The sequence below is a fragment of the Candidatus Pelagibacter communis genome, from assembly GCF_001180185.1.
Classification (GTDB): domain Bacteria; phylum Pseudomonadota; class Alphaproteobacteria; order Pelagibacterales; family Pelagibacteraceae; genus Pelagibacter; species Pelagibacter ubique_F.
On the sequence record NZ_CVSS01000051.1, the window covers coordinates 57,672 to 113,542 of the forward strand.

The 55,871-nt window shown below is 27.5% G+C and carries 67 protein-coding genes (2 of these 67 cut by a window edge); 32 read left to right on the forward strand and 35 right to left on the reverse strand.

Going from position 1 to position 55,871, the window contains the following annotated elements:
- The 5 genes from AMN95_RS04545 to rpsF all read right to left on the reverse strand — a co-directional run.
- On the reverse strand, positions 1-141 hold the start of the coding sequence (locus tag AMN95_RS04545; protein ID WP_075522778.1) for an efflux RND transporter permease subunit. 2,247 nt of this gene lie to the left of the window's left edge; only the first 141 of its 2,388 coding nucleotides appear in the window; it begins with the start codon at positions 139-141; the stop codon falls past the left edge of the window.
- A gap of 20 nt (positions 142-161) precedes the next feature.
- On the reverse strand, positions 162-1,580 hold the full coding sequence (locus tag AMN95_RS04550; protein ID WP_075522779.1) for a replicative DNA helicase: 1,419 nt from the start codon (positions 1,578-1,580) through the stop codon (positions 162-164).
- A 68-nt stretch (positions 1,581-1,648) separates the two neighbouring features.
- On the reverse strand, positions 1,649-2,107 hold the full coding sequence (rplI, locus tag AMN95_RS04555) for a 50S ribosomal protein L9 (protein WP_075522780.1): 459 nt from the start codon (positions 2,105-2,107) through the stop codon (positions 1,649-1,651).
- 1 nt (position 2,108) lies between these two features.
- A complete protein-coding gene (gene rpsR, locus AMN95_RS04560; RefSeq protein WP_075522781.1) occupies positions 2,109-2,381 on the reverse strand; it encodes a 30S ribosomal protein S18 in 273 nt (90 codons plus the stop codon).
- Positions 2,382-2,383: 2 nt separating this feature from the next.
- Positions 2,384-2,746, reverse strand: a complete 363-nt coding sequence (rpsF, locus tag AMN95_RS04565) for a 30S ribosomal protein S6 (RefSeq protein ID WP_075522782.1) — start codon at positions 2,744-2,746, stop codon at positions 2,384-2,386.
- Between the two features lie 87 nt (positions 2,747-2,833).
- Between rpsF and fabD the strand changes: the two genes are divergently transcribed.
- From fabD to AMN95_RS04585, 5 genes are read left to right on the forward strand one after another with little or no spacing between them, the layout of a single operon-like run.
- Positions 2,834-3,760 carry an ACP S-malonyltransferase gene (fabD, locus tag AMN95_RS04570; protein WP_075522783.1) on the forward strand — a complete coding sequence of 309 codons (927 nt, stop codon included), beginning with the start codon at positions 2,834-2,836 and terminating at the stop codon, positions 3,758-3,760.
- On the forward strand, positions 3,757-4,491 hold the full coding sequence (gene fabG, locus AMN95_RS04575; RefSeq protein WP_075522784.1) for a 3-oxoacyl-[acyl-carrier-protein] reductase: 735 nt from the start codon (positions 3,757-3,759) through the stop codon (positions 4,489-4,491). Before fabD ends, fabG begins: the two co-directional genes overlap by 4 nt.
- Positions 4,492-4,541: 50 nt before the next feature.
- The gene (locus AMN95_RS04580; RefSeq protein WP_075522785.1) at positions 4,542-4,781 is read left to right on the forward strand and encodes an acyl carrier protein; all 240 of its coding nucleotides are present in this window, start codon (positions 4,542-4,544) and stop codon (positions 4,779-4,781) included.
- 11 nt (positions 4,782-4,792) lie between these two features.
- Positions 4,793-5,029: a nucleoside/nucleotide kinase family protein gene (locus AMN95_RS05740; protein WP_256997950.1), complete on the forward strand. Its 237-nt coding sequence runs from the start codon at positions 4,793-4,795 to the stop codon at positions 5,027-5,029.
- Positions 4,992-5,426, forward strand: a complete 435-nt coding sequence (locus AMN95_RS04585; RefSeq protein ID WP_256997951.1) for a nucleoside/nucleotide kinase family protein — start codon at positions 4,992-4,994, stop codon at positions 5,424-5,426. Before AMN95_RS05740 ends, AMN95_RS04585 begins: the two co-directional genes overlap by 38 nt.
- Here AMN95_RS04585 and AMN95_RS05745 read toward each other — a convergent pair.
- The 7 genes from AMN95_RS05745 to AMN95_RS04615 all read right to left on the reverse strand — a co-directional run bounded on the left by AMN95_RS05745 (position 5,415) and on the right by AMN95_RS04615 (position 12,640).
- Positions 5,415-5,576, reverse strand: a complete 162-nt coding sequence (locus tag AMN95_RS05745) for a hypothetical protein (RefSeq protein ID WP_256997952.1) — start codon at positions 5,574-5,576, stop codon at positions 5,415-5,417. The two genes, AMN95_RS04585 and AMN95_RS05745, sit on opposite strands and share 12 nt — an antisense overlap.
- Before the next feature lie 67 nt (positions 5,577-5,643).
- Entirely contained in the window at positions 5,644-6,204 is a 561-nt protein-coding gene (rsmA, locus tag AMN95_RS04590) for a 16S rRNA (adenine(1518)-N(6)/adenine(1519)-N(6))-dimethyltransferase RsmA (protein WP_256997953.1), read from the reverse strand.
- Complete coding sequence (locus AMN95_RS04595; RefSeq protein ID WP_075522786.1) at positions 6,201-7,169, reverse strand: 4-hydroxythreonine-4-phosphate dehydrogenase PdxA; 969 nt, start codon at positions 7,167-7,169, stop codon at positions 6,201-6,203. The genes rsmA and AMN95_RS04595 overlap by 4 nt, the downstream gene beginning before the upstream one ends.
- Positions 7,159-8,094 carry a peptidylprolyl isomerase gene (locus AMN95_RS04600; protein ID WP_075522787.1) on the reverse strand — a complete coding sequence of 312 codons (936 nt, stop codon included), beginning with the start codon at positions 8,092-8,094 and terminating at the stop codon, positions 7,159-7,161. The genes AMN95_RS04595 and AMN95_RS04600 overlap by 11 nt, the downstream gene beginning before the upstream one ends.
- The gene (locus AMN95_RS04605; RefSeq protein WP_143323768.1) at positions 8,091-10,469 is read right to left on the reverse strand and encodes an LPS-assembly protein LptD; all 2,379 of its coding nucleotides are present in this window, start codon (positions 10,467-10,469) and stop codon (positions 8,091-8,093) included. The genes AMN95_RS04600 and AMN95_RS04605 overlap by 4 nt, the downstream gene beginning before the upstream one ends.
- Positions 10,459-11,538: an LptF/LptG family permease gene (locus AMN95_RS04610; RefSeq protein WP_075522789.1), complete on the reverse strand. Its 1,080-nt coding sequence runs from the start codon at positions 11,536-11,538 to the stop codon at positions 10,459-10,461. The genes AMN95_RS04605 and AMN95_RS04610 overlap by 11 nt, the downstream gene beginning before the upstream one ends.
- On the reverse strand, positions 11,531-12,640 hold the full coding sequence (locus AMN95_RS04615) for an LptF/LptG family permease (RefSeq protein ID WP_075522790.1): 1,110 nt from the start codon (positions 12,638-12,640) through the stop codon (positions 11,531-11,533). Before AMN95_RS04615 ends, AMN95_RS04610 begins: the two co-directional genes overlap by 8 nt.
- Positions 12,641-12,699: 59 nt before the next feature.
- Here AMN95_RS04615 and AMN95_RS04620 point away from each other — a divergent pair, with 59 nt between their 5' ends.
- Both AMN95_RS04620 and ndk read left to right on the forward strand, forming a co-directional pair.
- On the forward strand, positions 12,700-14,166 hold the full coding sequence (locus tag AMN95_RS04620) for a leucyl aminopeptidase (protein ID WP_075522791.1): 1,467 nt from the start codon (positions 12,700-12,702) through the stop codon (positions 14,164-14,166).
- Positions 14,159-14,569: a nucleoside-diphosphate kinase gene (gene ndk / locus AMN95_RS04625; protein WP_075522792.1), complete on the forward strand. Its 411-nt coding sequence runs from the start codon at positions 14,159-14,161 to the stop codon at positions 14,567-14,569. Before AMN95_RS04620 ends, ndk begins: the two co-directional genes overlap by 8 nt.
- On the opposite strand, the gene purN is transcribed toward ndk, so the two are convergent.
- Both purN and purM read right to left on the reverse strand, forming a co-directional pair.
- Entirely contained in the window at positions 14,559-15,143 is a 585-nt protein-coding gene (gene purN, locus AMN95_RS04630) for a phosphoribosylglycinamide formyltransferase (RefSeq protein ID WP_075522793.1), read from the reverse strand. The genes ndk and purN overlap by 11 nt on opposite strands.
- Positions 15,118-16,149 (reverse strand): phosphoribosylformylglycinamidine cyclo-ligase, encoded by a 1,032-nt coding sequence (purM, locus tag AMN95_RS04635; RefSeq protein ID WP_075522794.1) that lies wholly within the window; start codon positions 16,147-16,149, stop codon positions 15,118-15,120. The genes purN and purM overlap by 26 nt, the downstream gene beginning before the upstream one ends.
- A 22-nt stretch (positions 16,150-16,171) precedes the next feature.
- Between purM and AMN95_RS04640 the strand changes: the two genes are divergently transcribed.
- From AMN95_RS04640 to aspS, 3 genes are read left to right on the forward strand one after another with little or no spacing between them, the layout of a single operon-like run.
- Positions 16,172-17,233, forward strand: coding sequence for a hypothetical protein (locus AMN95_RS04640; protein WP_075522795.1), 1,062 nt, complete (start codon positions 16,172-16,174; stop codon positions 17,231-17,233).
- Complete coding sequence (locus AMN95_RS04645) at positions 17,230-17,892, forward strand: P-loop NTPase family protein (protein WP_256997954.1); 663 nt, start codon at positions 17,230-17,232, stop codon at positions 17,890-17,892. Before AMN95_RS04640 ends, AMN95_RS04645 begins: the two co-directional genes overlap by 4 nt.
- Positions 17,893-19,680: an aspartate--tRNA ligase gene (aspS, locus tag AMN95_RS04650; protein WP_075522797.1), complete on the forward strand. Its 1,788-nt coding sequence runs from the start codon at positions 17,893-17,895 to the stop codon at positions 19,678-19,680.
- On the opposite strand, the gene AMN95_RS04655 is transcribed toward aspS, so the two are convergent.
- Complete coding sequence (locus AMN95_RS04655) at positions 19,681-20,499, reverse strand: TSCPD domain-containing protein (protein WP_075522798.1); 819 nt, start codon at positions 20,497-20,499, stop codon at positions 19,681-19,683. It abuts the gene before it with no gap.
- Positions 20,500-20,613: 114 nt separating this feature from the next.
- On the opposite strand from AMN95_RS04655, the gene AMN95_RS04660 reads away from it, so the two are divergent.
- Both AMN95_RS04660 and AMN95_RS04665 read left to right on the forward strand, forming a co-directional pair.
- On the forward strand, positions 20,614-20,979 hold the full coding sequence (locus tag AMN95_RS04660; RefSeq protein WP_075522799.1) for an NADH-ubiquinone oxidoreductase subunit NDUFA12 family protein: 366 nt from the start codon (positions 20,614-20,616) through the stop codon (positions 20,977-20,979).
- On the forward strand, positions 20,939-21,340 hold the full coding sequence (locus AMN95_RS04665) for a DUF2155 domain-containing protein (RefSeq protein WP_075522800.1): 402 nt from the start codon (positions 20,939-20,941) through the stop codon (positions 21,338-21,340). Before AMN95_RS04660 ends, AMN95_RS04665 begins: the two co-directional genes overlap by 41 nt.
- Here the strand turns inward: AMN95_RS04665 and accC are convergent.
- From accC to aroQ, 3 genes are read right to left on the reverse strand one after another with little or no spacing between them, the layout of a single operon-like run.
- A complete protein-coding gene (gene accC, locus AMN95_RS04670; RefSeq protein WP_075522801.1) occupies positions 21,337-22,674 on the reverse strand; it encodes an acetyl-CoA carboxylase biotin carboxylase subunit in 1,338 nt (445 codons plus the stop codon). The two genes, AMN95_RS04665 and accC, sit on opposite strands and share 4 nt — an antisense overlap.
- The gene (locus AMN95_RS04675) at positions 22,674-23,108 is read right to left on the reverse strand and encodes an acetyl-CoA carboxylase biotin carboxyl carrier protein (RefSeq protein ID WP_075522802.1); all 435 of its coding nucleotides are present in this window, start codon (positions 23,106-23,108) and stop codon (positions 22,674-22,676) included. The genes accC and AMN95_RS04675 overlap by 1 nt, the downstream gene beginning before the upstream one ends.
- Positions 23,098-23,541, reverse strand: a complete 444-nt coding sequence (aroQ, locus tag AMN95_RS04680; protein WP_075522803.1) for a type II 3-dehydroquinate dehydratase — start codon at positions 23,539-23,541, stop codon at positions 23,098-23,100. Before aroQ ends, AMN95_RS04675 begins: the two co-directional genes overlap by 11 nt.
- Positions 23,542-23,557: 16 nt before the next feature.
- Between aroQ and thiS the strand changes: the two genes are divergently transcribed.
- Complete coding sequence (thiS, locus tag AMN95_RS04685; protein ID WP_075522804.1) at positions 23,558-23,776, forward strand: sulfur carrier protein ThiS; 219 nt, start codon at positions 23,558-23,560, stop codon at positions 23,774-23,776.
- Position 23,777: 1 nt separating this feature from the next.
- Entirely contained in the window at positions 23,778-24,551 is a 774-nt protein-coding gene (locus tag AMN95_RS04690; protein ID WP_075522805.1) for a thiazole synthase, read from the forward strand.
- On the opposite strand, the gene AMN95_RS04695 is transcribed toward AMN95_RS04690, so the two are convergent.
- The gene (locus AMN95_RS04695) at positions 24,544-26,373 is read right to left on the reverse strand and encodes an Rne/Rng family ribonuclease (protein WP_075522806.1); all 1,830 of its coding nucleotides are present in this window, start codon (positions 26,371-26,373) and stop codon (positions 24,544-24,546) included. The two genes, AMN95_RS04690 and AMN95_RS04695, sit on opposite strands and share 8 nt — an antisense overlap.
- An 89-nt stretch (positions 26,374-26,462) precedes the next feature.
- Between AMN95_RS04695 and AMN95_RS04700 the strand changes: the two genes are divergently transcribed.
- Genes AMN95_RS04700 through AMN95_RS04710 form a run of 3 tightly spaced genes read left to right on the forward strand, consistent with a single transcriptional unit; the run spans position 26,463 to position 32,083 of the window.
- Positions 26,463-28,802: a penicillin-binding protein 1A gene (locus AMN95_RS04700; RefSeq protein WP_075522807.1), complete on the forward strand. Its 2,340-nt coding sequence runs from the start codon at positions 26,463-26,465 to the stop codon at positions 28,800-28,802.
- Between the two features lie 45 nt (positions 28,803-28,847).
- On the forward strand, positions 28,848-29,897 hold the full coding sequence (prfB, locus tag AMN95_RS04705; RefSeq protein WP_075522808.1) for a peptide chain release factor 2: 1,050 nt from the start codon (positions 28,848-28,850) through the stop codon (positions 29,895-29,897).
- A complete protein-coding gene (locus AMN95_RS04710) occupies positions 29,894-32,083 on the forward strand; it encodes an AsmA-like C-terminal region-containing protein (protein ID WP_075522809.1) in 2,190 nt (729 codons plus the stop codon). Before prfB ends, AMN95_RS04710 begins: the two co-directional genes overlap by 4 nt.
- Here AMN95_RS04710 and tyrS read toward each other — a convergent pair.
- Positions 32,080-33,309 carry a tyrosine--tRNA ligase gene (gene tyrS, locus AMN95_RS04715; RefSeq protein WP_075522810.1) on the reverse strand — a complete coding sequence of 410 codons (1,230 nt, stop codon included), beginning with the start codon at positions 33,307-33,309 and terminating at the stop codon, positions 32,080-32,082. The genes AMN95_RS04710 and tyrS overlap by 4 nt on opposite strands.
- Positions 33,310-33,357: 48 nt before the next feature.
- On the opposite strand from tyrS, the gene AMN95_RS04720 reads away from it, so the two are divergent.
- Positions 33,358-34,503 (forward strand): anhydro-N-acetylmuramic acid kinase, encoded by a 1,146-nt coding sequence (locus tag AMN95_RS04720; protein WP_075522811.1) that lies wholly within the window; start codon positions 33,358-33,360, stop codon positions 34,501-34,503.
- On the opposite strand, the gene AMN95_RS04725 is transcribed toward AMN95_RS04720, so the two are convergent.
- Positions 34,500-35,144: an alpha/beta hydrolase gene (locus AMN95_RS04725; protein ID WP_075522889.1), complete on the reverse strand. Its 645-nt coding sequence runs from the start codon at positions 35,142-35,144 to the stop codon at positions 34,500-34,502. The genes AMN95_RS04720 and AMN95_RS04725 overlap by 4 nt on opposite strands.
- A gap of 146 nt (positions 35,145-35,290) precedes the next feature.
- On the opposite strand from AMN95_RS04725, the gene AMN95_RS04730 reads away from it, so the two are divergent.
- The 9 genes from AMN95_RS04730 (at position 35,291) to AMN95_RS05665 (ending at position 41,694) form a co-directional block, all read left to right on the forward strand.
- The gene (locus AMN95_RS04730) at positions 35,291-35,716 is read left to right on the forward strand and encodes an Rrf2 family transcriptional regulator (RefSeq protein ID WP_075522812.1); all 426 of its coding nucleotides are present in this window, start codon (positions 35,291-35,293) and stop codon (positions 35,714-35,716) included.
- A 1-nt stretch (position 35,717) separates the two neighbouring features.
- Positions 35,718-37,160 (forward strand): Fe-S cluster assembly protein SufB, encoded by a 1,443-nt coding sequence (gene sufB / locus AMN95_RS04735; protein ID WP_075522890.1) that lies wholly within the window; start codon positions 35,718-35,720, stop codon positions 37,158-37,160.
- Positions 37,160-37,894, forward strand: coding sequence for a Fe-S cluster assembly ATPase SufC (gene sufC / locus AMN95_RS04740; RefSeq protein WP_075522813.1), 735 nt, complete (start codon positions 37,160-37,162; stop codon positions 37,892-37,894). The genes sufB and sufC overlap by 1 nt, the downstream gene beginning before the upstream one ends.
- Entirely contained in the window at positions 37,895-39,142 is a 1,248-nt protein-coding gene (locus AMN95_RS04745) for a SufB/SufD family protein (RefSeq protein WP_075522814.1), read from the forward strand.
- Positions 39,139-40,359, forward strand: coding sequence for an aminotransferase class V-fold PLP-dependent enzyme (locus AMN95_RS04750; protein WP_075522815.1), 1,221 nt, complete (start codon positions 39,139-39,141; stop codon positions 40,357-40,359). Before AMN95_RS04745 ends, AMN95_RS04750 begins: the two co-directional genes overlap by 4 nt.
- The gene (gene sufU / locus AMN95_RS04755; protein ID WP_075522816.1) at positions 40,356-40,820 is read left to right on the forward strand and encodes a Fe-S cluster assembly sulfur transfer protein SufU; all 465 of its coding nucleotides are present in this window, start codon (positions 40,356-40,358) and stop codon (positions 40,818-40,820) included. The genes AMN95_RS04750 and sufU overlap by 4 nt, the downstream gene beginning before the upstream one ends.
- A gap of 5 nt (positions 40,821-40,825) precedes the next feature.
- Positions 40,826-41,122 (forward strand): iron-sulfur cluster assembly protein, encoded by a 297-nt coding sequence (locus AMN95_RS04760; protein ID WP_075522817.1) that lies wholly within the window; start codon positions 40,826-40,828, stop codon positions 41,120-41,122.
- On the forward strand, positions 41,122-41,457 hold the full coding sequence (locus tag AMN95_RS04765) for a HesB/IscA family protein (protein ID WP_075522818.1): 336 nt from the start codon (positions 41,122-41,124) through the stop codon (positions 41,455-41,457). The genes AMN95_RS04760 and AMN95_RS04765 overlap by 1 nt, the downstream gene beginning before the upstream one ends.
- 66 nt (positions 41,458-41,523) lie before the next feature.
- The gene (locus AMN95_RS05665; RefSeq protein ID WP_179850354.1) at positions 41,524-41,694 is read left to right on the forward strand and encodes a hypothetical protein; all 171 of its coding nucleotides are present in this window, start codon (positions 41,524-41,526) and stop codon (positions 41,692-41,694) included.
- 13 nt (positions 41,695-41,707) lie between these two features.
- Here the strand turns inward: AMN95_RS05665 and glnA are convergent, their stop codons facing one another.
- Complete coding sequence (gene glnA / locus AMN95_RS04770) at positions 41,708-43,114, reverse strand: type I glutamate--ammonia ligase (RefSeq protein WP_082256672.1); 1,407 nt, start codon at positions 43,112-43,114, stop codon at positions 41,708-41,710.
- A gap of 141 nt (positions 43,115-43,255) precedes the next feature.
- Between glnA and AMN95_RS04775 the strand changes: the two genes are divergently transcribed.
- Positions 43,256-43,735, forward strand: coding sequence for a YbaK/EbsC family protein (locus AMN95_RS04775; RefSeq protein ID WP_075522820.1), 480 nt, complete (start codon positions 43,256-43,258; stop codon positions 43,733-43,735).
- Entirely contained in the window at positions 43,732-44,619 is an 888-nt protein-coding gene (locus tag AMN95_RS04780; protein ID WP_075522821.1) for a DMT family transporter, read from the forward strand. Before AMN95_RS04775 ends, AMN95_RS04780 begins: the two co-directional genes overlap by 4 nt.
- Here the strand turns inward: AMN95_RS04780 and AMN95_RS04785 are convergent.
- From AMN95_RS04785 to AMN95_RS04795, 3 genes are read right to left on the reverse strand one after another with little or no spacing between them, the layout of a single operon-like run.
- Positions 44,612-45,520: a homocysteine S-methyltransferase family protein gene (locus AMN95_RS04785; protein WP_075522822.1), complete on the reverse strand. Its 909-nt coding sequence runs from the start codon at positions 45,518-45,520 to the stop codon at positions 44,612-44,614. The genes AMN95_RS04780 and AMN95_RS04785 overlap by 8 nt on opposite strands.
- 7 nt (positions 45,521-45,527) lie before the next feature.
- A complete protein-coding gene (locus AMN95_RS04790) occupies positions 45,528-46,118 on the reverse strand; it encodes a putative 2OG-Fe(II) oxygenase (protein WP_075522823.1) in 591 nt (196 codons plus the stop codon).
- A 38-nt stretch (positions 46,119-46,156) separates the two neighbouring features.
- Positions 46,157-46,903 carry a sulfite exporter TauE/SafE family protein gene (locus AMN95_RS04795; RefSeq protein WP_075522824.1) on the reverse strand — a complete coding sequence of 249 codons (747 nt, stop codon included), beginning with the start codon at positions 46,901-46,903 and terminating at the stop codon, positions 46,157-46,159.
- 15 nt (positions 46,904-46,918) lie between these two features.
- On the opposite strand from AMN95_RS04795, the gene AMN95_RS04800 reads away from it, so the two are divergent.
- Complete coding sequence (locus AMN95_RS04800) at positions 46,919-47,419, forward strand: molybdenum cofactor synthesis domain-containing protein (RefSeq protein WP_075522825.1); 501 nt, start codon at positions 46,919-46,921, stop codon at positions 47,417-47,419.
- Here AMN95_RS04800 and AMN95_RS04805 read toward each other — a convergent pair whose 3' ends face one another.
- Positions 47,420-47,665, reverse strand: a complete 246-nt coding sequence (locus AMN95_RS04805) for a DUF1244 domain-containing protein (RefSeq protein ID WP_075522826.1) — start codon at positions 47,663-47,665, stop codon at positions 47,420-47,422.
- 326 nt (positions 47,666-47,991) lie between these two features.
- Here AMN95_RS04805 and adh point away from each other — a divergent pair, with 326 nt between their 5' ends.
- Both adh and AMN95_RS04815 read left to right on the forward strand, forming a co-directional pair.
- Entirely contained in the window at positions 47,992-49,521 is a 1,530-nt protein-coding gene (gene adh / locus AMN95_RS04810; RefSeq protein WP_075522891.1) for an aldehyde dehydrogenase, read from the forward strand.
- 49 nt (positions 49,522-49,570) lie between these two features.
- A complete protein-coding gene (locus AMN95_RS04815) occupies positions 49,571-49,924 on the forward strand; it encodes a DUF779 domain-containing protein (RefSeq protein WP_075522827.1) in 354 nt (117 codons plus the stop codon).
- Here AMN95_RS04815 and AMN95_RS04820 read toward each other — a convergent pair.
- The 9 genes in view from AMN95_RS04820 to moaA are tightly spaced (at most 6 nt apart) and all read right to left on the reverse strand, a layout consistent with a single transcriptional unit that may run on beyond the window.
- Positions 49,921-50,493, reverse strand: coding sequence for a protein-methionine-sulfoxide reductase heme-binding subunit MsrQ (locus AMN95_RS04820; protein ID WP_075522828.1), 573 nt, complete (start codon positions 50,491-50,493; stop codon positions 49,921-49,923). The two genes, AMN95_RS04815 and AMN95_RS04820, sit on opposite strands and share 4 nt — an antisense overlap.
- Positions 50,493-51,398 (reverse strand): protein-methionine-sulfoxide reductase catalytic subunit MsrP, encoded by a 906-nt coding sequence (gene msrP / locus AMN95_RS04825; protein WP_075522829.1) that lies wholly within the window; start codon positions 51,396-51,398, stop codon positions 50,493-50,495. Before msrP ends, AMN95_RS04820 begins: the two co-directional genes overlap by 1 nt.
- Positions 51,395-52,057 carry a class I SAM-dependent methyltransferase gene (locus AMN95_RS04830; protein WP_075522830.1) on the reverse strand — a complete coding sequence of 221 codons (663 nt, stop codon included), beginning with the start codon at positions 52,055-52,057 and terminating at the stop codon, positions 51,395-51,397. Before AMN95_RS04830 ends, msrP begins: the two co-directional genes overlap by 4 nt.
- A 4-nt stretch (positions 52,058-52,061) precedes the next feature.
- Positions 52,062-52,505 carry a molybdopterin synthase catalytic subunit gene (locus AMN95_RS04835; RefSeq protein WP_075522831.1) on the reverse strand — a complete coding sequence of 148 codons (444 nt, stop codon included), beginning with the start codon at positions 52,503-52,505 and terminating at the stop codon, positions 52,062-52,064.
- The gene (locus AMN95_RS04840; protein ID WP_075522832.1) at positions 52,505-52,774 is read right to left on the reverse strand and encodes a molybdopterin biosynthesis protein MoeD; all 270 of its coding nucleotides are present in this window, start codon (positions 52,772-52,774) and stop codon (positions 52,505-52,507) included. The genes AMN95_RS04835 and AMN95_RS04840 overlap by 1 nt, the downstream gene beginning before the upstream one ends.
- Positions 52,771-54,063, reverse strand: a complete 1,293-nt coding sequence (locus AMN95_RS04845; RefSeq protein WP_075522833.1) for a hypothetical protein — start codon at positions 54,061-54,063, stop codon at positions 52,771-52,773. The genes AMN95_RS04840 and AMN95_RS04845 overlap by 4 nt, the downstream gene beginning before the upstream one ends.
- Positions 54,060-54,530 (reverse strand): thioesterase family protein, encoded by a 471-nt coding sequence (locus AMN95_RS04850; RefSeq protein ID WP_075522834.1) that lies wholly within the window; start codon positions 54,528-54,530, stop codon positions 54,060-54,062. Before AMN95_RS04850 ends, AMN95_RS04845 begins: the two co-directional genes overlap by 4 nt.
- A 6-nt stretch (positions 54,531-54,536) precedes the next feature.
- Positions 54,537-55,082, reverse strand: a complete 546-nt coding sequence (moaC, locus tag AMN95_RS04855) for a cyclic pyranopterin monophosphate synthase MoaC (protein ID WP_075522835.1) — start codon at positions 55,080-55,082, stop codon at positions 54,537-54,539.
- Positions 55,082-55,871, reverse strand: partial view of a GTP 3',8-cyclase MoaA gene (moaA, locus tag AMN95_RS04860; RefSeq protein ID WP_075522836.1) — the 3' portion only. The gene runs 203 nt beyond the window's last position; the window shows 790 of its 993 coding nt (coding positions 204-993); its start codon lies beyond the right edge, outside the window; the stop codon is at positions 55,082-55,084. Before moaA ends, moaC begins: the two co-directional genes overlap by 1 nt.

Below are 55,871 nucleotides of genomic sequence, written 5' to 3' on the forward strand. Positions count from 1 at the left end.
TTCTATTAACAAAGTTTCAGAGGAAGCGTCTAACCTAAAATCCTTAGAGAAATAACCAAAACTAAAAAGTATTATCAATAAAATTGCAAAAACAGACTTTGGATTTTTTAATATTGTACTTTCATACAAATTTACAAACATAAGTTCTTTTATATTGGAAATTAATTAATTTGAGTATCTTTAAATTTGGTAAATCTTTCCTCAAATTCAAGAGTTACTTTACCAATCGGACCGTGTCGTTGTTTCCCAATTATAATTTCTGCTAAATGAGCAACCTCATTCATCTTGGCTTGCCATTCAGCATGTTCTACTGTTGCTTCTCGTGGTTCTTTTCTTTGAAGATAATAACCTTCTCTATAAACAAACATAACAACATCAGCATCTTGTTCTATTGATCCAGATTCTCTCAGATCTGCTAGTTGTGGTTTGTGATCATCACGTTGCTCAACTTGACGTGATAATTGAGATAATGCGACTACGGGAACACTAAGTTCTTTAGCTATAGCTTTGAGACCTTGAGTAATTTGAGAAATTTCTTGAACTCTGCCATCTTTATTAGCTGTTGTTCCTCTCATAAGCTGTATATAATCAACAACGATCATTTCCAATCCATGTAATCTTTTAATCCTTCTTGCGCGATTACTCATAGCCGCAATACTAATTGCAGGTGTTTCATCTATGAATAGTGGGAGTTCAGCTATATTTTTTGATGTTTCTAAAAATTGATCAAACTGTTCATCTGAAATTCTTCCACGTCTAATATCATTTGACCCTATTCTTGCTTGTTCTGACAGTATTCTAGTTGATAGCTGCTCAGATGACATTTCTAATGAAAAAAAAGCTATTGAAGATTTTTTTCCATTGTCTTGAACATATTTTGCAGCATTGAATGCGATATTGGTTGCTAAAGATGTTTTTCCCATAGAGGGTCGACCTGCGATGATAATTAAATCTGAATTATGAAAACCACCAAGTTTGTCATCTAAATCTCTTAGCCCGGTTGGAACTCCAACTATTCCTCCTTCATTTTTATAAGCAGCTGATGCCATTTCAATAGTTTGTTTCATTGCATCATCAAATTTAATTAAAGATGAATTAAAAGATCCTTTTTCAGCTAAATCAAATAATAACCTCTCAGAGTTTTCTATAATATTTTGACCACTTGAGTCCAAATCATTCATTTTTGCATTATCTATAGTTTGCTCAGATATTTTAATTAGTTCGCGCCTCACATACATGTCGTAAATTATTTTGGAATATTCAATCGCTTGTCTTAAAGAAGTAGAGAACTTGGTAATTTTTACTAAGTATTCAGGTACGTTTAAGTCATCTTTTTCATTTTCAAAATAATTCTTTAGAGTAATTGGATTTGCAAGCATCCCCTTATAAATTAAATTTTCAATAGCATTATAAATTTTTTGATGCATTGGGTCATAAAAATTTATATTAGATATCATTGCACTTATTTCATCAAAAATTTCGTTGGTGACTAGTATTGAGCCTATCACTGATTGCTCAGCCTCAATATTGTTAGGAAGTTCTTTAAATTTATCCTGAATAACACTAAGACTTTTTTCCATTATTAGAAAATATATGAAAATGCTTTATTTAAGAATTTAAAAAAAGTGTTGTGGATGAAATTGTATAATTATTGAATAGATTCAGCAGATTTTACATTAATTATTATTTCTGCATCAACTGCAGAGTGCAATGAAATTTTAACTTTATGCTTACCAAGAGTTTTTATTTCTTGGACCGGTTGTATCATTGAAGGTTTAATATCAACCTTGTCTTTTTCTTGAATTAATTTTGCTATTTCAGTTGGTTTAACTGAACCATATAATTCATTATTTTCTGTACTCAATTTCTTTACTTGATACTCTTTTTTATTTACTTGGTCAGAAATCTTTTGAGCTTCAGCTTTTTTACTGTTATCTTTTTTGGCAAGATCAGACTTAATTTTCTCCACTTCTTTTATATTTTCTTTTGATGCGTATAATGCTTTTTTGTTCGCTATTAAAAAGTTTCTAGCAAATCCTCTTCTGACATCTATAATTTGTCCTATCGATCCAATTCTTTTTATATTTTCTAATAAAATAACTTTCATTTTATAATAGTGCTAAATTTCTAGCTCTTTTTATTGAAATAGATAACTCTCTTTGTTTTTTTTGGCTCACATTAGTAATTCTTGAGGGTAATATTTTTCCATTTTCAGAAATGTACTTTTTAAGCAATTTTATGTTTTTATAATCTATTTTTGGTGCACCCTTAACAGACAATGGACAACTTTTTTTGAATTTATATTTATTTGGTTGAAAAATACTTAGTTTAGCAAAATTACTTTGTTTTCCTTTCTTATTTCCACTTTGTCTTTTAGGCATGATCAATTAGTATTTTTCTCTTTTTTTTCAAATTTTTCATTATCATCTTTTTTAGAAAAGTAATTTGTATCTAGATCAAAGTTTTTAACTTTAACAGTTAAATATCTTAATAATTTTTTATCAATAGACTCATTTTTTTCTAATTCTTCAACTACTTTACTTTTACCTTTAATTTTAAAATGAATGTAACTACCTTTCTTATTTTTTTTTATTAAGAAAGCCAAGTTTAATAAACCCCAGTTTTCTGTTTTAACAACCTCTCCCTCATTTTTTTCTACTATTTTTGAGTATTTTTCAGTTAGCTGCCTAAGCTCACTTGGTGAAGTATCTTGTCTAGCTATAATAGTGTGTTCGTATAAATTCATTTAAATTCTTTAATAAAACGAGAGGATATACTATTATAAGTCTTTAATTACAACACAAAAAAAAGACTAAAATTAAAAAAATTTTATATGTTTTCTGTAATTTTTCCTGGTCAAGGATCTCAAGTTGTAGGTATGGGAAAAGAGTTTTATGAGAAGTTCGAACTTGTAAAAAAATTATTTAAAGAAGCAGACAGCGCACTTGATGTCCCCTTATCTAAGATTATTTTAGAAGGACCAAAAGATGAATTAGATCTAACAGTAAATACACAACCTGCAATTTTTCTTATTAGTTATTCAATATTTCAAATAATAAGAAAGGAGTTCGATATTGATTTAAGTAAAGCAAAATTTTATGCAGGTCATTCCTTAGGAGAATATTCTGCAATTGCATGTGCTGGGTATTTAGATTTTCAAGAGACTATTAAAATTTTACAGGTAAGAGGAAATGCCATGCAAAACTCAGTTCCAAATGGCGAAGGAGGAATGTTGGCTGTGTTAGGAACAACTGTAAAAAATATAGAAAATATTTTAGAAGAAAACAAAGATAACTTTTATGCTGAAATTGCAAATGACAATTCTGAAGGACAGATTGTATTAAGTGGTAAAAATAAAGATTTAGTAAAAATGGGTCTTTTTTTAAAAGAAAATAAAATAAAAAATATAAAATTACCAGTTAGTGCTCCATTCCATTGCAGTATGATGAAAAATGCTACAAATATAATGAGAGAAGAACTGGGTCGATTAAAATTTAAAAAAGGTAGCAATCCCTTAATTTCTAATATAACAGCAAATGAAATATTTAATGCAGATGAATTAAAAGATTTATTGATTAAACAAATAGAAAACAGAGTTCGCTGGAGAGAGAGTGTTATAAATATGATTAATAAGGGAGTAAAACAATTTATCGAAATTGGTCCTGGAAAAGTTCTATCCGGTCTAATAAAAAGAATTAATAAAGAGGTAAATGTATGTTCAATTAATAATGAGGAGGAAATAAAAAATATTAAGATATGAATGATTTAAAAAATAAAAAGATTATAGTGACGGGTGCTTCAGGAGGGATAGGTAATTCAATTGTAGAGAAATTACATCAAGCGGGTGCGAATGTATTAGCATCAGGCACAAAAATTCAAAAACTTGAAGAATTAAAAAGTAAATATAAAAATTTGAAAATACTTAAATTTGATATTTCACAAAGTGAAAAGATTGAGGAATTTATCGAAAACTCTTTTACAGAATTAGATGGCCTAGATTGCTTAATAAATAACGCAGGTATTACTCAAGACAACTTAGCAATAAGAATGAATTTAGAAGAGTGGAAAAAAGTAATTGATATAAATTTAACATCAACTTTTTTAATGAGTAAATTTGCGATTAAGAAAATGATAAAAAATAAAAAAGGTAAAATTATAAATATTACATCAATTGTTGGTCACACAGGTAATTTAGGACAAGTCAATTACACTGCCTCAAAAGCAGGCATAGTTGCGATGTCAAAAAGTTTAGCGATAGAATACGCTAAAAAAAATATAAATATTAATTGTATTTCTCCAGGGTTCATTAAAACTGCCATGACAGACAAAATAGATGAAAAATTTAAAGATATTATAATTTCAAAAATACCCTCTGCTAGACTAGGTGAACCAGAGGATATTGCAAATGCAGTTCTTTTTTTGGCCTCTAATCAGTCAGATTATATTAATGGCGAAACATTACATGTTAATGGAGGCATGTATATGGCTTGACAATCTAAGTAATTAAACTAATAACGATTTTAAAACAATAAAGGATCAATATGTCAGAAGATGTTTCAAGCAAAGTTAAAAAAATAGTTGCAGACCATTTAGGAATTGATGAAGCAAAAGTCACAGAGGAATCAAGTTTTATAGATGATTTAGGTGCAGACAGTCTAGACACTGTAGAATTAGTAATGGCTTTTGAGGAGGAATTCGGTTCAGAAATTTCTGATAGTGAAGCAGAAAAAATTTTAACAGTAGGTGATGCTGTAAAATTTATTGAAAGTAAAGCCAATTAAAAGATTTCTCAATGCCCAATCAAAATGATGGGGTAATGGTTATTTTATCATCTCCTTCCGGAGCTGGTAAAACAACTTTAGTAAAACTCCTATCAAAACAGAATAATTTTGAGATCTCAATTTCTCATACCACTAGAAAACCCAGACCAGACGAAATTGAAAACAAAGATTATTATTTTGTTAATGATGATAAGTTTAAGAAACTTATTAATGAAAAAAGAATTTTTGGAATATGCAAAAGTTTTTAAAAATTTTTATGGAACAACAAAAACACCAGTTATAGAAAATTTAAGTAAAGGTAAAAATGTTTTGTTTGATATTGATTGGCAAGGAGCTAATCAAATTAGAAATCAGAAACTTAATTATAAATTAATAACATTTTTTATACTTCCACCTAGTAAAGAAATCCTATTCGAGAGATTATCTAACAGAGACATGAAAGACAAATTAATAGTAGAGGAAAGAATGAATCAATTTGAAAAAGATGTCTTGCATTGGGTCGATTACGATTATGTTGTAGTAAATGATAATTTAGAAAAATGCCATGCCAAAATTTTAAGTCTTATAGAGGCAGAAATTAATAAAGGAATAAAAAATTATGATATTGAATATATCAAAAATCACATAAAAAAACTAACCTCTTAAATTTTCATATTCTGAAGTAAGATTATAATAGGTGTCAAAATCTAAGTTTTGTGGTCTTAAATTTAGGTTGATATTAAGTTTTTTTGCCGTCTCTAAATTTTTGTTAAACAATTGATTATAAGTATTTTTAATCATTTTTCTTCTATGCATAAAAAAATTTCTAGTAATTTTTTCAAGATTTTTGGAATTTTTTTATTTTTATAAAGTTTTTTTTGGTTCAAAAAAGTAAAAGACTGCTATCAATTTTAGGTTTAGGAAAAAAACTTGAGGGTTTTATGTCACATATTTTTTTAACCTTTAATTTCCAATTAGATATTATTGATAAACGTCCATAATTTTTTGTGTTAAAATCAGAAATAATTCTATCAGCAACTTCTTTTTGAAACATTAGAATAAGATTATCAAACCAAAATTTATTACTATCTAAATTTAAAATCCATTTACATAAAATTTCAGTTGAAATGTTATATGGTAAGTTTCCATAAACAGTAAGTATTTTTTTACTAAGTAAATTTTCATTTAAATTTAAAATATCTTGATTTATGACTTCAATTGAGTCTTTAAATTTTTCTCTTAACATGGAAGCTAATTGATTATCTTTTTCAATTACTAATAATTTGTTTGGATTTTCCTTAAGCAATGCTGATGTTAAATTTCCTGTTCCTGGACCGATCTCTAAAAGGTTTCTATCTTTTATCTCAATGATATTAATAATTTTATTAATTATATTTGGATCAATTAAAAAATTTTGACCTAGACTTTTTTTTGCTTTTATCACTTTTTATCTAAAAATTCTAAAGCTTTAATAAGACTAAGAGGATTTGATTTATTTTTTCCAATCATCTTAATATTAGGACCATGATCAGGAGAAACTCTCAAAAAGGGTAAGCCCATAGTTATATTAAAAGCATCATACTCAAATAAAGTTTTGATTGGTGTTAGCACTTGATCATGATACATGCCCAAAATAATATCAAATTTTTTTCTGTTTGATTTTAAAAATATAGTATCAGCTGAAAACGGTCCTTTAACATTGAAGTTCTTTTTAGATGCTCTTTTGATAGCAGATAATACAATTTCATTATCTTCGTTAAATTTTAGTATACTCTCACAGTGAGGATTTAGGCCTGTAACACCTATTTTTGGTTTGAATTTTAAATTTTTTTTATAAAAGTTATCTATAATAGTTATTTTTTCTAGAATTAATTTTTTAGTAATTCTATGACTTACCAATTTAATGGGTAAATGAGTTGTAATAGGGCAAACTGATAATTTTTTATTGTAAATAAGCATCCCAGTTTTTTTCTTATTGAAATAATCTGAGATATACTCTGTTACACCTAAATATTTTTTGTTGAAAAATAAACTTTTATTGATGGGACCATTTAAAAATTTGTAGCTAAACTTATTTTTTAAAAGCTTAAAGGCTGTATTAAAAGAGGTTTTTACATATTTTCTTTTAGATTCCTCTAATTTTTTTTTATTAGAAAAATTTCTAAAGTTAATATTTATTAAATTTATTTCTTTATTACTAATCTTGTAATCTTTTATTTTTTCAAAATTTAAGATTCTCAATTTTTTCTTGAATTTAAATCTTTTTGCCTCTTTCTTAAAAACACCAATGTTACAAATCAAAATAATAGGGCTTCTAAATTTATTTTTCTTTATAGATTTAAAAAAAATTTCAAAGAAGACACTATTTGGGTCTCCTGGAACAATTAATACTGGATTATTATTTTTCATCAATTTTGTAGTTCATTTTTATCTTATCAAAGTAAATTCGAGAAAATTGATTAAGTTGATTATTTGTCTCATTTTTAATTAATTCCGCGAGTAATCGCTTTTTATCTATCTTAGTCTCATTAATTCTAATTTGGTCTATTTTCAGAATTAAAAAATTATTACCTAGTGTAATCACATCGGAATATTCATTTTCTTTTAGATTTTCAAGCTTAGAAGATATTAATTTTGATAAGCTATCTTGTTTTATCCAACCTAATTTACCTCCAAGTTTTGAGCTATCTGATATACTATAAATGCTAGCAGTATTATTAAAGCCAATTTCATTTATACTTTCTTTAATTTGCTTAATCAAATTTTCTAATGGCTCATTTTTTTTTTTTGTAAAAATTATTTCAGATAATAAAAATTCTTTTTGCTTTTCACTTTTTTTATTATTAACTTTACTAATTAATTCTGTCTTATTTATTTTAAGTTGATTATTATACCGGGCATAGATAAATTCGTTCCAGAATAACTCAATCTTAATTTTTTTTTTTATTTGTTCTATTGAATAATTATTATTTTTTTTAAGTTCACTATTAAATTGATCCTCATTTTCAAAGCCTAAACTTTTATACAAATTTTCTAATTGTTTTTGTGTGTAAGGATTGTTGCTATTAACATCAATAACTTTTTTAAGTTCTTTAGTTTTTATAATTTCAGTTACAAGAGATTTTTTTGCAAGTTCTAAAATTTTTTCATCATCTAATTTTGAAATATTAGGATTTAATATTTTGAGGTATTTACTCTCTTTTAATAAGTCGAAATTTGTTATTATTTCGTTATTTATTTTAGCTACGATAAATATTTGAGCATTTGATATGTAAGTAAAAAAAAATAAAATAAATATCTGAAATATTAAAATTTTAATTTTTTTTTTTATCATTTTAAATTTGGACTATTAGTTTCACCAAATGGAATTATCGTTAATCTTAGAAATATACTTTCATCAGGCTTAATGTCCCTATCACTATAATAATCTTTATTATATTCAATAGAAGCTGATAAGCAGTCATTATTATATTGATACATTAAGTTATAATATTCTGTTATGTCTTCAGTTTTATTTTCTCTTGTAGAAAATGATAGACTATTTGATGAATCGATAGTGTATTTTAATGTATTAGTAAGATAAGAATTTTTATTTAAATCGTTGTTATCATTTAGATAATCAAAAGTAGTTATAAGTTTATTGTTACCAATTTCTAAAGATAAATTTTCGTAGTTGATGTCTGCAAAATTATTTTTAATTGATGTTGTGTATTTTGTGTTCAAAAATTCATTAGGATTAAAAATGATTTCACTAAAAATATTTGATGTTTTTTGACCTATTTGATTATTTAAGGGAAGATCATCGTTTTCATCTAATCTAAAATTATTTGCTAATTTAAGATTGATTATTTCCCTAGATACATTTTTATCAAATATCGAATACTCTCCGCCATATGCAAAAGATAAACCACCCTCAATTGTGTCATCATCAGCAATCCTATTCATAGAATATACGTTATTAATATCAATTCTCACGTCTTTATTTCTTTCATCTTTAGTGTGTGAGGGTGCTAAATTAAAAGTAAGTTTTGGTTTTAAAATTTTTTGGTGACTTTGGTTTTCTTTTATCAATGGAAATGAAGAATTATATTGAAACATTCCAGAAAGATAAATGTTTTGGTCTTCTTTATATTTAGAGGAGTTTTTACTGTCAGTAATTGAATTTCTTATAAGTAACTTATAGTCATTGTAAAAACCTGTTTTAGAAATTATTGGAAACGAGTTAAATACCAAATCATTAATATTCTTTTTTTCTAAAACATTCGTATTATAATTTCTGATGAGACCCTGTGATTTGAAAGAAAAATCTCCATTTAAATTTGTGTTATTATTAAATTTTTTATAAAGACTTACTTTTGGCAGAATAAATTCATATCTATCATTTGTATTTTTATTAAGATTTTCATAAACTGTAGTTTCAAAATTGATTGATAGATTATTTGAATATAAGTCTAAACCTAAAGAGTTTTCTAAAATATCTTTATCTGGAATAATTTCGGACCTTAGTTTATTTGATTTAAGATAGGTGTCATTTGAAGTTTTTTGCATTTTAAAATTAAATTTTCCGTTATCAAAATTTTCAAGATTTAAGTCTTTCACATAATTATAAAAAACATGGTTTTTTGAGTCTTTATCTTTTTCAGCAAAAATACTAAAATCTAAATTGTGTTTTGTATTTAAGTTAACTTCTCTGTATTCAGTTTGAAGTAAAAATTTGTCATCCATATAAATTCTAGGAGAAAAAGTAGCATCTCTATTTTCTGCAATCGCTAAAAAGTAAGGAACGTTGAGATAATTTGTTGAGGAGGATGAATTTTTAATTGTGGGGATTAAAAATCCAGATCTTCTTTTTACCGTTGGATCTGGATGAAAAAATTTTGGGAAATACATTACCGGTTTATCATAAAGACGTAATATAGCATTATCATAAAATATAGTTTGTTTTTTTTTATCATGTTTAATATTTTCCGCTGACATTTGCCATGGTGGACAACCATCTCTTTTTTTACAAGTTGTAAAAACACCTTTTGTTATTTCTGTTATGTTGTTATCACTCCCAAAACTGTTTCCTTTTAATCTCGGCTCATTCTCTTTATTAAAAGATTTATTATTTAAACTGATATCAACATCTTTACCAAACATTTTATTAGAGCGAGTGTTTATAAAAGCAATTGAAGTTTTAACTTGATTGCCATCTTTATCAATAGATATTAAGTTTGTTACTTTTAATAAGTTTTTGTCTAATTCGTAAATTATACTGTCAACAATATGTTGATTTTGAAGTTTATCATAAATTACAGTTTTTACATCTGATTTAATTTGATTTTTTTTTTTATCATAGAATATTTCATCAGTTTGAATTTTAAAATTTCTATCATCAAAAAAAATGATTACATTTCCTTTTGTATATATTGTAGAATCTTTTGATTTAAAAACTCCTTCATCAAAATTCATTTCCAAATTTCTAGATTTAATTATTGCTTTACTATTTCCGTAAGTTTTTAAAATTTTTAACTCTTTTGTAAATTCAAATTTATCTGCTTCTATTTCCATATCATCATCTGTGGAGATAGCTTTTCCGTCATATGCTTTAATTAAGTTTCCATTTTCAAATATTTCTAAACTCTTAGTTTCAAACTTATATGTTTGGGCTAGAAGTGATGAATTAAAGAAAAATAATACTATAGAAATTATTAAACTATTTTTCATTGACATTTATTAACCCTATAATTGAAATTATTGAAACAATAAAAAGAGGAAAAAATATTGATAAAATAATTGGTATCTTTCCTGTATTTCCTAGAGAGTTAAAGATAAAATTCATGTAATAAATCATAACAGACATAAATATCCCAATAACAATATGAAATATGAGAGATTTGTCTCGTGTAAAATGGAACATTATTATAGCTGAAAGGATTGTTAATACCCCATAGAACAGTGGTGTAGTAAAGAGTTTGAGTAAATGTATTGTAATCTCATCAGATGAGTATCCAAGATTTTCAAACTCTTTTTTTAAATCAAAAAGTCTTATCAAGTCTAATGTAGTAACATTTGAGAATAGATTATTAATTTTATCTTCATCAAAATTTGTTTCAAGAACGATAAATTCATCACTTTTTTCATTAATATTTTCTTTTGTAATCGTCGGATTATATATTATCCAAATTTTTTCTTTAATATCAATTTTGTTTGATTGAATAGTTCTTCTTAAATCAAAATTAGAATTAAATTCATTAATTATTACTTTTGATAAAAAGTTTTTATCTACATAAGCAGATTTGATAATTAAAATACTGTCATTAATTTCATCTTTTATCCATAACCCACTCTCATTTACCATGGCCAAATATTTGTTATCATCTGATAAGCCGTTTTTAATATTGGAATATTGAAATTTTAGTTTTGACGCCACATTGTAATAAACCAAAACGTTAAATACACCTATGAATATCGACAAAAAAAATAAAATTCTTATGATTTTAAGATTATCCAATCCATTCTTTTTTAATAGATTTAATTCTTCTTTTTTAAATAACTCATAAATTAAAAATTGGACAGTTAATAAAAAAATGAATGGAAATATTTCAAATAAAGTAATTGGAGCATTAAGCAATGTTAAAAAAAAAGGATAAAGAATATTGTTTTCTAAATTTTTGAAAAAAGAAATTTCCTCTAAAATTCCAAGAATCATACTTAATGAAAAAAAAATTATACTTATATTGATAAACTTAAATAAAAATTTTTTTATTAAATATTTTTGATATATCCTAAACATATTTCACCATTTTATAAAAAAATGAGTAAGCAAAAATAAATATAACCCAAGGTATTAATAAGTATATTAAGAATGAGTAGCTTGATATTGCAGAATATCGTAATGATGCTTCAGAAATGATTAATAGAAAAAATGTTAAAACGAATATCAAATTTTTTACTTTATTATACTGAATGTCATTTTTTGAAAATATAATTAAAAAAGAGCAAAGAATTGTAATTACTGGAATATAAATTGGTTTATAAAATCTTTTAAGTAACTCTTGAATAATCTCTTTTTTTAAATTTTCACCACATTTAAATGATTCATATATATTTTTACCAGCATCAAAATTAAAGATACAACTTAATAATTTAATTGAACTTATTTCTTGAACCTTAGGTACTATAATTGTTGTAGTAGTATAGTCCTGAAGATTAAAATCTATTTGATTAAAGTCAAATATGTTAATTTTGGAATTTTCATTATTAATCATTCTACCATCTAAAAGCTTAAATATTTTTTGTTTTTCATTTTCAATTAAAATTCCACTTTTAGCATATATCATTTTTGAATTATTTTTTGTTGAGTCATCAAGAAAAATATCTGAATAGGAGCCATCCTCATTTTTTTTATCAATGAATATTGTAAGCCCTTTCATCACATTGATAAATTTCCTTTCTTTTATGAGTGAAGTAAAAAAATCAATGTTGGATTCTTTAAGATAATTTCGAGCTTTAAATTGAGAATTGGGTGATATATATGAACCTAAAATTATTTGAAAAATCATCAAAGTAATTGAAAAAATTATTACTTTATTAATGAAATTAATTTTACCAATCCCATTAATCCAAAAAATATTTAGCTCATTTTTAAGTTCATAACTTATAATTGTATAAAATATTGAGATAAAAAATATAAAAGGGAGTATTCGGTGTAGTATTTTAGGTAAGTTAAGAATAGTATAAAAAAAATATACTTTCAGGCCATGTCCATCTTCTGTAACAAAGTCAAAATAATTTACAGCTTGAAGAGTCCATACAATTATCCCCATTAATAGGAGAGAACTTATAAAAAACTTCGAAGTATCCCAAATGAACTTTCTAAATATTAATTTTTTCATTGAAAATCTAATTTAACTTAATATATACCAATCATCTAATAATCAAATTAAGTAAAATTATGGCATTAAATCTAAGTTACATAAGTAAAAAAACTACAGGTGATCTGGTAATATTTTACACAGAAAAGTATAAATTAATCGAACTTAATTATTATTTTAAAAATCAGGAGATAGATTATATAAATCAGATAATAAATTCAAAATCGATAAGAGCAAACAACAAAAAACTATCAATTTTTAATCTTAACCCCTCCCAAAGAATTGTTATTGTCCCTGTAAAACCGGGTCAAACTTCTTTTGAAAACGAAAAAAGTGGAGCAAAATTTTATGAATTTTTGAAATCTAATTTTGTTTTTTCAATCAGCATTTTAGATAAAAACGCAAAATTTTTTTCTAAGAAAAATAAATTTTTTTTAAATGAATTTCTACATGGATTACAGTTAAAGTCATATGAATTTAATAAATATAAGACTAAGGATGAAAGTAAAAATATTAATATTAATATTCCAATTAAGATGAAATCTAATATTAAAAAGATTAATTCAAAATTCAATGCAATACTTAATGGAACAAATTTAACTAAAGATTTAGTTTCAGAACCTGGCAATATTCTTCATCCAGATGAATATGCAAAAAGAATTATGCAATTAAGAAAATTTGGTTTGAAAGTTACTATTTTGAATAAAAATAAATTGAAAAAAATGGGAATGAACGCATTATTGGGTGTTGGCCAAGGAAGTATTAGAGGATCTTACCTAGTAATAATAGAGTGGCGCGGTTCTAGTAAAAATAACAAACCCCTTGCTTTTGTAGGAAAAGGAGTTTGTTTTGATACTGGTGGCATATCTTTAAAACCAGCTAAATTTATGGAGGATATGACTTACGACATGGCTGGCTCCGCAGTTGTTGTTGGATTAATGAAAAATTTAGCTTTAAGAAAAGCAAAAATAAATGCAGTTGGAGTAGTAGGATTGGTTGAAAATATGCCTGATGGAAATGCACAAAGACCAGGTGACATTGTAAGATCTTATAGTGGAAAAACTATAGAAGTTTTAAATACAGATGCTGAAGGAAGGCTAGTTTTAGCGGACGCACTCACTTATACAGAAGAAAAATTCAAACCAAAATTTATTATTGATTTAGCAACATTAACAGGAGCAATTATAGTTGCATTAGGCTCAGAATATGCAGGTTTATTTAGTAATGACGATAAATTATCAAATCAGATTTATAATTCAGGTATCAAAGTTGACGAGAAAGTTTGGAGAATGCCACTTAATAAGAGTTATGATAAATTAATTAATTCAAAAAAAGCAGACATGCAAAACATTAATTATGTTGGAGGAGCAGGATCTACAACAGCAGCACAATTTTTACAAAGGTTTATAATAAATAAAACACCATGGGCACATCTTGATATTGCTGGGATGGCTTTTTCAAAATACGGTGGAGCTTTGAACTCAGGTGGTGCCACAGGTTTTGGAGTAAGATTATTAAACCAACTTATTGAGGATAATTATGAATAATTTAGAACAAACACTGTCTATTATTAAACCTGATGCAGTTGAGAGAAATCTTGAATCAGAAATTAAGTCAATGTTTATAAAAAATAATTTTAAAATTATAAAAGAAAAAAAAATTCAAATTGAAAAATCTGAGGCTGAAAAGTTTTATAAAGTCCATGAAACAAAACCGTTTTATAATGATTTATGTTCCTATCTTTCATCTGGTCCCATAATTGTTATGATATTAGAGAAAGAAAACGCAGTCATTGCTAACAGAGAATTAATGGGTTCAACTAATCCAAAGGAAGCAAAAGAGGGGACTATTCGAAAAATATATGGAATCTCAATTGATAAAAACTCTGTACATGGTTCAGATAGCTTAGAAAATGCACAAATAGAGATAGATTTTTTTTTTAAAGTCTAGCTATTATTTTTTTAAGAGCTTTTGGGTACAAAAGATGTTCTTGTTTAAGAATTCTTTTAGCAAGTTTTTCAGGATTATCATTTTTTAGTATAGGAACCTTTTTTTGAAGGATAATCTTTCCAGCATCAAGTTTTGAATTGACAAAATGAACAGTGCAACCAGAAAACTTTTCTTTATTTTCCAACACTTTTTGGTGTGTATTTAAACCTTTATATTTTGGTAATAATGATGGATGAATATTGATTATTTTTCCTTTAAATTTTTTTATAAAATTTTTTGTTAAAATTTTCATAAAGCCTGCAAGACAAATCAAATCTATATAATTTTTTATCAATTCATCATTAATATGTTTTTCAGCATTCAAAATATTATTATAATTAATCGACTTTTTTTTTATTTTAAATTTTCTTGCATACTGGAGACCTTTAGCTTTTGAGTTACTAGAAATGACTAGTTTAATTATAAATTGAGAGTCTTTTTTAAGTGAATGCTTAATTAAATTCTTAAGATTACTTCCATTCCCAGAAATAAAAACTGCAACTTTTGTTTTAGTAATTCCAATTAATTTTCCCATTTAACTTAATTCTATTCTGACTTTTAATAATCTTTCCAATTAAATAAGGTTTAAATTCTTTAGAAAAAAATTTATTTATCTTATTAATATTTTTAGGATTAATTATTATACAAAAACCCACTCCACAATTAAACGTTTTTAACATTTCAGTATCTGATATTTTGTTATTTTTTAACCAATTAAATATCTTTAAGGGTTTTATTTCATCCAAATTTATATTAGCACATAGGTTATCAGGTATTATCCTTTTAATATTATCAGCTATTCCTCCACCTGTAATATTTGCACAACCATTTATTAAGTTTTTATTTGTAAGATTTAAAATTTCTTTTACATAAATTTTTGTTGGTTTAATAAGTTCTTTTTTTAAAAAATTGTTTTTAATCAATTTTATTTTTTTTTTCTTAATTACATGTCTTATTAAAGAGTAGCCGTTAGAATGAATCCCTGAGGAAGGTATAGCAAATATTAAGTCTCCTTTTTTAATTTTGTTTTTATTTAAAATTTTTTTCTCATCAACTATGCCTACTGAAAAACCTGCAATATCGAATTTTCCTTTTTCGTAAGTTCCAGGCATTTCAGCTGTCTCACCACCAACAAGTTGGCATTTAGCGATATTACAACCTTTCATTATTCCTTTTATAATGGCTTTAACTTTTTTTAATTCAATTTTATTAATTGAAATGTAGTCGAGAAACAAAATGGGCTTTGCTCCTTGAACTATTAAGTCGTTTACACTCATGGCAACTAAGTCTATGCCTATAGTATCAAATTTATTTAAAAAGTTTGCTATTTCAACTTTAGTTCCTACTCCGTCTGTGCAAGCAACTATTTTTGGGTTTTTAAACCCTTTTGGAATGCTTGAAATAGACCCAAATCCACCAATATTATTAAACTTTTTGTTGCCTTTTTTTTTTGATGAAATGCTAGATATGAAATTAACAAATCTATCTGCTGTTCTAATGTTGACCCCACTTTTTTTATAGGTAAAGAGTTTTTTATTCATTACAATATTGTTTAAAATAACTATGCATTGTCAAAAACTCTTATATATATTTTTTTTGGTTCTAGCTCTAAATTTATCTTTTTTTTCCACAAAAAAAGTAAATGCAAAAGTTTTTTATATAGATCAAGTAGAAATTTCAGAAAAATTAGTAAATAACTTTAACAAAGACATTCTTATTAACAAAGGATTTGAAAAAGCATTTAAGGATTTAATGACTATGATGGTTAAATCTAAAGATTTATCAAAAGCTATTGATGTAAGTTTAAATGAAATTAAAAGTATGATAGAAACTTTTACAATAAAAAAAGAAAATTTCATTAATAATACTTATAATTTAAATTTAGGAGTATCTTTTAATAAAAAAAAAATCTTTAATTATTTAAGCTCAAAAAATATATTTCCTGCGCAAATTATTAAAGAAAAATTTTTTTTTATACCAGTTATTATAGATCAATCTACAACAGATCTATTGATTTTTTCAAATAACCCAATTTATGAATATTGGAAAAAAAATGATAAAAAAGATTATTTAATTGAATATATATTACCAACAGAAGACTTAGAGGATATTAATTTAATTAAAAAAGAATATCTCAATCTAGAAAATTACGATTTTCAAGATATTATTAAAAAATATTTTCTAGACCATTCTATCATTGCCTTATTTTTTAAAGATGAAAATCAAGTGAAAATTTTGTCAAAAATTAATATTAAAGGGAATACATTTATTAAAAGTGATTCATTTTCAGAAATTGATTTAAAAAATATTGATAACTTAAATTTATTAATCGGTGATTTAAAAATTATTTACGAAGATTTTTGGAAAGATAATAATTTGATTAATTCATCCATTAAGCTTCCATTATTTATACAAGTTAAAAATAATAATTTTGATTTTATTTCTAAATTTGAAGAAACTTTAAATACAATTGATCTGATAAATAGTTATTCTATAAGTAGATTTAATAAAGATTATATTTTTTACGAAATAATTTTCAATGGAACGACCAAAAACTTTATCAATATAATGGAAGACAATGATTATAAATTTAATACACAGAAAAAAACTTGGATTTTAGAATGAAAAATTTAAATCAATTGATTATAAAATTTGATTATGAGCAAAATTTTAAAGATGATGATTTTTATATTTCAGACAGCAATAAGCATATTTTTAATTTATTAAACAGTTGGCCAAAATGGGAAAAGAACTTTTTAAATATTATAGGTGAAAAGTTTTCAGGTAAAACACATCTCGTAAATATATTTATCAAAAGATACAAAGGTATTAAACTTGATGCAAATTTATTGAAAGCAGATGATTTAAAAATGATTAAAATCCATGAAAATATAATTTTAGAGAATATAAGTGAAGATATTGATGAAAAATTGATTTACAGTTTATTTAATATTATTGATATTGATAATAAGTATATTATTGTAACTTCACGTAAGCCTATTGTGGATTTAAATTTTTCATTATTAGATTTAAGATCTAGAACAAAAAATTTTCTTTTGCAAACTATTGAAAAACCCGATGATGAGTTGATGTTTGCTTTAATTTTAAAAAATTTATCTGACCGTCAAATATCCATAGATAAGAAACTTATAGAATTTATTATTAAAAGAATAGATAGATCGTATGACAAAATATTTGATTTCATATATAAAGTTGACGAATTAAGTTTAAAAAAGAAAAAACCAATAGATTTTAAAATTATAAAAGAGGTTTTAGGAGAGTAATTGAGTAAAAAATATAGAACACATAATTGCGGTGAGCTTAATATAAAACATGTTGGAAAGGATGTATTACTTTCTGGTTGGATAAATAAAAAAAGAGATCATGGAAACTTATTATTTATAGATCTAAGAGACAATTATGGAATTACACAGTGTATTATAGATAAAGAAAACTCAAAATTTAATGAACTAGAAAAAACTCCATTAGAAACCGTAATAAGAATTGAGGGAAAGGTAGTAAATAGGTCAGAGGATACAATTAACAAAGAAATAAAAACTGGTGAAATTGAAATTGGAATTCAAAAATTTAATGTTTTAGGCACTTGTAAAGAATTACCCTTACCAGTATTTACAGACCAAGAATATGCTGAAGATATAAGACTCAAATATAGATTTTTAGATTTAAGAAGAAAAAAAATTCATGAAAATATTATTTTAAGGTCAAAAGTAATATCATTTATAAGAAATCAAATGCATGAATTAGGTTTTTTAGAATTTCAGACACCTATTCTAACATCTTCTAGTCCAGAGGGTGCTAGAGATTTTTTAGTTCCAAGTAGATTAAATCCTGGTAAATTTTATGCGCTTCCTCAAGCTCCACAGCAATTTAAACAATTAATTATGGTCTCAGGATTTGATAAGTATTTTCAAATCGCCCCTTGTTTTAGGGATGAAGATGCTAGAGCTGACCGAAGTCCTGGTGAATTTTATCAATTAGATTTAGAAATGTCATTTGTAGAGCAAGAGGATGTATTTAATGTGGTTGAAACATTGTTGATAAATACTTTTAAAGAATTCTCAAAGAAAAAATTACTTTTTAATAATTTTCCTAAAATTTCTTATAAAGAAGCTATGCTCAAATATGGATCTGATAAACCAGATCTTAGAAATCCTCTACTCATCAATGACATCACAGAAATTTTTTTAAGAGAAGATGTTTCTTTTGAAATTTTTAAAAGACTTGTAAAGAAAGGATCAATGGTAAGATGTATTGTAACCAAAAAAACTAAAGACAAGCCTAGAAGTTTTTTTGACAACATTGATAAATGGGCAAAAAATCAGGGAGCATCTGGATTAGCATATTTTACGTTAGAAAAAGATAAAGAAGTTTCAGGAAAAGGACCAATTGGAAAATTTTTTTCTAAAGAGTCTTTAGAGCAAATTATGAGTTTAACAGGAGCTGAAATAGGCGATAGTATATTTTTAGCTTGCTCAAATAAAAAAGATCTTGAGAGAATAACATCTCTTGCGAGAGAAAAAATTGCAAAAGACTTAGATTTGATTGATGATGATACTTTTGCTTTTTGCTGGGTTATAGATTATCCAATGTTTGAAATAAACGATGTAACTAATAAAATTGAATTTAGCCATAATCCTTTTTCTATGCCTCAGGGTAGTTTAGATAATATTAATTTTGAAAAACCCTTAGAAATATTAGCCTATCAGTACGACATAGTTTGTAATGGAATTGAATTATCATCAGGGGCTATAAGAAATCATATACCAGAACTAATGTATAAACTTTTCTCCATAGCGGGATACTCAAAAAATGATGTAAACCAAAAATTTAGTGGGATGATTAATGCCTTAAGTTATGGAGCACCTCCCCATGGTGGTATAGCACCTGGTATTGATAGGATAGTAATGTTACTCGCAAATGAGAAAAATATTAGAGAAGTAACAATGTTTCCTATGAATCAAAATGCTCAAGATTTGATGATGAATGCACCTTCAGATATAAATGATAAACAGTTAAAAGAATTAAACTTAAGCCTTAGATCTAAAAAATAATTATTTTTTCCCTTTGAGGTTTATTTTTACATCAGACAAATCAACAAGATTTTTTTTATAATTGTTTCTCACAAATCCTTTGCTGGTTATATCTTTTACTATTTTAAGTAATTGATTTTGATCATCTGAATTTTGTTCTATATTATTAATATCTGACCCGCCTATTGATGGGGTATGAGCTAAATCTTCTCTATTTAGATATGAAATTGCCAATTCTCTAAAAATATAATCTAGAATTGATGTGGCGCTAAGAATTCTATCATTCCCAACTACTTTACCAGAAGGTTCAAATTTGGTACCTATGAATGCACTAATATATTCGTCCAAAGGTACCCCATATTGCAAACCTAATGATACTGCTATTGCAAAATTATTCATCAACGCTTTGACTAATTCTCCTTCTTTGCTTGTATCAATAAATATTTCTCCAATTTTACCATCTTCATACTCTCCTGTATGTAAATAAACTTTATGATCACCAATAGTTGCTTTTTGTATGTAGCCTTTTCTTCTATCTGGCATACTAAATCTTTTACCAGACTTATCAGAGTTATATAAATTTTGAGTAAAAGTTTTTTGAAAAGCATCTTTTTTTAAAGTCTCATTAGATGCAACTATATCAATTTTTTTATCAACTACTTTTTTTTCATTAGCATCTAAATTTTTTGTTTTTCTGTTATCCAACTTAACATCTAGAATTTCAAATTTTCCATCATCTCTTTTTTCTAAGTTCTTTAGTTCTTTGTCGTTTATTTCATCAAGATAATGATTAACTTTGAATGTACACGTGTAATAAGTTTCAACTAAATATTTTGCCATTTTACTCCAATTTTAAAATTTTATTTTGATTTAAGAATCAATTAATTTATATACAAATCCATATTTTAGTCTAATTTAATTTATACAATTTAAAATTGAATAAAAAAAAAATTAATGTTGACACTTTTTAAAAAAATATTCACTTGGTGGAATCGGGACACTTTCGGAACTAGGTTAAAAACTATTTTTTTTGGGAAATTTGTAGGTTCAGACTCTTTTGGAAATAAATATTATGAGAGTAGAAATGGAAAAAGATGGGTGATATATTCTGATGAAATTGATGCGACTAAAATTCCTGTAGAATGGTATTCTTGGATGCATTTCACACCAAACAAAATTGAAAAAAAACATAATCTTGATAAATATCAGTGGCAAAAACCTCATCAATCAAATTTAACAGGTACTCAAAAAGCTTATTATCCAAATAAAGATAAAGAAAATGTTATTGATAAGAAATATAAAAGTTGGAAGTCTAAGTAAGTTAATTTTTATTATCAGTATTCTTATATCTGATGTTTCTTATGCACAGACACAAAGCATGATGATTGGAACAAAAACTGATATTAAAATTTTAGATAAAATTAGTTCAAAAAATGAGTTAATTAATTTAAATAATACTGATGAATATATATACAAAGATTTAGCAATAAAAAGCATGAAATGTACAAACTCTGAATTTGATGATAATCCAGAAATTAAGGCATATATTCAAGTCAGAGATCTCACCAGAAATGATAATGATAAAGTTTATGTGTTTAATGGCTGGATGTTTTCTTCAAGTCCTTCGATAGCACCTTTTGATCATCCTGTGTATGATATATGGTTAGTAGATTGTTATTAAATTATTTTTTCTTTATCGAGCCAGCTGACATTAAAATCAGAGTCTAGAAATCTTTTGTGGCTTAGTAGTTTTTTGTGTAATGGTATAGTTGTAGTTATACCCTCTATAACAAATTCATCTAATGATCTATTCATTCTTTGAATGGCTTCTTGTCTATTCCTTCCATGACATATAAGTTTACATACCATGCTGTCATAATATGGTGTAACTTTATATCCTTGAAAAATTGCACCATCAACTCTAGTTCTAAACCCTGAAGGCTGGTGACACATTCCTATAGTGCCAGGAGAGGGTTGAAAATTTTTACTGGGATCTTCAGCATTTATTCTACACTCTATTGCATGACCCCTTGGATTTATATCTGATTGTTTTAAAGCAGTTTCACCAGTATATGCTATCCATATTTGTTCTTTAATAATGTCAATACCGGTTACCATTTCAGACACTGGATGTTCAACTTGAACTCTCGTATTCATTTCAAGAAAATAAAACTTACCATCTTCAAAAATAAACTCTACAGTTCCAGCTCCTTCATATCCAATTTTACTTACCATTTTTACAGTTTTTTCAAAAAGATCATTTCTAATTTCGTCATTTAAAACTGGACTTGGGGTTTCTTCAATTAATTTTTGATGTCTTCTTTGTACTGAGCAATCTCTTTCATGTAAATGAACAGTTCTATTTTTTCCAGCTAATACTTGAACTTCAATATGTCTTGGATTTTGAAAAAATTTTTCTAAATAAATTTCATCATTTCCAAAATATTTTTGAGCTTCTGATTTCGCAGTTGAAAATAAAGTTTCAAAATCTTCTTCTTTTTGAACTATCTTCATTCCTTTTCCACCCCCTCCAGCAGATGCTTTTATCAAAACTGGAAAGCCTATTTTTTTACATAATTTTTTTGCCTCTATTATATTTTTAACTCCTCCCTCAGATCCCTCAATTATAGGTAAGCCATTTTCTTGGGCAATTTTTTTTGCCTGTATCTTATCACCCATCATCTCGATCAACTTTGAGGAAGCACCAATAAACTTTATATTATTTTCCTCAAGTATTTTAGCAAAGCTCGAATTTTCTGACAAAAAACCATAACCTGGATGAACAGCTTCGGCATTTGTAATTTCTATTGCTGACATCAAAGCCGGTATATTCAAATAGCTATTCGCTGGTTGATGAGAACCTATACAAACACTTTCATCTGCCATTCTTACATGCATACTGTCTCTGTCTACATCTGAATGAACTGCTACAGTAGAAATGCCCCATTCCTTACAGGCTCGAATTACTCTAACTGCAATTTCCCCGCGGTTTGCGATTAGAATCTTTTTAAACATTATTCTAAGATTAAAATTGTTTGTCCAAACTCTACTGGCTGACCATCATTTACACAAACTTCTTTTACTATGCCATCAGCTGTAGAAGGAACATGATTCATAGTTTTCATTGCCTCGACAATCATTACTGTATCACCTTTTTTAATTTTTTTTCCTACTTCCACAAATTTTTTTGCTCCAGGCTCAGGTGCGTGATATGCTGTACCTATTATTGGAGAAGTGATCTCTATTCCTGAGGATGTTTTACTTATTTTTTTTGTATTATCATTTAAGTTTGCTGCATTTTGAGTAATAGGTGTTGTCTGGTTATTTATTGAAACATTATTTTTTGAAACTTTAATTTTAGTATCTTTCTCAGTGAATTCTATTTCTGTGAGTTTGAATTCATCAAGATATTCACTAAGTTGTTTTATTAATGTTTTATCAATTTTCATTTTTAAGCATCTTGTCCAATGAAATTATGGCTAAAATATATCCTTCAGGACCTAAACCAAATATTCCTCCACTTACAATACTACTGATCAAGGATTTATGCCTAAATTCCTCTCTCTTATATATATTGGATATATGTAATTCAATAATTGGCTTTTTAAATACATCCAAGGCATCTCTAATTGCTACTGATGTATGGGTAAAGCCAGCAGCATTAATAATTATTCCGTCATAGTTTTTTCTAGCCTCTTGAATTTTAGTAACAATTTCACCTTCTATATTGGATTGAAAAAATTCAATATGAATTTTTAAATCATCACCTTTCTTAAGACATTTTTCTTTCAATTCTTCAAATGTCACAGATCCATATTGTGATTGTTCTCTTTCACCTAATAGATTAAGATTAGGTCCATTAATAATAATAATATTATTCATTCAGCATTTATATACGATGAAGAAATTAAAAAAAATAAAAATTAGAGTTAACGGAAAAATAAAGATAATAATTGATAAATTAACCTTATATCAATTATTGAATGATTTAAATATACCTATAACAAAAGTAGCAATAGAATTAAATAAGGAAATAGTAAATAAAAAAAAATTAAAAAAAATGAAATTAAAAAATAAAGATATTATTGAAATCGTTCATTTTATAGGTGGAGGATAAGATGAGCAAAGATAAGTTAATAGTTGCAAATAAAAAATTTAGTTCCAGATTGATTGTTGGTACAGGCAAATACCAAAATATGACTGAGTGCGCTAAAGCAATTAAAATCTCAGGTGCAGATATTGTAACAGTAGCAGTTAGAAGGGTAAATATCTCTGATAAAAATAAACCTTTGTTAATGGATTATGTTGATCCAAAAAAGATAACATATTTACCAAATACTGCTGGATGTTTTACTTCCAAGGATGCTCTCAGAACTCTTAGGTTAGCTAGAGAAATTGGAGGGTGGAGGTTGGTAAAATTGGAAGTTTTAGGAGACAAAAAAAATCTTTTTCCAGATATGATTGAAACATTAAAGTCTACAGAAGTTTTGTCTAAAGAGGGATTTAAAGTAATGGTTTATTGTAATGATGATCCGTTAATGGCAAAAAGATTAGAAAACGCTGGAGCATCAGCAATTATGCCTTTAGCTGCTCCTATTGGTTCAGGATTAGGAATTCTGAACGAAACAAATATTAAGATTATAAGAAATCAAACTAAATTACCTTTAATAATTGATGCGGGACTCGGACAAGCATCCGATGCAACTGTTGCTATGGAACTTGGATGTGACGGTGTACTAGTAAATACGGCGATAGCTAAAGCAAAAAAACCATTTATGATGGCAGAAGCATTTAAAAATGCAGTAATATCTGGAAGACAATCTTTTCTATCTGGAAGAATTGATAAAACTTTAATGGGAAAACCTTCTTCACCAACAAAAGGAATTATCTAGTTTTTTTATAATATTTTTTTTTGAAATTTTTTTTCTTGATAAATTTTTTTTTAACTTTTAAATTAACCTCTTGAGCAGTAATCTTTTTTTGATCTAGATTTTTAAGTTCTTCGTGGTTTTCAACAATTTCAATAGTTTTCTTAGATTTATTTTTTAGAATAATTATGTATTCGGGGATTATGAGAGTATTGTCAGTAATAATATCAATTTTCATTTTATTTTTTTTTTCTAAGTAAGTTAAGTCATCAACAAAATTTTCTTTTAAAAAATCAGAAATTTTTTTACAAACTCTAAGTTCAACAAATTTGGCTTTATTTAATACAGATTTTAGTTCTACTATTTTTAAAAGTTTCTGAGCAAAAGACTCATCTGTTAATTCTACTTTCCATTTTACAGCACTTTCTCTTAGTCTTTGTCTTGACATTTCAAGTAATCCAAAATTACTTATTCTACCAATTTGAATTCTTGCTCTATCTGATCTGCACTTTTCTTTTAATCGTCTTTCGACCATTCTACGATTTCCGTAACTTAACATATCAATAAAATCTATTATAATTAATCCAGATAAATCTCTTATCTTTATTTGTCTTGCAATTTCTTCAGCTGCTTCAAGATTTGTATCTAGTGCGGTGTTTTCAACGTTTTTTTGTTTGATTGAACTCCCAGAATTTATATCAATGGACACAAGAGCTTCTGTTGGATTAACAACTAAATATCCACCAGAATTTAGTTTTATTTCTGAGTCAAATATTTGATTCAATTTTTGTTCAATTTTTTCCTCAATAAATAAAGGTATCTTTCCTCTATATTTTTTAATTTTTTTTACGTGTGAAGGCATCATCATTTTCATAAAATTTTGGGCTTTTTTATATCCTTCATTACCTTCTACAATAATATTTTTTGTATTTTCATCATACATATCTCTTAATGTTCTTTTGATAATTTCACTCTCTTGATGAATGAGAGAGGGGGCAATGGAATTTAAAGCAATATTTTTTATTTGATTCCAGGTACTCTTTAATGTTTCTAAATCCTGGCTGATTTCATTTTTGGTTTTATTACTTCCAGCTGTTCTAACAATTAAACCCATTCCTTTTGGAATTTCAATATCATTAAGAATAACTCTAATTTTTTTTCTGTCTGCGGGATTAAATATTTTTCTAGAAATACCACCTCCTTTGGGTGTATTAGGCATTAATACTATATATTTACCAGCAATTGATATAAATGTACTTAAAGCTGCACCTTTTTGACCTCTCTCATCTTTAATTACTTGCACCAATATCACTTGATTAGGTTTAATTACCTCCTGGATTTTATATCGTTTAAATTTAAAAGGTTTTCTATTTTCTTTTTCTTTTTCTTCTAAGGTTGGACTAGTATTATTTAAATCACTTTCAGCGGTATTATCGTGTGAAGTATTTTCTTTTTCATCATCACTTTTATCTACCTCTAGAGGATCATCAATTTCTAGTTTACCTTCAGCTAAATTTTTTTCTTCCTTAGCTTCAACTTCCTTTGAAAGTTCCTCTCTAGCTTTTTCTTCCTCTTGTTTAATAATCTCTAGATCACTTTGAGGTATTTGATAATAATCAGATTGAATATCGTTAAATGACAAAAAACCATGTCTTTCTCGACCAAAATCTATAAATGCTGCTTGAAGAGACGGTTCAATCCTACTTACTTTTCCCAAGTAAATATTATTTTTAATTAAATTGTTTTTTAAGCCTTCGTATTCGTAGTCTTCAATATTGTTTTCAGACTTAAGTACAACTCTAGTTTCATTTGGATGCGAAGCATCAATATATAAATTTTTTTCCATAATGTTTGATTAATTTGACTCATATTTTTTAAAATTTTGTATCTATAATGCCTTATCTTTAACAAATTCCGCTATATAATGGAATTAAAATGAATAAGTTTTTAAAAAATATTTTGTTAAGTATTTTAGGAATTATTTCAGTTTCATCTGTTGTAATTTTGATAGTTTTATGGACATTTTCTAACAGTATTCCTGATTATAGATTTTTAAAAAATTACAAACCTCCAGTTTCAAGTAAAATGTATTCTGGAAATGGCGAATTAGTTGCAGATTTTTCGAAGGAGAAGAGAATTTTTGTTCCTTACGAAGCCATACCTAAAAATGTCATAAATTCCTTTTTATCAGCTGAGGATAAGAATTTTTTTTCTCACCCAGGAGTTGATGCAAAAGGTGTGATGAGAGCTATAATTAATAATATTCAAAATGTTATGAGTTCAAAACGTCTTGAAGGGGCATCAACTATTACTCAACAAGTAGCAAAAAACTTCTTATTAACAAATGAAGTTAGTATCAATAGAAAAATAAAAGAGGCTATATTAGCTTTTAGAATTGAAAGAGCTCTATCGAAAGAGAGAATTCTAGAATTATACCTTAATCAAATTTATTTAGGAAGTGGTGCATATGGGGTTGCTGCTGCAAGTTTGGAATATTTTGATAAGTCAATTAAAGAATTAAATTATAACGAGGCAGCATTGCTTGCAGCATTACCCAAAGCACCTAGCAAATATAATCCATATAGAAATAAAGATCTTGCAAAATTTAGGAGAGATCTTGTTTTAAAAAATTTGTTTGAAAATGATTTTATAAATAATAATGATTACAAAGTTTTTAAAAATAAACCCATTAAACTTAAAAAAGTTAAAAAGGTTTATTTAGAGGACTCTCAATATTACATCGAGGATGTTAGAAAAAATATAATTGATAAACTTTCTTATGAAAAAGTATATAATCAAGGATATAACATAAATACTCCAATAAATTTAAAGTTACAAAAAATAGCAACTGAAGCATTAAGAAACGGTTTGATTGCTTATGATAGAAGAAAAGGTTGGCGGGGACCAATAGCAAATGTTAAATATTCAAAAAATTGGTTTAAAAAATTTGAAAAGGATTTTAATTTAGAAAAATCTATAGGCTGGGAAATTGCAATTGTAAAAGAGATAAATCAATTTAACTCTATTATTGAAACTCAAAATTATTCAAGTGGTATAATAGAATATAAAAACGTTTCTTGGGCTAAAAAAGAATTTAAAGAATTACTTAAAGAAGGTGACATTATATATGTTAAGAAAATAGTTAAAAACTTTTATAGCCTTCAGCAATTACCAAGAATAAATGGTGGAATAGTAGCAATGGACCCATTTACGGGTAGGGTGCTTGCTTTGAGTGGGGGATTTAGTTTTAAAAAGAGTGAATTTAATAGAGCTTCACAAGCTTTAAGACAACCAGGCTCTGCTTTTAAACCTTTTGTTTATGCATTAGCATTGGAAAATAAATATACACCCTCATCATTAGTTTTGGACGCACCTTTAGTTCTAGATCAAGGTGTAGATTTAAAAAAATGGAAGCCTGAAAATTATGGCAAAAAGTTTTATGGCCCTTCAACTTTAAGAGTAGGATTGGAAAAATCAAGAAATTTAATGACAGTAAGAATAGCCCAAAATTTGGGGGTAGATAAAATTGCAAGTTTTTCAGAAAAAATGAATATCTATCAAAAACCAGAGGAGCTTTTGTCTATTTCGCTTGGTTCAGCTGAAACCACTTTACTGAATCTTACCTCTGCCTATTGTTCTTTTATTAATGGGGGAAAGTTAATTAAATCTATTTTAATTGATAGAATTCAAGATGGAGAAGGCAATACAATCATAAATAATGAAAATAGAAAATGTGTCGATTGTGATAGAATATCTTTTACTGGGAAAGAATTTCCAAAGATTGACGATAATTATCAACAAGTTATTTCACCTCAAACTGCTTATCAAGTGTCATCAATTTTGCAGGGTGTTATTCAAAGAGGAACAGGAAAAAAATTGAGAAAGCTTGGATTAAACCTTGCAGGCAAAACTGGCACTACAAATGAAAATACTGACGCATGGTTTGTTGGATATACATCTAATTTAGTGATTGGTGTTTACGTTGGCATGGACAATCCTAAACCACTAGGTAAATTTGAAACTGGATCAAAAGCAGCATTACCAATTTTTGAGGAATTTGTGAAAAAAGCCATAAAAAAATCTGATGCAAGACCATTTAAAGTGCCCGATGATATTACTCTGATGGTTGTAGATCCCAATACTGGTAATAAAGCTAAATTTAGCTCAAAAAATACTATAATTGAGTCATATAAAAGCAAAAATATACATGATGGAAAAATCTTATATTCAAATAACAATAGATTAGATACAAATAATATATTAAGGTTCTATTAATGAATGACAAATATTTAATATTTAAAAAAGAAATAGAAAAAATTAATCAAAGAGTTAAGGAGTATCTTTGAAAAGCATAATATTGCGTCTAAATTAGACAATCATAATAAAGAAATGCTTGAAGCCAACTTTTGGCAAGACAGGGCTCGTTCACAAAAAATAGTAAAAGAAAAAAAATTATATGAGGATTTAATTAATTCCTATGATCAGTCAAGTAGCCAACTTCAAGATCTTGAGGATTTATATGAATTAGCTTTAGATGAAAATAACTCAGATATACAAAATGAGATAAGTAAAAATATTTCAGATTTAAGACTACTTGCAAAAAAAAATGAAATAAAATGTTTTTTATCTAAAGAAGCAGATCCATTGGATGCCTATATTGAAATTCATGCAGGAGCAGGAGGCACTGAAAGTCAGGATTGGGCGGATATGCTTAGAAGAATGTATTTAAAATGGTCAGATAACAGAAATTATAGATATCAAATAGTCAGTGAACATAAGGGAGATGAGGCAGGAATTAAATCTACTACAATAAAAATTGAAGGTGATTATGTATTTGGGTGGTTAAAAAAAGAGTCTGGTATTCACAGATTAGTTAGAATTTCACCTTTTGACTCCGGCGCTAGAAGACATACTAGTTTTGCGAGTGTATGGGTTTATCCAGTGGTTGATGAAAACATCAATATTGAAATTTCTGATAAAGATCTAAGGGTAGATACCTATAGATCTAGTGGTGCTGGAGGACAACATGTAAATACAACTGACAGCGCTGTACGAATAACCCATATACCTTCAAAAATCGTTGTACAATGCCAAAATGAGAGATCTCAACACAAAAACAAAGAGACATGCATGAATATGTTGAGAGCAAGATTATACGATTTTGAAATAAAAAAAAAAGAGGAGCAAAATCAAAATTCAGAATCATCTAAATCTGATATAGGCTGGGGTCATCAAATAAGATCTTATGTTCTACAACCTTATAGACTAGTTAAGGATAATAGAACTGACCACGAAAGCACAAGTCCAAGCAAGGTCTTGGATGGAGAAATAGATGAATTTCTTGAAAAATCTTTATACCAACTAAAATGAAAAAAATAATCTATAGATCAGTTATTTTTCTAATATCAGTATCATTTTTTTTATTAATCTATTTAAGTACTATTGGAATAAAAACAAATAAATTCAATTCGCAAATAATTTCTCAGATAAAAAAAATTGAACCAAAAATTAAATTGAAACTTAATGATGTAAGTGTGAAGTTAAATTTGATCAAATTTACAATTGATGCTAAAACAGTTGGAACCTCTATCATTTTAAAAGATAAAATAATAAAACTTGAAAATATTAAGTCACAGATTTCCTTAAACTCTATTATAAATAATGAATTTGCGTTATCAGAGATATCAGCATCAACTAATTCATTGCCTATAAAAGATATGATAGGTTTTATTAGAGCACTTAATAGAGATCCTAAACTTTTCATTGCTGAAAAATTTATCAAAAATGGGTACATAGTGACCAATCTAAATTTCAAATTTGATGAATTTGGAAAATTAAAAGATAACTACAAGATAGATGGTTTAATAAATGATGGTCAAATATCGATGTTAAATAAAAATCTAAACAAATTAAATTCTGGTTTTCAGTTTTCAAATAATAAATTTCAATTTTTTGATATGAATTTACTTCTAAACAATAAAAAAATTTTAATACCATACCTTATTGTAACTAAAAAAAATAATGGGTTTTTAGTCTCTGGAAAATCAAATACCAAAGATATTGAACTTAATAATAATGATATTAAAAATTTGATAAATTATGAATTTTTAAATAAAAATTTTCAAAAAATAAGATTAAGCTCAGATTTTGATTTCAATTTTAAAGTAAATCGAAAATTTAAATTTTATGATATTTTGATAAAATCAAATTTAGATGTCGATTATCTAAAACTTAAAAATAGTATTGATTTAAAAGATATTTTCCCAAATATTAAAAAAGAATTTATATTAGAGAATCATAAAATTGAATTAGTATATAATAAAAAAAATCTTAACATTGTTGGATCTGGTAATGTGTCTTTTCAGGATAAGGAAGATTCTTTAGAATATGAATTTAAAAGACAAAAAGATAAAATATTTTTTGATACCAATCTTAAAATTTCAAATAACCCATTTATAATAGATTTTCTTAATTATGAAAAAACAAAAGGATCAATATTAGACTTATCCTTAAAGGGTAGTTTTAAAGATAATGAAATACTCTATAATCAAATATTAATAACCGAGAATAAAAATAAATTGTTTTTTAAAGATTTAAATTTTTCTAAGGGATATAAAATTAATGATTTAGACCTTATTGAAATTGATTTCACTGATAAAGAAAACATTAAAAATAAATTACAAATTAAAAAAGATAAAAAAAGATATACTGTAACAGGTGAAAGTCTTAATATTAATAAGTTAATTAACGATTTATTAGAAAGTAAAAAAGATAATAAAAGAAAATATTTAAATAAGGATTTTAAATTTATTTTTGATATTAAAAAAATTCACTTAGATAAAATTAATAAAGGTTACGACCTAACAGGATCTTTATTATTAAATAATAATGAGATTATAGACTTGAATTTAGTCTCTAAATTCTCTAGTGGGCAAAATATCAATTTAACAATAAAATCAAACGATAATTTGGAAAAAATTACAACTTTATTTTCAAACGAAGCAAAACCTTTAGTAGATAGATATAAATTTATAAAAGGCTTTAAAGAGGGGAAACTTGATTTTTATTCAATTGAAAAAAATAATAAATCCCAATCAACTCTAAGAATATATGATTTCAAATTAAAAGAATTACCAGCTTTAACAAAATTATTAACACTTGCATCCTTACAAGGTATCGCTGATTTATTATCTGGTGAAGGGATTAGATTTAACGAGTTCGAGATGAATTTTGAAAATAAAGGCAATCTTATGACTATTAATGAAATTTATGCTATTGGACCTGCAATATCAGTTTTAATGGAGGGTTATATTGAAAAAGATAATCTCATTAGTTTAAGAGGCACCTTGGTACCTGCAACAACAATTAATAAAACAATAAGTTCAATTCCTTTACTAGGTGATATTCTAGTTGGTAAGAAAACGGGAGAGGGCGTTTTTGGAGTAAGTTTTAAAATAAAAGGTCCTCCGAAAAATTTGGAAACTACAGTAAATCCAATTAAAACTCTTACACCTAGATTTATTACACGTACATTGGAAAAATTTAAAAGAGACTAATCTAACTCTATTTTAATATGTCTCTTCTTTCCAAGAGAAAGCTTTAAAAATTTATCCTGAAATATATCTTCAGAAATTATCTTTTTGTCATCCTGCACGATTTTGTTATCAATCTTAACTCCATTACCTTTAATTAACCTTCTTATTTCACTTTTTGAGGTTTCTAGTTTTGATAATATTATTAGATCGATTATATTAATTCCTTTACCAAAATTCTTTTTTTTGATTTTTATTGATGGTAAGTTTGACCCAGATGAGTTTTCAGAAAAAGCTTCTTTTGCAGTAGTTTCAGATTTTTTTGACTCATGTTTACCATGTAATAAAGAAGTTGTTTCGTTAGCTAACAATATTTTAAGTTCGTTAATATCTTTATTTTTTAATTTTTCTATTTCCTCAATTTCTAAATCAGTAAAAATTTTTAAAAATTTTATTACATCTCGATCATCTATATTTCTCCAAAATTGCCAATAATCATATGGAGCTAAAAATTGTTTGTCTAACCATATAGCTCCATTTTCTGTTTTTCCCATTTTAGCACCAGAAGCTAAAGTTATTAATGGTGTGGTAAGACCATAAGCTTGATTACTAGAGTGTCTTTTTATCAGCTCTACTCCATTAATTATATTTCCCCACTGGTCAGAACCACCGATTTGTAAAGTACAATTTTCTTTTCTGTTTAATTCTAAAAAATCATAAGCTTGTAAAATCATATAATTAAATTCCATGTAGCTTAGAGATTGTTCTCTATCTAATCTAGTTTTAACACTTTCAAATGTTAACATCTTATTTATTGTAAAATGTTTTCCAATATCTCTTAAAAAAGAAATATAATTTAAATCTTTTAACCAATTATAATTATTTACAAATATAGGTTTTGTATTTTTATCATTTGAGTCTAAATAATTTTTTAAAATTTTTTCAATGTTCTTAGAATTTTTTTCTATTTCATTTTCATTTAAAATTTTTCTTGTTTTATCTTTGCCTGATGGGTCTCCAATTCTTGTAGTTCCTCCTCCTAAGAGTACTATAGGTTGATGACCATGTTTTTGTAAAAGTCTAAGACACATTATTTGAAGTAGGCTGCCAACATGTAAACTTTCAGCTGTACAATCAAAACCTATATAAGCTCTAATTTTTTGGTCATCCAATAATTTAGATAATTCATCTTCATTCGTACATTGATAGTAAAGACCCCTATCTTTAAATTCTTTTAAAAATTTGTTCATAAGCTTATAATTCTACAATATACAAATTTTTTTTAAAAAAAAATAAATATGAAAAAAAAGATATTTATTTCTTTAGGTCTAATGAGTGGAACCTCTATGGATGGGGTGGATTTATCTCTTATTAAATCAGATGGTAATAATTATATTGAGTATATAGATGATAAATACTACGAATTTAGTGATAAATTACGGGCACAATTAATTGATTTAAGAGATGCACAAAAAAATGCTCAAGATTTATTGAAAAATCAGTCAAAAATAAAAGAGGCTGAAAAAAATTTCACATTATTCAACAGTAAAATAGTTAATTCATTTATTAACGATATAGGCACCAAACCAGACTTAATAGGCTTTCATGGCCAAACGATTTTTCATTCAGCAAAAGAAAAAATTTCAAGACAATTAGGAAATGCAAAACTTTTATCACAATTAACGAACTGTTCTATTGTAAACAATTTTAGAGAACAAGATTTAATTAATAATGGTCAGGGAGCTCCACTAACACCAATATTTCATTTTTTGATTTCTAGAAAAATTAAAGATGAATTTAAATTAGAATTTCCAATCAATATTATAAATCTTGGAGGCATCGCAAATTCTACTTCTGTAATAAACAATTTAGATATTGAAAATGATGTATATGCCTATGATATTGCACCTGGTAATTGTCTATTAGATGAATGGTTTAGAAAACATACTGATAAAAGATATGACTCTGAAGGTAAAGTTGCGAATTTTGGAAAAGTAAATGATTTAATTCTAAATCAAGCAATAGATAATTTTGAAATAACTTCCATTAAAGAGTCATTGGATGTAAAAGATTTTGATACATCGTTTGTAAAAGGATTGAGTTTTGAGGATGGTTGTGCAACTTTAACAGAATTTACAGCTCATTTAATATCTGAGGGAATAAAAAAAGTTGATGAAATGAACAATATTTTTTCAAAAAATTTGATTTTTTGTGGAGGAGGAAGAAAGAACAAAACCTTGATTAATAACATTTCAAAATTGCTAAATAATAAAGATATTAATATTTACAATATAGATAAATTTAAAATTAATGGAGATTTTGTAGAGTCCAAAGCATTTGCTTATCTTGCGATAAGAAGTTTATTAAATTTACCTATATCATTTCCAAATACCACAAGATGTTCATCATCTTCTTCCGGTGGAATATTAACAAAAAACTTTTAGTACAAAGCAGTTTCTTTTTTGATATACTTATCTAAAAATTTTACTAATTGATCCTCACTTTTTGAGAAAAAGTGATTTGCATCTGGAACAGATTGAAATTCAACTTTAATTCCTTTTTGTGCACTTAATCTTTTATTTAATTCATCTATATGTTCTAAAGGAACAAGCTCATCTTTTTTTCCATAAATCATCATACCAGAAGTTGGGCAGGGAGATAAAAAAGAAAAGTCATAAGCGTTTGGCTGAGGTGAAATGGCTATGAATCTGTTAATTTCTGGTCTACGCATTAATAATTGCATCGCAATTAAAGAACCAAATGAAAATCCTGAAACCCAACATTGAGAATTGTCAAAATTTTCTCGTTCTAGCCAATCTAAAGCCGCAGCAGCATCTGCCAATTCTCCTTGTCCATTATCAAATTCACCATCACTTTTACCTACTCCTCTAAAATTAACCCTACAAACTGAAAAATCATTATCCATAAAAGTTTTAAATGTTTCTACAACTACTTTATTGTTCATCGTACCACCATATTGCGGATGTGGTTGCAATACTAAAGCCACTGGTGACGTACTCTTTTTACTTTTAAAATATTTTGCTTCAAGTCTTCCGGCCGGTCCCGGAATGAAAATTTCTAAAATTTTATTGTCCATATTTGCTATTGATAATTATTCTCAAAAAAAAATTACATTTATCACAACTGCGTGACAAAATGTTAGTCTTTTTTTAAGTATGATACTTGACTATTTTAGTCAGGTTTATATATACCCACTAAAATAGCGGATTTATGAAATTAACATCTAAAGGTAGATATGCGGTAATGGCTTTAGTGGACCTGGCTAGATTTGATAATATCAATCCAGTTTCCCTACGAGATATCTCATTAAGACAAGGAATATCCTTGGATTATTTAGAGCAAATTTTCTCTAAATTGAGAAAAAAAGAAATTGTTCAAAGTGTACGAGGTACACAGGGTGGTTATATTTTAAATAAAAAAGCCAAAGAAATAAAACTTACTAATATATTTGATGCTGTAGATGAAAAAGTAAAAACTGTTCAGTGTAAAAAAGAGTCTAAAAAAGGATGTAATGGTAAATTAACAAAGTGTTTAACTCACAATCTTTGGGACGAATTAGAAAATCATATAAATAATTTTTTTAAAGAAAAAAGTTTAGAAGATTTAGTAAAAGATAATAATGAGAGAAGATTATAAAATGGATACAAGAGAAAAAGACATAGAAAAATTAAAAGATTATAAGTACGGCTTTACTACTGACATAGAAAATATTAAAGCTCCAAAAGGCTTAAACGAAGATGTGATTAAGTTTATTTCTAACATTAAAAAAGAACCACAATGGATGTTAGACTTTAGATTAAAAGCTTATGAGCGGTTAAAACTTTTAAGAGAACCTAATTGGCAAAAACCAAAATATCCTAAAATTGATTATCAAGATTTATACTACTACTCGGCACCAAAAAGTATGAAGGATAAACCAAAAAGTTTAGACGAGCTTGACCCTAAACTTTTAGAGACATATAAAAAACTTGGAATTCCATTACAAGAGCAAGCAAGACTAAATGGAATTGCAGTAGATGCAGTATTTGACTCTGTTTCAGTAGCAACTACCTTTAAAGGTGAATTAACTAAACATGGAATAATTTTTTGCTCAATGTCAGAAGCAATTCAAAAACATCCTGAGCTTGTAAAAAAATATTTAGGCACAGTAATACCAGTTACTGATCATTTCTTTGCTACTTTAAATTCTGCTGTTTTTACCGATGGATCATTTGTTTATATTCCTGAGGGCGTTAAGTGTCCAATGGAACTATCGACTTATTTCAGAATTAATGCATCAGAGACAGGACAGTTTGAGAGAACATTAATTATTGCTGATAAAGGAAGTTATGTGAGTTACCTTGAGGGATGTACTGCTCCAATGAGAGATGAAAATCAATTACATGCAGCAAATGTTGAGTTGATTGCTTTAGACAATGCAGAAATTAAATACTCAACTGTACAAAATTGGTATCCGGGAGATGAAAACGGCAAAGGAGGAATTTACAATTTTGTAACTAAAAGAGGATTATGTAAGGGGAAGAATTCTAAGATATCTTGGACACAAGTTGAAACAGGCTCAGCTATAACATGGAAATACCCAAGCTGTATATTAAAAGGTGATAATTCCATTGGTGAATTCTATTCTATAGCAATTACCAATAATCATCAAAAAGCAGATACTGGGACAAAGATGATTCATTTAGGAAAAAATACTAAAAGTAAAATAATATCTAAAGGTATAAGTGCTGGATTTTCTGATATGACTTACAGAGGTCTAGTAGATATTAATTCAAAAGCTAAAAATTCTAATAATTACACACAATGTGACTCTTTATTAATGGGAAATAAATGTGGTGCACACACGGTACCTTATATTAGAAACAAAAATTTTGATTCAAATATTGCACACGAAGCTACAACATCAAAAATTAGTGAAGAACAATTACATTATTGCCAACAGAGAGGACTTAATCCTGAAGAAGCCGTAGGATTAATTGTTAATGGTTTTTGCAAAGAAGTATTACAACAATTACCAATGGAGTTTGCAGTAGAGGCCCAGAAACTTGTAGGAATTAGCTTAGAGGGGAGTGTTGGTTAATGCTTAAAATAAATAATTTAAATGCAAATGTTGAAAATAAATCCATACTAAAGGGATTTTCTTTGAATATAAATCCTGGTGAAGTTCACGCAATTATGGGTCCGAACGGTTCAGGAAAAAGTACATTATCCAACATTTTATCAGGAAAAAAAGGTTATGAAGTATCAGGCGACATCTTATTTGAAAATAAAAATTTATTTGATCTTGAGACCGAAGAAAGAGCACATAAAGGAATATTTTTAGCTTTCCAATATCCACTAGAAATTCCAGGTGTAAATACGAATATATTTTTAAAAACATCCTTAAATGCAATTAGAAAAGCACGAGGTGAAAAAGAACTAGATGCTATTGAATTTTTAAAACTCGTAAAAGAAAAAGCTAAAGAATTAAAATTTGATGAAGAAAAACTAAATAGACAATTAAATGTTGGGTTTTCAGGTGGAGAAAAAAAGAAAAATGAAATCTTACAAATGTCTATGTTGGCACCAAAACTATCAATTTTAGATGAGACAGACTCAGGCCTAGACATAGATGCACTGAAAATAGTCGCTGATGGAGTTAATACCTTAAGAAACAAAGATAATTCTTTCTTAATAATAACTCATTATCAAAGATTATTGGATTATATAAAACCAGATTTTGTTCATGTTTTAATGAATGGAAAAATAATTAGATCTGGGGGACCAGAATTAGCAATAGAATTAGAAAAAAAAGGTTACGAAAGTTTTAATTAAATGAGTGAACAATTACAGTCAGATTTTGATAAAATAATTAAAACCTCAACATTTTCCAACGAGGAAATACAATCAAAAAAATTTTTTTTGAAAAAGTTTATTGAAAATGGATTTCCAAATAGAAAACAAGAAGATTGGAAGTTTTTAGATATAAGTCAGATTATTAAGAAAAATATTAGTGATCTTAACTTCTTTAATGATTACTCATTGCCAAATAAAATTGATACCTCTATTTTTGTTGATGGTTTAGAACATAATAAGATTATTTTTATTAATGGAAGAATAGAAAAAATTGATTTTAATTATGAGGATCAAAATAAAATTGAAATTAAAGATGAGATTGAAAGAAGTATTTTATTTGATTATGAAAATTCCTTAATTGATTTGAATAGTGCATTTATAAATAAAGTTTTTAAAATTTTTGTGAAAAAGAATTATTCTTTAAAAAAACCACTAATAATTTATCATTCTACAAATGATAAGATGAAATCAACAAATATTAATTTGAGGTTAGATTTTGAATTAGGTGAAAATAGTTGCTTAAGATTAATTGATTTTTTTACTGACAATACAAACAAAAATTTTATCAATATTTTCTATAATTTTAATTTACTAAAAGACTCAATTCTTAAAAATTATAAAATTGATAAATTTATAAATGATAATTTAAAATATTCTTTTAATAACATTGAACAGGGCAATAACAGTGTTTCGGAAACTTTTATATTATCTGCTGGTTCAGATTATTCTAAAAATGAAATTAATTGCAATTTAAATGGTGAGCACTCTTCTGCTTTTATTAATGGAGTTTTTTCATTAAAGGAAAATCAGCAACATGAAATAAGAACTACAGTAAACCATTTAGTTGAAAACACTAAAAGTTATCAACTTGTAAAGAGTGTTCTTGGAAAAAATTCGAAATCTGCTTATCAGGGAAAAATATTTGTAAATTCTAAAGCTCAAAAAACTGATGGATATCAACTCAGCAAAGCAATATTGTTAGATGAAACATCAGAGTTTAATGCAAAACCAGAATTAGAAATTTATGCTGATGATGTAAAATGTTCTCATGGATCTGCATCTGGAAGTTTAAATGAAGATTCAATTTTTTATTTAATGTCTCGTGGTTTAAGTTATCAACAGTCAAAAAAACTTTTAATAAATGGTTTTTTGCTAGATGTAGTTGAAAAGATTACAGACTCAGAAATTAAAAACTTAATTAAAAATATTATTGGATTAAAAGAATGAACATAAATAACATTAAAAAAGAATTTCCGATTTTTGATGAAAAAATTCAGAATAATGATTTAGTTTACTTGGATAGTGCAAATTCATCTCAAAAACCTAAAATAGTTTTAGATAGAATTAATGATTTTTACTCTAAACAGTTTTCAAATGTAGGTAGAAGTATTCATTATTTGGCTGTTGCAGCTACTAATTTGTATGAAAATACAAGATCTTCAGTGCAAAAGTATATTAATGCCAAAGATAAAAATGAAATAGTATTTACTAAAGGTGCGACAGAAGCTTTGAATTTAGTAGCTAATACTCTAGGCCAAGCAATTTTGGAACCGAATGATGAAATTTTAATTACAGAATTAGAGCATCATTCGAATTACGTTCCATGGCATTTTTTAAGAAAATCAAAAAATATTAAAATAAAGTTTGCAGAGATAAATGAAGATGGGGATATCCCGATTGAAAATATAGAAAAAGAAATTACAGATAAAACCAAAGTAATAGCTATAACTCATTTATCCAATGTTACTGGTGCAGTTTTACCAATTAAAGAGATTACTCAATTAGCACATTCTAAAGGTATTGTTGTTGTAGTAGATGGATGTCAAGGAGGACCTCATTTAAAATTAGATATGCAAGATTTAGATTGTGATTTTTATGCTATCTCATGTCATAAAATGTATGGACCAACAGGGCTTGGAGTTTTATATGGAAAAAAAAAATGGTTAGAGCAACTTCCACCATATCAGGGAGGTGGGGGAATGATAAATGAAGTAAAAAAAGATAGAATCTCTTATGGTGAACTTCCAAATAAGTATGAGGCTGGAACAATGGCTACAGCTCAAGTAATTGCATTTGATGAATCAATAAAATTTTTAGAGGGTATTGGAATTGAAAACATAATTAAGCACGAGAAGGAATTAATAGAATATGGACAAGAAATTCTACAAAAAAATAATTCTGTGAAACTAATCGGAAATCCAAAGGATCGAGGTGGAGTTTTATCTTTTACTGTTGAGGGAGTTCATCCACATGATATTGCAACTATTTTAGATGAAACTGGAGTTGCTATAAGAGCTGGTCATCATTGTTGTCAAATACTTCACGATAAATTAGGTATTCCTGCAAGTGCGCGAGCGTCTTTGGGAGTTTATAATACTAAAGATGATTTAGATAAATTAAATGATGGAATTAATAATTGTAAAAAAATTTTTGATCTAAAATGAACCTAAAAGAATTATATCAAGAAATAATACTGGAACACGGAAAGAATCCCAGAAATTTAGGAAAAACAAAAAATTTTAATAAAGATGCAAAAGGAAATAATCCGTTATGTGGAGACAACGTACATGTATATTTGAAGTTAAATGATCAAAGAAAAGTAGAGGGTATTTCGTTTGAAGGAAGCGGATGTGCAATATCAATGGCATCAGCTTCGATAATGACTGATTTGATAAAAGGAAAAAGTGATAATGAAGCAAAAGAAATAATCGAAGATTTTTTAGGAATGATAAAAGAAAATCCTGAGCTTAAAAATAATATTTTAAAAGAGGATGATAAAACAAAATTGATGTGTCTTTCTGGAGTAAAACAATATCCTATGAGAGTTAAATGTGCTACTTTATCGTGGCATACGTTAATCTCAGCAATGGAAAATGATGGAAAACAAGTAAGCACAGAGGATTGATATTTATGGAAGTCAAAAATAAAATTATAGATGAAATTAGAAAAATTTATGATCCTGAATTACCAGTAAATATTTATGAACTTGGCTTAATTTATGATATAAAAGTTATAGGCCGAAAAGCTGAAATTAAGATGACATTAACAACACCTAATTGTCCAGTTGCTGAAAGTTTACCTAAGGAAGTTAAAGAGGGAGCTATGCAAGTCGAAGAAATTGATGATGTTGATTTGCAATTAGTCTGGGATCCACCGTGGACAAAAGACATGATGTCAGATGCTGCTAAATTGGAGTTAAATTTATAATGAGCCAAATCATAAAATTAAGTGATAATGCTGCAGAAAGAATTAAAGAAATAATGTCCAATGCTGAAAAAGATGCATTAGGAGTAAGAGTTTCTGTTAAATCGGGTGGTTGTGCAGGTATGTCTTATGTTATGGAGTATTCAAAAGAATTGAACCCTAGTGATGAAGTTATTGAAGATAAGGGAGTTAAGGTATTTATCGATTCTGCTGCTGTCATGTATTTGTTAGGTACTGAAATGGATTATAAAAAAGAGAATTTTTCCTCTACTTTTGTATTTAATAACCCTAATGAAACAGAGCGTTGTGGCTGCGGAGAGTCATTTAAAGTAGGGTAATTTATAGCATCCTATAAGTTGCATAGCTGTATTGCTTAAAATGCATATCTAGTGTATAACATACATATGAATAAGTTTGAATTTAAAAATCTTGTTAAAGGCCTTAAAGACTCTTTAAAAGAAAAATCTTTTTTTAAAGATCTACGTAAAGAAGTTGAAACCGGTGCCAATGGTACACAGGACTATGTAGTTAAAAAAGGTATTAATAAAGATTCAATTGCTACAACAAAACAGTAATTAATATAATTAATTAACAACTGTAATACATCTCAAACTCTACAGGGTGAGGAGCATGTTCGAACTTGTGAATTTCTTCAAACTTTAGTGCGATATAAGCATCAATTTGATCGTCAGTAAATACTCCACCTTGCGTTAAAAACTCTCTATCTTTATCTAAACTTTCCATAGCTTCTCTTAATGATCCACATACAGTTGGTATGGATTTTACCTCTTCAGGAGGTAAATCATATAAATCTTTGTCAAAAGACTCACCAGGGTGTATTTTGTTTTTAATTCCATCGATGCCCGCCATTAGCATTGCTGCAAAAGTTAAATAAGGATTCCCTGATGCATCAGGAAATCTAATTTCACATCTTGCACCTTTTTTACTTAAGGTAATTGGAATTCTACAAGATGCTGATCTATTTCTTGCTGAGTATGCTAAAAGAACTGGAGCTTCAAATCCAGGAATTAATCTTTTATAACTATTTGTTGTTGCATTAGCAAAAGCGTTAATTGCTTTAGCATGTTTTAAAATTCCACCTATGTAATGTAAAGCTGTTTCAGATAAGCCTGCATAAGCATCTCCAGAAAATACAGGTGTATCTCCTTTCCAAATTGATTGGTGAGTATGCATTCCTGATCCGTTGTCACCAGCAACTGGTTTTGGCATAAATGTTGCGGTCTTACCAAATGAATGTGTTACCATTTGTACTACATATTTATAAAGTTGGACATTGTCTGCTTGTTGCACCAAAGTTCCAAAATACATTCCAAGTTCATGTTGACTTGGAGCAACTTCATGGTGGTGTTTTTCAACTTTAATTCCAACTTCTTTTAAATTTTTAAGATATTCACCACGCATATCTTGCTCACTATCAACAGGAGGAACAGGAAAATAACCACCCTTTACTCCAGGTCTGTGACCCATATTTCCATTTTCATATACTTTTCCAGAATTATAAGGTCCCTCTTTACTATCAAGTGCAAAACCACACTCATTCATGTCGTTCTTAATTCTAACATCATCAAATACAAAAAATTCAGGCTCTGGACCAAAAAAGGCTTTATCACCAATGCCTGAGGCTTTTAGATACTCTTCTGCTTTTTTAGCAACACCTCTTGGATCTCTTTCATATGGAGTTTTTTTAATAGCATCTAAAATATCACAAAATAGGACCACAGTGTTATGAGAAGTAAAAGGGTCAAGAAAAAATCTTAACAGATCTGGTTTTAAAATCATATCAGACTCATTAATAGCTTTCCAACCAGCAATTGATGATCCATCAAAAAAAACACCATCGTTTAACATATCTTCGTCAACAGCAGTTGAATCCATGGTTAAATGTTGTAGTTTTCCTCTTGGATCTGTGAATCTTAAATCAACAAATTCAGCCTCTTTATCTTTAATAAATTTTAAAACGTCACTTGCACTCATAATCTCTCCTGTATAATTCTGAGCGTTGTATTACCAAAAAAAGACTGATAAATAATGTTCTTTTAGTAAATAACACCTATGCAAATTTTACATAAGTGTACTATTACTGCTTAAATATGACTAACAATTAAAAGTTGAATAATGATTTTACTAGATAAAGAACCTGTCAAAAGAGCGGAGAAATCACTTAAAAAATTTGATCCTAGTTTGAGTGTTATCACCCTTAATTCCTCTGCAAGAACTGCTCAAGAAGCAGCTTCATCTTTAGGTTGTGAGGTAGGAGCGATCGTAAAAAGTTTACTTTTCAAGACTGACAATACTTTTACATTAAATTTGATAGCGGGTGACCAAAAAGCTTCACTTAATAAAATAAAGAAATTATTAAAAAAAAAAGATGTTTCAATGGCATCAGCAGAAGATGTAAAAAACATCACTGGCTACACTATTGGAGGGGTTTCTCCAGTTGGTCATATAAATAAAATAGAGATATTAATTGATCATTCACTTAGTAGATTTAATGATTTATATGCCGCGGCTGGGCATCCCAATTGTGTTTTTAAAATCAATTTTAAAGATTTACAAAGTATTACAAATGGATCAATCGAGGATATTACTGAATGAAACAACCAAAATTGTTTGATTATATATTGCTAAGCATTTTAGCATTAATTTGGGCTTCAGCCTTTTTTAATATCAAAATAGCAACTTACTCTTACGGACCAGTAACAATAGCATTTTTAAGAGTTTTTTTTGGATCTTTGCCAGTCTTATTAATTTGTTATTACAAAAAAATCAAGATTGAAGCTTTCACTAAAGATTGGCACTGGTTTGCAATGATAGGATTTATAAACTTGGTTGCGCCTTTCTTTTTAATCGCATATGGAATTAAATCTGTCCAAAGTAATTTAGCTGCAATTTTGATGTCAACTACTACATTAAGTTCAACAGTTTTGGGTCATTTTTATACCAAGAATGAGAAATTTAATTTGATAAGAACAATAGGTGTTTTAATTGGTTTTTCAGGAATAATTTATTTATTTTCAGATAATATACTTATTGATGAAAACAACTTTTTTTCTGCTATTTTAATTCTTCTGGGAGCTACTTGTTATGTAATTGGAGGAGTTTTAACATTAAAAATAAGTAAGAAAAAAAATGAAAATGTAACAGGATCTATATTAATTTGGGCATCAATTATCTTAATTCCACTTGTAATTTTGATTGAACCACCTTTGCATTATACTCCAAGATTAGATTCAACTATTTCAGTTATTTATCTTGGATTAGTCTCAACAGGAATAGCTTGGCTTTTGAGATTTAGAATTCTAGTTAATAATGGTTTGATTTTTCAATCCCAAGTTTCTTATTTGATACCTATTTTTGGCATTATTTTAAGTTACATTTTTTTAAAAGAGTTAATTACTGCTAAAATTATCGTATCATTGATTGCAGTTATCATTGGAATTTATTTTGTTAGAAAAGCGAATTATAAGAAAATTAAATAAGTTTTGAAAAAGCCTCTATGTGTGAAGGCCTAGTTTCACAACAACCACCAATAATAGTTGCTCCAGCATCTTTAAATTTTTTTGCAAACCTAGACATTTTCTCTGGAGTTAAGTCTTCTCGTTTTCCTAACAATTCATTTGGATTGCCAGTTTTACTTATATTATAAGTGTCAGTGTAATTAGGTTTTGGATTTGTCTCTATGAATCCATTCAATTTAAATCCAAAAGGAACCCCTAATTTTTTTACCTCTTCCATGTTTAGCTCATAGTTTTCTGGAGATACACATGATAAAATTAATCCAAGTAATTTTACATGATTAATTTTTGTAATAATTTCAGAAATTTTTTCTCCACTTGGAAGACTTTTACCTTCTGATATATGTGCCCCAATAAGATATGGTTTATTAAATTCTTTAATACAGTTGATTGCAATTTGAAATTCTTTAACACTGCTTAAAACATCTAAATAAAAAAAATCTACATATTGATTTAAGATTATTGCTTGACTGTAAAAATCATTATAGATCTCATTTTCTGGTCTTAAATCTGCCTTGTAGGTGAAATTTTGAGGAGGCAATCCTCCAGCAATCAAAGTGTGAGGATATTGTTTTTTTGCCTGTTGGGCAATTTCACCAGCTTTTTTATTTAAATACTCAAATTTATCCTCAACCTTGTTATCCCTTAACCTATTTTTTCTTGTAGTAAAAGTATTGGTTACAATTATTTCTGCACCAGCTTTAATAAAATCAATATGAGTTTCTAACAACATATTATGATATTTTTCATTAAGCAAAGCATTAGCGCTCCATAAAGTCCCATTTGGCTCCATTCCTCTTGCAAGAAGTTCTTGACCCATTCCTCCATCTAAAATTTTAGTTTCTTTAAAAAAATTTAAGTTCATAACATTCTCATTTTTTTAAAACCAACTTAGCATTAAAAGAAAATGATCTTCTCTCACCTTCAACATTGAAAGGATAGGCAGTATGCATTAAATAATTTGGAAACAAATACATATCACCAATTTTAGGAATTACATTATAAATACTTTTACTTAAAAAACCTCTTTGTCCATTTATAAAATCTATAGTACCGTTAGTTTTAATTTTTTTATTTTTAACCATTTTGTTAGTTGTCATTTTCCTGGGTAGTTTTAAATAACCAACACCTGACAAATCACCTTCATGATAGTGTATAGGATTATATTCACCCTTAAATTGTCGAACTACCCATAGATTCAAAATCTTAACTTTTTTTATATTCTTAATATTCTCATTTGATAAAAACTTAATAATAATTTTCTTCAATTCTTTTTCTAAGTTATCTTTGATAAATTTTGAGGATATTTTTACTTCTTTATTTATTTGACTTGCAAGCTTTGGGCCATAGTCAATTTTTTTAAATTTTGATTTTTTCTCAAATTCTTTATTCAATGTATCAAAAAATTTTTTTGATAATCTAGTTTTACCTACAGAGGGACCGAATGGTTTGATATTTTTCATAATATTATCTAATATAGTAAAAGATAATTAAATCAAGATTATGAAAAAAGTCTCAAGCCCATTCTAGCAGCAACAAAAATAACTAATAGTGAAGTAATTAAAGCTAGCGTTTTATTAGATAAAAATTTTATATTTAGAAAATTTCCAATTTGACCTCCAATTAAAACTGCCAAAAATAGTAGCCAAAATTTTGAGAAGTTATCTATCACTAGATCTTTTGTGAACTGTCCAAAAACACCAAAAACAGAATTAATTAGAATAAACAGTGAGGCTGCACAAGCTATTTGTTTTGGGTATCCCGCTTTTAGAAGAAATAGTATAGGACTAAGAAAAATACCACCACCAATTCCAACGATGCCTGAAAAAAAACCTATTATAGATCCAATTATTATGGAAAAAACTTTTGAAAATTCATTAATTTTAAAATCACTTTTATTCAAAATTCTACTCTCTATAAAAAGCATAACTCCTGCAACAAACAATATTAGAAATAACAAAATTTCAAAAAGTTCTTTTGAGATTTGTAAAGTTGCTCCAAAAAATGTAAATGGTATGGATCCTATAAGATAAGGAAAAAGTAATTTTAAACTTAAATTTCCTGATCTTATGTAATTAATTGAGTTTCCTGAAACTACTATAATGTTGCAAAATAAAGCTATTACTGGAAAAATGTAGTATGGAATATCCCAAATTAGCATTAAAGCTAAATAAGTAGATCCGCCACCAAAACCTACACTGGAATATAATAATGCTGTTATAAAAAAAAATATTGATAATATAATCATATTAAAAAAAATTTTATGAGTGTTAATATAGCCTTATTAACTGTAACAGATACAAGAACTTTTGATAATGATAAATCAGGCGATATTCTTGAGAAAAAGATAAAAGAGGCAAGTCACAATTTAATTGATAGAAAAATTTGCAAAGACAATAAAGACGACATCATATTTATTTTAAAGGAGTGGATTAGTAAAAAAGATATTGATGTAGTGATTACGACAGGGGGGACAGGACTAACAGGTAGGGATATAACTCCTGAGGCATTAGATGAAGTAGCAGAAAAACATATACCTGGTTTTGGAGAAATATTTAGAAATTTGAGTTTAAAAACAGTTGGAACTTCAGCTATTCAGTCTAGAGCCTGTGCAGTACTTTCGAATGGTAAGTATATTTTTGCTCTACCTGGATCTTCAGGTGGGGTAACAGATGCTTGGGATGGAATATTAAAACATCAACTAGATATTAACCACAAACCATGTAATTTTGTGGAGCTATTCCCAAGATTAAAAGAAAAGTAATTATTTTTGATATTTACTTTTCCACTCTGAATAAGGCATTCCATAAATTCGTTCTCTTGCCTCAGGATCAGAAATAGTGACACCTTTTTTTTCTGCTTCTTCTCTGTACCATCTCGATAAACAGTTTCTACAAAAGTTAGCTAGGTTCATTAGATCAATGTTTTGAACATCTTTTCTTTCATTTAAATGTTTTAACAATCTTTCAAAAGTTGCAGACTGGATTTCTATTTTTTCATTTTTATTCATAAAAAAAAATATTAATGACTTATAAAATAAGCACAAGATATAGTATTAATTCAATTAAAAGTAGAAAATTTAAATTTTAACAAATAGACACAAGTAATAATTGTTAGTTTAATGAGTTAATGGCTAAAAAGAAAAAGAAAAAAGCTAAGCCAAAGGCCAAGAAAAAAAAAGTAAAGTTGGCCAAATCATCTAGAAAAAAGATAAAAACGAGAAGAAAGGTTGTGGCAAAAAAGTCTGCGACTAAGAAGCGTTCTAAAAAATCTAGAAAAAATAATAAACTTAAATCAATAAAAAAAACAAGAGGAGTAAAAATGAGTGCAGAAGCTATGAAAGTGTCATCTGTATTAGATACTTCTCATTTGAAAGTGAAATTCCCGTTTAAGTCAAAATACGGGAACTACATTAACGGTAAGTTTGTAGAACCAAAATCTGGAAAATATTTTGATAATACATCGCCGATTTCAAATGAAGTAATCTGTTCGATTGCACGATCAAATGAAAAAGACGTAGACGCTGCATTGGATGCAGCTCACGCAGCTTTCCCAACTTGGGGTAAAACTTCAATTACGGAAAGATCGAACATTCTTCTTAAGATTGCTGATGTAATTGAAAAAAATCTTAATGTATTAGCAACAGCAGAATGTTTAGATAATGGTAAACCTATAAGAGAATGTATGGCTGCTGATTTACCTTTGGTAATAGATCATTGGAGATATTTTGCAGGTGTAATCAGAGCAGAAGAAGGTTCAGTTGCTGAAATTAGTAACAGTGAATATTCTTATCACATTCCAGAACCGTTAGGTGTAGTTGGACAAATTATACCATGGAATTTTCCATTATTAATGGCAACTTGGAAACTTGCTCCAGCTTTAGCAGCAGGAAACTGTGTCGTGCTGAAACCAGCTGAGCAAACACCAGCATCAATCATGTTACTTATGGAACTAATTGGAGATTTATTACCTCCAGGAGTAGTTAACGTTGTAAGTGGCTTTGGTTTAGAAGCTGGAAAACCACTAGCATCATCAAAAAGAATCAAAAAGATTGCTTTCACTGGTGAGACAACAACTGGTCGTTTGATTATGCAATATGCATCACAAAACTTGATTCCAATCACTTTGGAATTAGGTGGAAAATCTCCTAACATCTTCTTTGAAGACGTCATGGATAAAGATGATGATTTCTTTGATAAATGTTTAGAGGGTTTTGCGATGTTTACATTAAACCAAGGTGAAGTTTGTACTTGTCCAAGCAGAGTACTGGTTCAAGAGTCTATCTATGACAAGTTTATGGAAAAGGCTATTGCTAGAACAAAAGCTGTTAAGCAAGACAATCCTCTAAAAATGGAAACAATGATTGGAGCGCAAGCATCATTAGAACAAATGGAAAAAATCAAATCTTATCTGGATTTAGGTAAGAAAGAAGGTGCTAAAGTTCTATGTGGTGGAAATGTTGCAAAAATCAATAGTGGTTTAGAAAAAGGAAACTACATTGAACCAACTATTTTTGAGGGTAATAACTCAATGCGTATCTTCCAAGAAGAAATTTTTGGACCAGTGGTATCAGTAACTAAATTTAAAGATGAAGCAGAAGCATTAGAAATTGCTAATGATACACTTTATGGATTAGGCGCTGGTGTATGGACTAGAAATGGAAATATCGCTTACAGAATGGGTAGAGAAATACAAGCAGGTAGAGTTTGGACAAACTGTTATCACGCTTATCCTGCACATGCTGCATTCGGTGGATACAAACAATCTGGTATCGGAAGAGAAACACATAAAATGATGCTTAACCACTACAGACAAGTGAAGAATCTTCACGTGTCTTACAGTGAAAAGAAATTAGGCTTCTTTTAAAAATAATCTAATATATAATGGCTCGTGAGGAATCACGGGCCATAGTTCTATGAAAGTAAAAGCAACCAGTTCAGCACTTAAACTAATTGAAGAGCTTAAAGCTCAACATGGAGAAGAACTATTATTTCACCAGTCTGGTGGATGTTGTGATGGGAGTGCACCAATGTGTTATCCTAGAAATGAATATATGGTTGGCTCGAGTGATGTAAAATTAGGAGAAATTGGTGGAGTACCATTTTATATGAATGATGACCAGTATGAAAAATGGAAACACACAGATTTAACTATTGATGCTGTAAAAGGTATTGGTGGAATGTTTTCATTAGATAATGGCACAGGCAAGAGGTTCTTAACAAAATCTGAAATCTGCTTAGTAGTCGATAACGATGAAAAGAAAAATTAATTACCTTTTTTAAACTTAATTCTAAAACTCAGAAGTAAAATTATAATTACTAAATAAATCAATGGTTTAAAAAATATTGTTTTAGATAACCAAATAAAATGCAAAATCCCAAGTATTGCGATTATATAGATAGATTTATGTAGTTTTTTCCAATTTTGTTTTAATAGATGCATCATTTTTTTTGATGATGTAAAGGCAAGAGGAATCAATAATAGCCAAGCTGAAAAACCAATATATATATATTTTTTTTTAATAATATCATCTATTATTGGGCTCCAATTAAATCTGTAATCGATACCGATATAAGTAAGTAAATGAAGAGTTGCATAAAAAAAAACAAATAGACCTAACATTCCTCTTATTTTAATCCAAAAAATTAAATTTGTAATTTTTTTGAGTGGGCTCATTGCCAAAGTTAAGCAAATAAATATTAAAGTCCACTCTCCAGTAAAATGAGTTATTTCTTTTACTGGCTCTGGGCCTAACTTATTAAGTATAATTTTATACATTATAAAAACAAATGGAATAATACTTAAAATAAATACTCCTGACTTTAAAAATTTTGTCATTAGAAGTATTTTTTTAGATCCATGCCAGAATATAAATTTGCAACTTCATCTCCATAACCATTGAACATTAAAGTTTTCACTCTTGGAGCTAAAATACTTTCTCCAATAACTCGTTCGGTGGCCTGAGACCATCTTGGGTGATCTACTTCTGGATTTACATTAGAGTAAAATCCATATTCTCTTGGAGAAGCATTTTTCCAAGCTGTATTAGGCATATTTTTTACTAGCTTTATTTTCACAATAGCTTTTGCACTTTTAAAACCATACTTCCATGGAATGAATATTCTTAAAGGTGCACCATTTTGATTTGGCAAAGGTTTGCCATATAAACCAGTTACTACAGTTGTAAGTGGATGCATTGCTTCATCAATTCTAAGGCCTTCAATATATGGCCAGTTTAAGATAGGATATCTTTGTCCAACCATTTCTTCCGGGTTATAAACTGACTCAAATTCAACAAATTTTGCAGATGACTTAATTTTTACTTTGTTAAGTAATTTACTCATTGAAAATCCTAACCAAGGAATTATCATTGACCAACCCTCAACACATCTAAGTTTCAATACTCTTTCTTCTGACGGAATTGCTAAGACTTCCTCAATTGGTAATTCAATTGTTTTTTCAACTTCACCTTCAATTTTAATACTCCACGGCCGAGTGATAAAATTTTGTGATCGTCTATAAGGATCACTCTTACTTGTGCCAAATTCATAATAATTATTATATGTTGTCACATCTTTGAAAGAAGTTAAATTAGAAATATTGTTATTAGCTATGCTATGATTTGAAAATGGCAATAAACTTAAAGACAATGAACTAAAACCGTAACCCAAATTTTTAAGAAACTTTCTTCTATTTTTGTAAACTTTTTCTGGAGTTATCTCTGAATGTTTAAATTTTTTCATTTTTTAAAAAAATTTCTCAAAATCATTTTTATTTTCTTCAAAAACGGATAGATAATCTTTATAAAGCCATTGTAATTCCACACCTGTTTAATTGGATTTGCTTCAATTTCGAAATTTCCTTTTTTATGTATCATCGCTAAACCATTTTCTTGATTATCTAAGAATATTTTAAGAGAACAAAGATTCATGTTGCTATAGTAAAACTCTTTGATCGCATCAAGAGTTAAATCATAAACAATAGAATTTCGAGTATCTTTTTTTAATCTAAGCGGATAGTTGTCAATATCATCAATAAATATTGCACCATCTTTCTTAACATATTTAAAATATTTCAATAACAACTCTTTAACATGAAAATCTTCATGGTTACTATCGATGAAAATTAAATCTAATCCTGTTTCTTTTATTTCTGGAAAATTACTGATTACATTTTCTATATCTAGATCATTTGATTTTAAAAATTTCCATTTGGAAGATTTGCTTACATTGCTATAATCTTCAATATCTACACTCAATACTGAGGCATTATTTTTTTCAGCAAAAGAAATAAATTTATTTGTGGATAACGCTCTTTGTACACCAAACTCTAATATTGTAGGATTTTGTTTTGTTGATGCAAACTCTACCATTCGATCTAAATGATTAAAAAATTTATACATAAATCTATTTATTCAATTTTTTTCCAATAAGCCACTCACTTTTTTGGTCTTCATAATATTCTTTTTTCCAAATTGGTGATCTCTTTTTTATCTCCTCAATGATAAATCTTGATAGCACATATGCTTGATCACGATGTTTACAAGCAACAGCAATAATAATACTTATTTCACCTAATTTAAGATGTCCTTTAGCGTGTTCTATAAATACAGCTTTATCTTTGATGTTTAATTCTTTATCTGCTTCATTGTAAATGTCCTTAAAACTTTTTATAACCATCTCATCATGAGTATCATAAGTTATTCCAGTCACTTTTTTATTCACATTTGTATTTCTTACTGTTCCTAAAAAATAAATTGATGCTCCAAATTTAGAGTCCTTGATAAACTTTTCAGCATTTGAAGTAAGTATCTTTTCTTTTTTTAAGTCTACTATTTTTGTGTGAAGCATTAACCTCCTCCGATAGGGGGTATAATACCAATCTTTTGATCTTTTGTGATTTTATAATTGTCGCTAATTATTTCATTATCCTCAGAACAAAAAGCTGAGGATTTTATAACTTTGATAAAATTTTCATTACCTTGAAATTTTTGGTCTATATATTTTATGATCTCATTCCTTAAATCATCTATTGAAGCTTTATGTTTAAGGTTAAATTCTAAGTGATCCTTATCACTGAAATCTCTACTAGCTCCAAATAGTTCTAATTTAATTTTCAATTTATTTCTTTACCTTTTTTAAATGGATCTAATAGTAGTTTTTTGTGATTATATTTATATTGTCCATTATTATAATGGAGTGAATTAACAACCAGAATTCTTGAATTTTCTACATCAATTAAAATCATATTCCCACCATAGCCACCCATGCCAAATATAATTTTGTCTTTTAATCCTGGAAAATCCATATGAAATTGACCCCCATATGATTTTGTACGATTAAATGCAGGCTCTTCTTTTTCTTTGCTTCCTTTTGGTATTCTTCTTTTATAAATTTCTTTTAAATATTTTCCAACACAAGTATCATTCTGATAATCATCCATTATAGCCTTAGCTATTCTAAGATAGTCAAATCTCGTTGCCATTATGTTAGGATGTCCATTTCCCCAAATTTCATTTAAACTTGTATAGCCATAACGAATGCTATTTTTGATCTTTATTTTATCGTTGAAAACTTTGCTATAAAATTTGTCATAATCTTCACCAATTTTAAATTTCATATAGTTTAAAATTAGCTGAGTGACAAATCCATTGTAATTGTATCTTTCCTTAGATTTTTTTGTATTTTGGTTGTTAAAGTAAGAGCGCATTGTTGTTGCAATATCTCTATCTTCATATGCACCTAATTTACTGGTACCATCTTCAAATTCATCGATGTATTTTTGATCACCAGTATTCATATTTAAAAAATTAATTAATTTTTGATCATGATAAAGAGAATCTTTTATTATAGGCCAGTCATTTACTCTAGCATCAACTCCATCAATATAACCATCACATATTGCGTGACCTACTAAATAAGAAGTTACTGACTTACCCATTGACATTGAGTAAAATTTTGTTTCATTATTCAAAAACTCTCCCAGTCTCTCTTTAGGAGAAAGTTCATCAATTAATACTTCACCATCTTGATAATATAAATAACTAAGGATACCTTTGGTTTTCATTTGCTTTTTTACAAATTTATCTTCAATTAAGTTGAATTTAAAATCGTAGGAACTATTTGTCGGTTTAAACTCTTTTAAATGTTGACTTCTATCTCTATATGAATATTTCCATAAATAATAAATCAGCGTATCTCTGTTTGGGTTTGAATGATAGGCAATATTAGTAGCTGATAATGCTTTATTTTTTATTTTGATATTTAGATTGTGAGATCCTTGCTCATTTAAATATTGATGATGTCCGTTTTCAGAAAGCCACTTACTAAAAAACCAATTTAATCTCTCAGCAAATGCATTGCTTGAAGCAAATAAGCTCAAAGTAAGGATGATAACTATTTTTTTCATTTTTTAAGCTTAGATGAAAACTTTAAATTTTCATTATTAAATTTAGATTTATTCTTATCTATAAAGTCGTCCATTATCTTTACTTTTTCTTCCTCAAATTCGGCAACTTTTCTTTCATTGAGATCTACATACAAAGCTAGAATTTCAATTGTTGAGGCTAGGAATTTTTTTTCTTTATGTATCATTTCCATTTTATATTGAAGTCTTTTTTTATCATGATCAAAAAAAACACAATTAATATCAACTTCATCATTTAGTTGGAGTTCTTGATTATAAGTTATATGAGACTCTACAATCATTGTACTTTTTTTAGTTGTTTTTGCGGAGTGCTCACCCATTTTAAAGATATTATTAAGAGTATCAGCACCATATTTATCAAACATTAAAAGATAATATGAAACATTCATATGATCGTTATAATCAATCCAATCTTTGATAACTTTTTGAGAACTTAAATAAACAGACATTAAATATTAAAAAATATTTTTAAGAAATTCAGGTAATCCATCTGGATTAGTCCATAATCCACTTTTTCCACCTTCCTTAATTAATAATTTAACATTATCAATTTTTAGATGAGGATTTACTATTTTGCTTAAATCATAAATTGTTATTAATGCAGCGTTAACACCCATTATAGCTTCCATCTCAACTCCTGTTTTAGCAACAGCTGAAACAACACAAAAAACCTCTAGTGAGTTATCAACTTCATTCATAATTATTTTAGTAGCAGTATGATCGATTGGTAGTGGATGACACAAGGGAATTAATTCACTTGTTTTTTTTACACCTAATACTGCTGACACCTCAGCTAAAGTGATAGGATCTCCTTTAGGCATTTTTTTATTATTGATTAAATTGAAAACTTCTTTTCCAACATAGATCTTTCCTGATGCTAACGCTCTCCTAAATGTTTCTTTCTTAGAAGAAACATCAACCATATTAAAAGAATTTTTTTTGAATATTTCTTTTGCCCAATCTTTAAGCTCTTCCTGATTTATAATCTTTAATTTTGACATTAACCACCTGTTGTTGATAAATTTTTAGTCAAACCTGTTTCACCAAGTTCTAAATAATGAGACTCCTTTTTAAATTTCATTTGCCTCATTATCAAATCTTGTAATTCTTTAGTTTGATCATCTTTTTGTAATAAGTGCCTAAGGTTTATTCCAGTATTACCAAATAAACATAATCTTAAGTCTCCTCTAGAAGTAATTCTTAAACGGTTACAAGTTTTACAAAAATCTTTGGAGTAGGGAGCTATAATTCCAAATTTACCTTTATATTTTGGATTGATATAATTTAAAGAAGGACCTGCGTCTTTGCCAAAAGTTTGATAGATCCAATTATTTTTATTTAAGTAATTTTTAAATATTTTTGCAGATATATGATATTTGTTAAAATAATTTAAATTATCTCCGGTCCTCATTAACTCTATAAATCTAAAATCAACTTCGTTTTTTTTTATAAATTCTGCCCAATTATTAAAATCTTTCTCACTTGCATTAATATTCTTTAAGAGAACAGCGTTAATTTTAATATTTGTAAAATTAAGTTCTTGTAGATTTTTGATACCTTGTAATATTTCTGGTAATCGATTATGACCTGTAATATCTCTAAAGATATTACTATCTAAACTATCAATACTTATATTTATACCACTGATACCACTATCAACTAACATCTTTGCTTTTTTATCTAAATTATAGCCGTTAGTTGTAACTACAACTTTTTCTATTCTAGCCTCTTTCTTTAAAACTTTTATTATTTCAAAAAAATCTTTTCTTACTGTCGGCTCACCACCAGTA

Bases quoted from the DNA above. Each gene is read 5' to 3' on its own strand.
- AMN95_RS04665 (WP_075522800.1), top strand. From the start codon at position 20,939: ATGTTATTGATAAGAAATATAAAAGTTGGAAGTCTAAGTAAGTTAATT.
- AMN95_RS04710 (WP_075522809.1), top strand. From the start codon at position 29,894: ATGAAAAAAATAATCTATAGATCAGTTATTTTTCTAATATCAGTATCA.
- AMN95_RS04585 (WP_256997951.1), top strand. From the start codon at position 4,992: ATGAAAAAAGAATTTTTGGAATATGCAAAAGTTTTTAAAAATTTTTAT.
- AMN95_RS04765 (WP_075522818.1), top strand. From the start codon at position 41,122: ATGAGCCAAATCATAAAATTAAGTGATAATGCTGCAGAAAGAATTAAA.
- AMN95_RS04660 (WP_075522799.1), top strand. From the start codon at position 20,614: ATGTTGACACTTTTTAAAAAAATATTCACTTGGTGGAATCGGGACACT.
- rpsF (WP_075522782.1), bottom strand. From the start codon at position 2,746: ATGAATTTATACGAACACACTATTATAGCTAGACAAGATACTTCACCA.
- purM (WP_075522794.1), bottom strand. From the start codon at position 16,149: ATGAATAAAAAACTCTTTACCTATAAAAAAAGTGGGGTCAACATTAGA.
- AMN95_RS04610 (WP_075522789.1), bottom strand. From the start codon at position 11,538: ATGTTTAGGATATATCAAAAATATTTAATAAAAAAATTTTTATTTAAG.
- AMN95_RS04615 (WP_075522790.1), bottom strand. From the start codon at position 12,640: ATGAAAAAATTAATATTTAGAAAGTTCATTTGGGATACTTCGAAGTTT.
- sufC (WP_075522813.1), top strand. From the start codon at position 37,160: ATGCTTAAAATAAATAATTTAAATGCAAATGTTGAAAATAAATCCATA.
- AMN95_RS04655 (WP_075522798.1), bottom strand. From the start codon at position 20,499: ATGGCAAAATATTTAGTTGAAACTTATTACACGTGTACATTCAAAGTT.
- rplI (WP_075522780.1), bottom strand. From the start codon at position 2,107: ATGAAAGTTATTTTATTAGAAAATATAAAAAGAATTGGATCGATAGGA.
- sufB (WP_075522890.1), top strand. From the start codon at position 35,718: ATGGATACAAGAGAAAAAGACATAGAAAAATTAAAAGATTATAAGTAC.
- AMN95_RS04775 (WP_075522820.1), top strand. From the start codon at position 43,256: ATGATTTTACTAGATAAAGAACCTGTCAAAAGAGCGGAGAAATCACTT.
- adh (WP_075522891.1), top strand. From the start codon at position 47,992: ATGAAAGTGTCATCTGTATTAGATACTTCTCATTTGAAAGTGAAATTC.
- thiS (WP_075522804.1), top strand. From the start codon at position 23,558: ATGAAGAAATTAAAAAAAATAAAAATTAGAGTTAACGGAAAAATAAAG.
- AMN95_RS04675 (WP_075522802.1), bottom strand. From the start codon at position 23,108: ATGAAAATTGATAAAACATTAATAAAACAACTTAGTGAATATCTTGAT.
- fabG (WP_075522784.1), top strand. From the start codon at position 3,757: ATGAATGATTTAAAAAATAAAAAGATTATAGTGACGGGTGCTTCAGGA.
- sufU (WP_075522816.1), top strand. From the start codon at position 40,356: ATGAACCTAAAAGAATTATATCAAGAAATAATACTGGAACACGGAAAG.
- glnA (WP_082256672.1), bottom strand. From the start codon at position 43,114: ATGAGTGCAAGTGACGTTTTAAAATTTATTAAAGATAAAGAGGCTGAA.
- AMN95_RS04605 (WP_143323768.1), bottom strand. From the start codon at position 10,469: ATGAAAAATAGTTTAATAATTTCTATAGTATTATTTTTCTTTAATTCA.
- AMN95_RS04750 (WP_075522815.1), top strand. From the start codon at position 39,139: ATGAACATAAATAACATTAAAAAAGAATTTCCGATTTTTGATGAAAAA.
- AMN95_RS04620 (WP_075522791.1), top strand. From the start codon at position 12,700: ATGGCATTAAATCTAAGTTACATAAGTAAAAAAACTACAGGTGATCTG.
- ndk (WP_075522792.1), top strand. From the start codon at position 14,159: ATGAATAATTTAGAACAAACACTGTCTATTATTAAACCTGATGCAGTT.
- AMN95_RS04595 (WP_075522786.1), bottom strand. From the start codon at position 7,169: ATGAAAAATAATAATCCAGTATTAATTGTTCCAGGAGACCCAAATAGT.
- AMN95_RS04780 (WP_075522821.1), top strand. From the start codon at position 43,732: ATGAAACAACCAAAATTGTTTGATTATATATTGCTAAGCATTTTAGCA.
- AMN95_RS04805 (WP_075522826.1), bottom strand. From the start codon at position 47,665: ATGAATAAAAATGAAAAAATAGAAATCCAGTCTGCAACTTTTGAAAGA.
- AMN95_RS04800 (WP_075522825.1), top strand. From the start codon at position 46,919: ATGAGTGTTAATATAGCCTTATTAACTGTAACAGATACAAGAACTTTT.
- purN (WP_075522793.1), bottom strand. From the start codon at position 15,143: ATGGGAAAATTAATTGGAATTACTAAAACAAAAGTTGCAGTTTTTATT.
- rpsR (WP_075522781.1), bottom strand. From the start codon at position 2,381: ATGCCTAAAAGACAAAGTGGAAATAAGAAAGGAAAACAAAGTAATTTT.
- aroQ (WP_075522803.1), bottom strand. From the start codon at position 23,541: ATGAATAATATTATTATTATTAATGGACCTAATCTTAATCTATTAGGT.
- AMN95_RS04745 (WP_075522814.1), top strand. From the start codon at position 37,895: ATGAGTGAACAATTACAGTCAGATTTTGATAAAATAATTAAAACCTCA.
- AMN95_RS04760 (WP_075522817.1), top strand. From the start codon at position 40,826: ATGGAAGTCAAAAATAAAATTATAGATGAAATTAGAAAAATTTATGAT.
- msrP (WP_075522829.1), bottom strand. From the start codon at position 51,398: ATGAAAAAATTTAAACATTCAGAGATAACTCCAGAAAAAGTTTACAAA.
- AMN95_RS04730 (WP_075522812.1), top strand. From the start codon at position 35,291: ATGAAATTAACATCTAAAGGTAGATATGCGGTAATGGCTTTAGTGGAC.
- AMN95_RS04830 (WP_075522830.1), bottom strand. From the start codon at position 52,057: ATGTATAAATTTTTTAATCATTTAGATCGAATGGTAGAGTTTGCATCA.
- AMN95_RS04600 (WP_075522787.1), bottom strand. From the start codon at position 8,094: ATGATAAAAAAAAAAATTAAAATTTTAATATTTCAGATATTTATTTTA.
- AMN95_RS05740 (WP_256997950.1), top strand. From the start codon at position 4,793: ATGCCCAATCAAAATGATGGGGTAATGGTTATTTTATCATCTCCTTCC.
- tyrS (WP_075522810.1), bottom strand. From the start codon at position 33,309: ATGAACAAATTTTTAAAAGAATTTAAAGATAGGGGTCTTTACTATCAA.
- AMN95_RS04550 (WP_075522779.1), bottom strand. From the start codon at position 1,580: ATGGAAAAAAGTCTTAGTGTTATTCAGGATAAATTTAAAGAACTTCCT.
- AMN95_RS04815 (WP_075522827.1), top strand. From the start codon at position 49,571: ATGAAAGTAAAAGCAACCAGTTCAGCACTTAAACTAATTGAAGAGCTT.
- AMN95_RS04785 (WP_075522822.1), bottom strand. From the start codon at position 45,520: ATGAACTTAAATTTTTTTAAAGAAACTAAAATTTTAGATGGAGGAATG.
- AMN95_RS04700 (WP_075522807.1), top strand. From the start codon at position 26,463: ATGAATAAGTTTTTAAAAAATATTTTGTTAAGTATTTTAGGAATTATT.
- AMN95_RS04720 (WP_075522811.1), top strand. From the start codon at position 33,358: ATGAAAAAAAAGATATTTATTTCTTTAGGTCTAATGAGTGGAACCTCT.
- AMN95_RS04695 (WP_075522806.1), bottom strand. From the start codon at position 26,373: ATGGAAAAAAATTTATATATTGATGCTTCGCATCCAAATGAAACTAGA.
- moaC (WP_075522835.1), bottom strand. From the start codon at position 55,082: ATGTCAAAATTAAAGATTATAAATCAGGAAGAGCTTAAAGATTGGGCA.
- AMN95_RS04790 (WP_075522823.1), bottom strand. From the start codon at position 46,118: ATGAAAAATATCAAACCATTCGGTCCCTCTGTAGGTAAAACTAGATTA.
- AMN95_RS04640 (WP_075522795.1), top strand. From the start codon at position 16,172: ATGCATTGTCAAAAACTCTTATATATATTTTTTTTGGTTCTAGCTCTA.
- fabD (WP_075522783.1), top strand. From the start codon at position 2,834: ATGTTTTCTGTAATTTTTCCTGGTCAAGGATCTCAAGTTGTAGGTATG.
- AMN95_RS05745 (WP_256997952.1), bottom strand. From the start codon at position 5,576: ATGCATAGAAGAAAAATGATTAAAAATACTTATAATCAATTGTTTAAC.
- AMN95_RS04820 (WP_075522828.1), bottom strand. From the start codon at position 50,493: ATGACAAAATTTTTAAAGTCAGGAGTATTTATTTTAAGTATTATTCCA.
- AMN95_RS04795 (WP_075522824.1), bottom strand. From the start codon at position 46,903: ATGATTATATTATCAATATTTTTTTTTATAACAGCATTATTATATTCC.
- AMN95_RS05665 (WP_179850354.1), top strand. From the start codon at position 41,524: ATGAATAAGTTTGAATTTAAAAATCTTGTTAAAGGCCTTAAAGACTCT.
- AMN95_RS04850 (WP_075522834.1), bottom strand. From the start codon at position 54,530: ATGTCTGTTTATTTAAGTTCTCAAAAAGTTATCAAAGATTGGATTGAT.
- AMN95_RS04835 (WP_075522831.1), bottom strand. From the start codon at position 52,505: ATGCTTCACACAAAAATAGTAGACTTAAAAAAAGAAAAGATACTTACT.
- AMN95_RS04580 (WP_075522785.1), top strand. From the start codon at position 4,542: ATGTCAGAAGATGTTTCAAGCAAAGTTAAAAAAATAGTTGCAGACCAT.
- AMN95_RS04690 (WP_075522805.1), top strand. From the start codon at position 23,778: ATGAGCAAAGATAAGTTAATAGTTGCAAATAAAAAATTTAGTTCCAGA.
- AMN95_RS04845 (WP_075522833.1), bottom strand. From the start codon at position 54,063: ATGAAAAAAATAGTTATCATCCTTACTTTGAGCTTATTTGCTTCAAGC.
- accC (WP_075522801.1), bottom strand. From the start codon at position 22,674: ATGTTTAAAAAGATTCTAATCGCAAACCGCGGGGAAATTGCAGTTAGA.
- AMN95_RS04645 (WP_256997954.1), top strand. From the start codon at position 17,230: ATGAAAAATTTAAATCAATTGATTATAAAATTTGATTATGAGCAAAAT.